Here is a 57,671-nt window from a genome sequence, read left to right on the forward strand (position 1 = left end):
TTTGCAATTACATCTGCACCCAATTTGGATGCCTCGGAGTTCCACTCATCATACTCGCCCAGCACATGAAGCACATCAGTTGGTGTAAAACCGATAGCCTGAACAAGTCTTTTCTTTATAAGAGAGCTCAGTACAAAGGAAGATGGCGGTTTTTTAAGCCTGCTGGACATGTCATCGAACGAAACAGGATCAGCTCCGATCACAGACAGGACCATCTCCTCGTTCTCTGTCAGTTCAACGATCTCATGACTGGTCCTCACAAAGAACTTGGTTGGCTGGATGTTCTCATCAAAAAGCCTGCGAGAAGGAACTACAATTCTCTTTAATTTTTCGAGAAATCCCTTATATTTAACAGCAGCAAGACATAACGGTTCCACCCTTCTGGGACCTATGTAAACGTTCTTGTCCTTTGTCCATATATGGCTGTCACCACCCATTGCAGATGTTTCCATGTGAATTGCCTTGACCTTTGTCTGCCAGCCACCGACAATTGCACCGGCTTCACTAAGATCCGGTACATTATCACAAAGCATGGAAACGTCAGTACTTGTACCACCAACATCTATGACAGCACATGTAGCTATATCAGTAAGATAGGAAGCACCTATCAGACTTGCAGCAGGACCTGAGAATATCGTTTCGATGGGTCTTTCCAGTGCATCCCTGATACCAACCACAGAACCATCGCATTTGAGCATGATAAGTCTTGAATCCATCTGCCTTCTTTTCATCTCGGAGATGATCGCATTTATGAAATGTTTTCCAACAGGAAGCAACTGTGCATTTAGATAAGCTGTCACTGACCTCTCATAAGCACCAATATCCTGGGAAAGTTCATGGCCGCATACGACTGGTTTGCCAGTAAGTTTTGTGATCAGCTCCTTTACCCGGAGTTCATGCTCAGGATTACGTATACTGAAATGTCCAGATACAGCAAACGCCGATACATTATCCTGGACCCTCAGGACGAAGTTCTTCACCGCTTCTATATCCAGAGGTGCCATCTCTTCTCCCATGTGATCATGGCCACCTGTAACAAAAATGATGTCATTCGTCGGGAAATCCTTTTCGATATTATGATCACCTGCAAGAATAAGAGCAACAGGATAACCAGTATCTTCCAGAACGGTATTTGTGGCAAGTGTTGTGGAAAGCGATACAAGTTTTACTTTTTTTAGGTATCCCTCATCGATACCATCGATTGCATTTTTTATTCCCTCTATAAGATCAGGATACGTTGTCAGTGCCTTGTTGGAAGTTACAACTGACCTGTCAGAATCCCTCACAAGGATCGCATCCGTATATGTTCCACCTGCATCAATACCCAAACTATATTGCATTAGTAATCACCGTTTATTCCTACCGTTACAACCGGACATATTCGGACTCAATTGAAAGCGGTAATTCACATCACTTATAGAGGTTCGATATGAACAAATACGTCCGAAACCCCTCTAAACGTTCTCTTTAATTCATTTTCAATACGTCTTACAACTCTCTGGGAATCCCTGATATGCATATCAGACATTACTTTTACATGAAGATCAACAAAGATACTCTGTGAAGCTCCATGTGCACGCACCATGTAGCAATTCTCCACACCATCGATCGAATTTACGATCCTGCGTACAGCGGTTTCGTCAAGCCTGCATGCATCACATAATGTATTACTGGATTCTACAATGATAAATGTGCATTCTTTAAAAAGAAATGCTACTATTAAAAATACAACCAGAAGTTCTGCCAGCGGATAGATCGTTCCCGAGATCAGAATTCCTGCAACGACAACTGACAACAACAGGTCAGTTTCGATCAGAGATATATTGAATATCTCATTTTTCTCTGAAGAATCATTTTCGTTTTTGATCTTCAGTATCAAAATATCCAGCATAATTGCAATAAGTACTGTTGCAAGCACAAATGAATAAAATCCGTAATAGCTATCGACTGATACAGCCGTAATTAGTGTTTTTAGAATGTCAAGACCAAATAGAATGAACATTAAGGCAACAAAAAGAGAGATCAATGAACCATATTTTTTATAGCCATATGGATGGTCCTTCTCAGCAAAATGTGAAACAATCTGTGGACCGAATATTCTGGCAGATCCTATTATACAGACAAAAAGTGAATAATATCCTATTAATTCAATTGCAGAGAGATCGACATATATTCCCATAGCTATCTTTAGTATTGCCATTGCCAGATAAACTGAAAAGACTGCAAATGATGTTCCTTTTACTGTAGATATTTCCCACATTCCGATCCCTTCATTTTTCAGATCAAGTCCAGCCGGTCAACCGACCAGCTGGAAACTTGAATGTACCTATTTTGCACCGTAGATTTACAGCGGTGCAACTGTCTTACCGAATACGGAATTCGTTACGAGTGCAAGTGAAGTGTACATTGCAGAAAGACCAAGTAATAAGGTCACGAAACCTGCAAGTGAACCAACTCCAATTCCAAAGTTCACAGCTGCATTCAGGAAGAATGTCAGTGTAAGTGTAAAGAATACCACAATTATTGCCTTAACTCCGATCTTAAATGTAACAAGCAATAACACCAGAGAAACTATACCCCATATCAGAAGGTAGAAACCAACTGAGGCTGCACTGGCTGCACCGAGCACTCCGCCTGCGAGACCTGCAGACATCAGTATGAATGCCAAGGAGAACCAGAACAAGCCAAAGGCTGAGAATGCAGTTGCTCCGAAAACATCTCCTTTTTTCCAGCCCTGAATACCTGCAAATACCTGTGCAAATCCACCAAGGAAGATGGACATTGATACTACCATTGTAGCGTCTGCAAAGAATCCTAAACCCATAAGACCTAACATTGTAGCAGCAAGACCAAGTCCCATGAACCCAAGAGGTGCCGGATCTGCTGTATTGTCAACTATACTTAAATTCTCGTCTGTCAAAGATGATCACTTCCTGTTTTATTGTAATAATGGATGTTGTAAACTACTAACCAATAATATATATTTAAACAATTATAAATTATAATGTATAATAAAGCGAAACCTCGCTCACTAAAAATAAAAAATACAATTTAAAGGAGATAAAGGAGTTTGTAAATTCCTGGGTATCGCCTCCTATTTGTTTGTTTGCTTTACGGAAAGGGTGTTACCGTAGTTAGTAAAGGGGTTTTTAAACGTCTGTAATACAAGGTGATGAAAGTAGCCCCGAAAAATCCGGGGCTACAGTCCACGTCTGGAAAAACTTTCCGGCACGTTGCTTAGAGACCGTAGTTCTCAGGCAAGAATACCTTGACTTCTTCCTTGTACTTGCTCATGCAGTCGCTCATGAAGGTGTCCTGGTCGTCTGTAAGTGCTCCCAGTGCAGCCTTTGCGTCTGCGAGTGCGCCCTTCTCGAACCTTGTGAGTTCGAGCTTGCCTGCAACTCCTTCTTCCATGATCTCTATGGATTTGAGTGCAGCGTTCTTTGCACGGAGGTAGATGTCATTTCCGTCTTTGACAATTGCTTCACCAACGCGGTATGCATTGTCATATGCAAGCACATAGCCCTGTGGATCCCTGTACTTGTCGGAAAGTGTGAACAGGTCTCTGAGATCCTTTGCTTTGCCTGTTGCAGTTGCTGTGTTCATCAAAGCACAGTCATATGCAAGGGATTCTGACCAGCACTGGACAGATGTACCACCAAACTCAGCATGATATTCGACAGACTCGTTGGACCAGAGGTCACAGCATTGCATGACAAGATTACCCATGACATCGGAGTGTGCGCAGGTTGAACTCTTACCTTCCTGTGCTATTGGGACACCGGCAATTGACTTTACGATGGTGTTCTCATATCCACAGTCCTTACCTGGACCTACAGCTCCTGCCTCGTATGCTGCGAGAGACCTTGGTGCTGAGATTGCCCTTGCAATGATTGCAAGTGTGTGAGCAAGGTTCTTGTCGAGCAGACCACCTGCAATGAACATTGCAGTATTTGCTTCGGAACAGTCAGTGTCACCAGCTGCAACAACGTTGTTCTTCTTTGCGACACTGGCGATCTCCTGCCAGATGAAATCCATATCCATGGTACCCAGGCAGCCAATTGCATAGAGCATACCAGGAACATCGTTCCTCAGGATAGAATAGTCGAATACTTCCTTACCACCCATTGTCTCAATGGAGAGCAGGTCTGCACCGTTTGATGCTACTTCTTCGAATGATTCCATCAGGGTGTTGAACTTGTCACCTCTGAGTTCAAGGAAGTCACGGTCTTCACGGATGTCACCAGGTGTGTGTCTTAATGCACATTTGATTCCGTATTCATCGTGGAACTCTTCCATGATAGTCTTCTGTGCGTGTGCGACCTCTCCTCCCCATGTTGGGTTGTTGGTCATCTGTTCAACGTGTTCTGTCTCAAGTACTACAGCTGGGAAACCTACCTGAACCATACGGTTCATGATATCTGTGGTGATCCTCTGGTATTCTTTGACGAGTTTCTCCTTTGATGCACCTGCTTCAGGTCTTGGAGCATAGTTCACTTCAGGAGTTGTGTATCCGCCACCGATCTCAAGGCCAAGTCCTGCCTTTACAGGGAACTTTGACTTACCGAAGATCATTTCATCTGCACTGCCATATGCCATTTTTGTGTATCTGTTTATTGCCATTTTCTTCACCTCTTTAGTGTTTATGGAATTCCTCTTTAAGTGCGCTAATACCTGCTCCGGCAACGATCTTATCTGCCATCTTTGGTGCGTCAGCAGCTTCTTCACCGTAAACACCTAATTCGTAGGTAGTGACGAAGTCCTGGTTAACTGCTCCACCGCCACAGGCGAATGGGACCTTAAGGCCTGCTTCAAGCAGCCTGTCGTTGACAGCCTTGAAAGCATACATTGTTGTTGTCATCAGTGCAGTACCTGTAAGCATGATTGGTTTCTCAGCTTTGACAGCCTCGATAACTTCATCCACAGGAACGTCACGTCCAAGGTCAACTACTTCGTATCCGTTTGCCCTGAGAAGAGCAGCAACGATGGTCTTTCCAATATCGTGTACATCTCCTTCTGCTACATGGCATACGACTTTGCCCTTTGAAACAGGTGCTTCGTCAGACTGCTCCTTACAGAAGTCGATACCATCGAGCATTGCATCTGCGGACATCATGACGTTTGGAAGGAAGATTACACCCTGGTCGTACAGATCTGTGACAACCTTCATACCTACCATGAGAGCATCGTCGATCAATGCAATTGGGTTTTTGCCTGCGTCGATTGCCTTCTCGAGACCTTCGATAACGTCGTCTTCCTCGCCTTCAAAGATTGCTTCTGCAATTGGTCTGTATAACTCATCCTTTGGATAGAGTTCAGCTGCAGCATCTTCAGGCGTCATTGCCTTTTCCATTTTCACATTATACCTTACCAGAATTTCACTGGGATCTATATCGAGACTGGTCATGTTTTACTTCCTTTGTTCTTTTTTATGTATTGAGACGATCATTAAACAGTTAGAAGATCGTCTTCGATCCAATCCATCAGATTTCGTCCTGAAATCCTAATAATACGTCTGGTATTTCTGTATATAAACATTTCTATTTAAAGGGTTTACTATATAAATATAACGAGTGATACCAATTAATTTTAATAGTAAATTTTAAAAGACAAAACCGCTTACTGATATTGGAAATCTAATGCAAAAAAGCATTGGTAAAAAATAGAAGATTATATGGCATAGAAATACTTATATATAATAAATATTTTTCATCGAAATTAAACATATATAAAAATATATCCCTGGATGCAAGATAGAATTAAACACATTAAATGTAAAGAAAAAAGTCTATTGATTCCGATACTGGACTTTAATTAGATTAAATTTGAAAAAAGTACATACAAAGTTATAGAAAGTTATATATAGTGCTATACATCCAGATTTATTATTAATAGAGAGGAAAAACAATAACAACCGGCAGAATAAACGAAAAAACAAAGAAATAATGTAACTTTCATTTGTGAAAAAATTCTAAAGATTAGTACGGCAATAGATATATTGAGGAGATAATATAATAACATAAAATAATTAACACCACTGCTAGCTATCAAAATACTTAAATAATACTTCAGTGCGCAACACCTGCATTGCCAAACAGATGATCCTGAATATCAGGACAATAACATTGTACCGCAATTAGCAGAAGAAAAATAGTATCTAAATTAAAGAGAAAAAAGTAAATAATGAGAAGATATCTTCTCAATAACCATAATTCTCAGGCCTGAATTCATCCATTTCAGTCTTGAACTTGTCCATTTGCTCTTCAATGAAAACATCCTTCTCATCGGTAAGGGAATGAAGTATCTTGGTAGCGTTTGCCAGAGATGCTTTCTCGAACTTGGAAAGTTCTAATTGCCCTTTTGAACCCCTCTCAACAATATCACAGGCTTCAATTGCAGCGTTTTTTGAACGCAAATATATATCATTTCCATCCTTTACGATAGCTTCCCCGATCCTGTACGCATTGTCAAATGCAAGTATGAAGGACTGAGGATCACGATATCGGTCCGAAACCATCAGGACATCCCTGAAAACCTTTGCATAACCAGCCTCAATAGCCGTATTCAGCATTGAGCAATCATAGGATAATGTTTCGCCCCAGCACTGGACACTTGTACCGCCAAATTCACCATGATATTCTACGGACTCATTGGACCAGAGATCACAGCACTGCATAACAAGATTACCCATAAGATCCGAATGAGCACAGGTGGAAGCTTTTCCTTCCTGTGAAATGGGAACACCAGTGATAGCCTTGATAATCGTGTTCTCATAACCACAATCCTTTCCCGGCCCAACAGCTCCTGCCTCGTATGCTGCAAGCGACCTCGGTGCAGAAATAGCCCTTGCCACTATAGCCATTGTATGGGCAAGTTTCCTGTCAAGGAGACCTCCTGCAATGAACATAGCAGTGTTGGCCTGGGAACAATCGGTATCTCCTGCAGCAATTACATTGTTTTTCTTTGCGATCCTGCTTATCTCGGACCAGATGAATTCAACATCAAGAGTTCCGAGAATTCCTATTGAGAACAAAATTCCCGGTATGTCGTTATGCAGGATAGCAGTGTCAAAAACGCTCTTGCCTCCAAGGGATTCAATAGAAAGCATATCAGCACCGCTGGATGCCACCTGCTCAAAAGATTCCATAAGAACATCATAAGGGTCTCCACGCAGGTCAAGACTCTCACGACCTCCGCGAATATCGGCAAGAGTATTGCGCAATGCACATTTGATACCATATTCATCGTAATATTCTTCCATGATGGTCTTCTGCGCATGTGCGATCTCTGCTCCCCATTCAGGATTCGTGGTCATCTGAAGCACATGTTCGGTCTCAAGAACTACGGAGGGAAAACCCACCTGGACCATCCTTTGAAGGATATCAGTTGTGATCTTCTCATATTCTGCAACAAGTTTCTCTTTAGACTCTCCTGATGAAGGCCGAGGTGCATAATTTACTTCTGCAGAAGTGTAACCTGCTCCGATCTCCAGATCAAAGCCTGTACTTACAGGATAAAGGGAGTGTCCGAAGACCATATCCTCAAAATCATCATATGCCATTTTTGTATAGCGTTTTACATCCATAAAGTAACCACCATCAATGTTTGTGGAATTCCTTCCTGAGGCGTTCAACATCAAATCCTTTCAGTATAGCATCTGCGATCTTCGGAACGTCTGCTGCTTCCTCACAATAGAGACCAAGATCGTACTGGGAAACAAAATCCTGTGTAACTGCACCCCCGCCACATACAACAGGAACGTTAATATCACTATCAAGAAGACGGGAATTCACATCTTTGAATGCAGACATTGTAGTTGTCATAAGGGCAGTCCCGGTAAGCATGATCGGATTTTCCCTTTTCACAGCAGCAATGACCTCCTCAACGGGAACATCTTTTCCAAGATCAATGACCTCATAGCCTTTTGCCTTGAGAAGCACTGTTACGATCTTCTTGCCGATATCATGTATGTCACCTTCTACAACATAGGAAACGATCTTGCCCTTATATTCGTGCTCCTGACCGGAGCGTTCCTTACAGAACTCAATTCCTTCGATCATTGCCTGAGCTGAGATGATGACATCAGGAAGATAGAGCATATTACCATCATAAAGTGTTGAAACGATCTCCATTCCCACCATGAGTGCATCATTTATCAGGGATAAAGGATCCTTACCCTTATCTATCGCATTCTGAAGACTTTCCACAACTTCATCTTCATCTCCTTCAAAAACAGCTCTTGCAACTTCACGTATAGCTTCATCTACCGGAAATAGCTTCTCTGCAACTTCTTCAGGAGTCATTTCCTGTTCTACCTTTACATTATATCGTACCAATGTACGTTGAGGATTTATGTCGATCATAAATTATTCCTCCATAAATATCAATGGTCTATGGTCCACCCTATAATAATTAACAAATCCCGATCAATAAATCATAATCGTTAAGTCATAATATAAATTTAATTGATGATAATTTAATATTATAAATGACAACGCTTTAACACACTAAATATCAGGTCCGGTTTACCTCACGACAGGTAGCTATTAATGCTTCCTGTTTGTTCCAGCTACCTTTTGTCAACCTCGTCTCAACGGAAATTGCCATTCCAGTACTGGTTAGCAGAGGAAGTGTGAACACAGTCCCTTTACCTGAAACAGCATCGCCAAAGTAGTTTGCTACATCCAGCACTTTATTGTGAGGATGCATTTTTATGAAATTCATGCCGGTTATTTCCTCTTTTGAATAACCAAGCCTGTTTGTCACACTTTCATTTGTATAGAGAACGCAGCCCTCCTGATCAAGGACAAATATGAGGTCCTCAATGCTGTCCAGAAGTAATTTCAGATCGTTCTGGTTCTTCTGGAGATCGACCTCGGTTTCGATACGACCTATTATAGAACCTATCTGTGCAGCAATGGTCTCCACTGATGTATGAACATCATAAGGCATATCATACTCAACATGAGATGCAAGGAAAAGAACTGCTACGATCTCTTCCCTGTACTTTACGGGCACAACTGCAGTAGCAAGAAGTCCCTCATCCACACGGTTATCATGACGTGTCAGGGGAAATATATCAGAATAAAGCTTATAGAGCGGATAGCCCATAAGGAAGAACCTGCTTTGTATAGAATCAGGACCATAGTGAGAATTATTCTTCACAAAATCTTCTGAAAGTCCATTATGAGATATAAGGTTCAGATCACCACTGTTCTTATCTACAATATAAAGAGCACCAGAATCAAGACCCTCTATATGTAAAGAGAACTCCAAAAGCTGGTCAAAGGTTTCCTGAAGGTCCCCTGAGGGAGTGAACAGATTCCCTACCTCGGATTCAATATTAAGGAACTGGTTGATCCTTTTACGCTCGGTGATGTCCAGAATGATACCCTGAATGTGGGCAAGGTTGCCTTCCTCATCATATTGCGGGGTTGATCTTTCCATCACCCAGCGCACATCCCCGGATTTTGTTATTATACGATACTCGATGCGATATTCTGATGCACCTTCAGAATTCTTCCTGGCAAAATATGCATGCACCCTCTCAGAATCAGATGGATGGATAATGTCACTATAATTCAGCTTTCCGGAAAGGAATTCTTCCGGCGAATAACCAAACTTTTCGATATTTTCAGAAACGAACTCCACAGGCCAATCAGATTGGGAACCCCAGAAGAAAACAACGGCCGGACTGGTCTTTATTACAGCCTGCAGAACCTTCTGAACCTCCAGGGATTCCAGTAATTCCTGCTCTTTTTCTTTCTGTTCGGTAATATCATGGATGATGGCCATGACCGAAGGTTTTCCATTGTGTTCAATGCGCGAGGTGGTTATTTCAACCGGAACGGATCTTCCACTCTTGTCCAGGAGAAGAACTTCAGATTTACGACTGACACTCTTTTTCTTTTCAAGTATCTTTGAAAATAACTTCTCCATCATTCTTCTGTATTCGGGTGCAAGATATCTGAAAAATTTTGTGCCCTGCACTTTATCAGGAGAGATCCCCACGATCTCACAAAACATTGAATTTGCGAACTGGAGCATGTCATCCAGAATGATGACGATACCATCATTTCCTTTTTCAACGAGAGTTGAATACTTTTCCTTAGAGGCCTTTAGTGCTTCATTCGCTTCCCTGTAAATGATCAGTTTCCACATAGACTGCAGAAGTAGCTTAAGATTATGCGTGTCAAGGTAATTGTATGCCGTATCCTTGTTACCGACACCTAGCACAAATTTAATGGAACCACCATCATACAGTGGGATCTCTATGCGCCTGACCGCTTTTTTTGATACATCAGGGTTATGGTTGTGATCTTCCAGAATGTTAGAAAATATAGGCTTACCTGTTGAAATGCGTTCTTTAACAGTCCTTTTCACATCAAAAGAACAATCATTAATATCTTCAGTAAATATATACTGACCTTTTTCATCTTTGAAAAGGCACAAACACAGATCAGGCAGTCCATCATCTCCTACCCTGACAAGATAGCCGTTAGTGCTCTGTGTAAGATTCAGAGCCGATCGAAGAGCAAATCTGGTAATACTGGATACATCATCATCCGCCATCTGGCTAAGTTTAAGAAGTGTTTTCAAACGGGTCTCATTCTGCTGAAGGGACTCTTCGCCCATCTTATGCAGTGTTATATCGTCAAAGATGGCCATGCCGCCCTGAGGGAAACCATCTACGATCAATGAACTTAGATTCAAACGGAGCACCAGCAAACCGTTGTCCCTTGTAAGTTGGGTCTCAGCTTCAAAATTATTGGATTTTCCTTTAAGGATATCATTGAGACCTTCCCTTATCTCACCGTCCTGCAGGAAATCAAATAGACTATGCCCGATCACATTCTCATGAAGATGCTCGAACAATTCATCGAATACTTCGTTGGAGTTAGTGATGATACCTTCCTGATCAAAGCGGACAATTCCCATAGGGGATTTCTCAAAGATGAGTCGGAAGTTTTTCTCAGTATCGACAAGGGCTTCTTTTACCTTCCTTTTCTCACGGATATCATTAATAATTATGATAACTCCGGGTTCCCCACCATAGTCACCACGGGACGCAGTTATTTCCACAGGTATGTTTTCCTTATCCTTTGAAAAGATGTTGACCTCATAACTTTTTGGATCATTCTTCTTGCTGGAGATCCATTTTTTGATCTTTATCGAGATCATACGATGATATTCAGTAGGAAGATGGGAAAAGAGATCTGAACCTATGATATCTTCTTTTGGCAGTCCCCTCAGTTCACAGAACTTCGTGTTAGCATACTTAACAACATCATCCTGAACAACAATGATGCCCTCTGTCCCTTTTTCAATGAGGGAAGAATATTTATCTTCAGATGATATCAACTCTTCTGCTTTTTTCAGTTCAGTAATGTCTTCAAATGCTACAAGCACCAGACAGCCACCATCCGGGAACGAAGAGATACGACTTGCATTCAATGAGATAGAACGTGTACCAACGTTGCTAAAAGCATACGTGAACTCCAGGTCCTTAAGAGCAATGCCTTCTGAACAGACATCTTTTAACTTGCTAAAGAGTTCAGGAGACTTCAGCTTAAACTGAACAAACTTATCTGCATTCTCACCAATTATGTCCTCAGGTTCAATTTTAAACAGATCATAGAAAGAATCGTTCGCATAGATCACATTAAGATCGTGATCCAGTATCCAGAGAGCCTCTTTTAGTGAAGCGACAATAGATTCGATATAATAATTTGCGTGACTTGAATGATCAGGACAGGATAAGTCAACCATCCCTATCATGAAACCATAGGCCGATTCAACGGATCCATCGGCACTAACAGTGAGATTATTAAGGACCCTCACATTAACTACAGAACCATCCTTTGCCAATATCCTGTAATTCTGGACAAAAAATGAACTCCCACCCATTTTTCGATGGCTTTCTATCTCAGAAATTATGCGATCCAGGTCATGAGGGTGGACAAGATCAGAATATGAGAAATTTTCGTCTATACATTCTTCAACAGCATATCCAAAAAGTGATACATTGTCAGAAACATCCAGGATCTTCCAGTCATTTTCAAGATCCCATGAGAAAAAGACAGAGCCTTCGCTATCGAATTCGGGCATGTTGCCCAACATTGATCCAATTGACTCCTTTTCAGCAGGTTTTAAGCCTGTGTGTACTCTGGAACTGTATATAATATACATCTCCCGTTTTGCACGTTTTTTTAGTTGCTAATGTGAAGACAAACTTATTTATTGGTTTTGATTTTACCAAATATCCGGCATAACAATAGCAAAGATCCCTCCAATATGCATGTCTACCATATTTTTATAAAGATATTCCGCTTAAACGAAAGGATTATCTTAAATTAACGAATAATTGAAATTGCTCACATCTAATGATCTATAGTAGCTTCCTTCGATCCAATCCTTTACTTTTAGATCAAAATCCAGTACAGAGTACCTTTTAGGTGTGAGCTAATATCCAGATCAATTAGTTTTACCAGGGCTTATCACACTACTTTGAGATTATTCCAGTCAAGCACATCCTCAGGACATGCATGAATGCACTTCTGGCAATGTGCCCCATCACAGAGATCCGTACGTATGCTGATATTACGGTTTTCCTCTATTAGAGCATCATTTGGGCATACATCCATACATTGATGGCAATCGATGCAACCTTCAACTTCCATTGTAAGGTAGGTACCAACCTGTTCAAGAACACGCAAGCCCTCATCCCCAAGGTCAGGAATATCCTTCACCACACGTTTTTCGACCTCAGGGATCTCTTTTACCACATCAAGTGTGGGAAGACCCTTTTTCTTGAGGAACTTCTTCAGGGCTTTAAATGGCATTCCTTCGTTCCAGTAGGAAAGTTCCAGGATATAAGTTTCTTTAAAAGCTTCATCTGTTGCGAACATTACATGAGTGCCAACGATCTCCCTGGCTATTTTTTGGAGTTCCCATAACCTGTCTTCTGAAAGCAGGATCTCCTTTGCAACTATCAGGGAAGTATTTCCTATCTGGCAGACATTTGAGACATTATAGGGGATCATACCGATACGGTGTGCTTTCAATGCATCCATATATGTGCCCGCTGCGCCGGCCATATAAGCGATCTGCACATCTTCCATAGATATGCCTGCAGCATTACAGAGCGTCACATGGCCTGCACGTATGGCACCAATAGCTCTTCCTGCCTCTGCAAGGTCCTTCTCCGTGAATTTCACATTATCCTGAAGGTAAAGCATTTTATCGCTTGTGTTGATATTTGGTAGCTGGATGATCCCGTTGTCCATAGCTTCATCTATGAGTGCTATGACTCCGGTTCCTGTTATTCCGGATGCCTGTATGGACCCTCCTTCAACCACATCACCGTTCTTGTAGTTTACAAGAGAACCCGGTACAGTGTTCATCTCCTCGTCAAGGACAAAGTTTCGGAAGTTCCCATTATTGAACTCAATATCAGAGATAACGAACGGACGTGCAATACTGCCATCCCCGATCTCCTGTCCCTCAAGTGCAGGACCAGCAGCTGCCGAGCCTGTATAGATAACATTCCCTACCTTAAGGGCCATTTCTGCATTGGTCCCATAATCTGTTGCTATCGAGATATCATCGGAATCCAGCATGCCCGATTTTACGATCAGTGCAAGGGCATCGGCACCTACCTCATGTTTGATCGCAGGGGGAATAACGATCTTACAATCAAGGTCTTCGAGTCCTTTAACCTGTGTACTGTCAACGATAGCAGCATCACGCTCTTGCTCCTGGATGTTCATTAATTGTTTTTTTCTTTCGCCTGCATATGCAAGATCATCGATAGGAATACCCTGGAAAAGTGACAGTTGAATGGGGTTTCCACAAATAGCTATCCTTTCTAATTTACCGTTCTCAGGTTCAAGTTCATCAACAATATGCCTGAAAGCATTGATAACAAGTCCATGTGCTTTGTCCTGACCATAGGTCATCGCAAAATCCAGATGGTCCATAACATTTGCACCTGGAAGAGGATTTCTCATCGTGATAACAGTCCTCTTTATCTCACCACTATCCAGATCTACTTTCTGAGCCCTGAAACCACTTGTTCCAAGGTCTATTGCAATTCCCGTTCGCATGATCCTGACTCCCTAATCGATCAACCTTGATCGTATGATGTGAAATTGAAGTTGAAACTTACAAATATTAAAAATAAGTTAAAAGTCCTGAAAATCAGGACCTTTAGCTTATGCAATTTGTTCAAGCAAAGAACTCATCTCTTGCTTCAACAAGAGCTTTGACGTTCTCTGTAGGTGTCTTTGGTGCAATACCACAGCCAGGGGCTAATACTGCAACACCGTCTTCCAGAGCCTTCTTAGAGTCTTCCTTAACCTTTGCCACATCACCTGCAAGCAATGTGAAAGGACTGGAGACGTTACCTACGATAACTGCCCTGTCACCTGCTGTTGCGATAGCACCTTTAAGGTCCTCTACCTTCTCTTCAATGCTGAGTCCTTCGAACTTGCAGTCTGCCATCATGTCGAGGATAGGGGTGACATTACCACAGACGTGTAATACCATTGGGCATTTGACCGCTTCTGCAAATCTTGCAAGCCTTGGCTTGAGCATTGCATCAAATGTGGAAGGGTTCATCAGGTCCGGGGATGCTACAGGGTCAGGTACACAGATAACGTCTGCACCTGCATCTGCTAATGCATTTGCGTATTCGATGCACGCATCTGTTGCAAAGTCAAGGATGGTCTCAAAGTCATCTGGTTTTTTAATTGACCATTTCATGAACTTCTTAACACTTACAAGATCGGATGCAAGGGTTATAGGACCTTCCATGCCTGCTATCAGTGGGATATCATCTCCTACCTTTTCCCTTATGATCTTTGATGCCTCGAGGACAGCAGGAATTCTTCCATTATTCAACAGATCTGCAGGCATCTCAAGGTTGTCAACACCTTTTGGATATGGGTGGTCAGTGACAGATGGCTGCCTGTCCTTTGTACCCATGTTGACTTCACAGCCCATTGCTTCTGCAAGGACGGTAAGGCAGTATGGGTACCTCACACCTTCCAGACCACAGATCTCATGTGATGCGATCGCAAGCGCTGCCATTTTTTCAGGATCAGAGTGGGCTTCCGGCCATGCAGCACCGGTCTGATCCATGAGATCTTCAATACCTGTCTGTGTAACGGACAGTACAGGAGTTTTGTCAACTGGTTCATTGTTTAATGCTTTCAATAATCTTTCTTTTGGGTTTAAATCGGTCATTTATATCACTCCATTATAGCTTAAGATCTGGTCAGGCCAAATACAATACATATTAATTTTCAAGCTCACGAATTGGGTTGATTTACCCAAATCCAAATCAGAAATAATTATATATAAACTTTTGTTTTTACAAATTTTAATATATAAAAGTTTCTACCAAATGCAACATTAATATTAATTTTATATTCAAAAATATAAAGTCTATTGATATTGATTATTTTTTAGATATGAAAAATATAAAGAAAACTATCATTTTTCGAACAGATATTCTTATATATTATTGTTAGAAATCAGAGTTAATAAAATAATATATAAATAAATCGCTATATTAAAGTATACTTTTTATTTATTTTATTGTACTAGACAAAAAAAGCAATTCAATAGGTACTATTAATAATTTTTTTACGATTTGTAACTAAAAAGTATATAATTAATAATAAATGAATATATATACTATTTATTAGAAAAGCAAGTATTATTAGCAGATAGAAGTAGCAAATAACAAGAAAAATAAAAAAATCAAATGAGAAATAAAAAAACAGTACTTATTTTATTCTGAACAAATATTGTCCACAGGATGAAAAACGGACCTGAATCAAATAATATTTGCATAGTCAAACGGGTTTTTTTAGTTATTTGCTTTATAGTTTCCTTTACTGCGCCCCCTGCAGGGGCACTTACCCAGATAGATGTCAATCCCATCAGTACACCAGACGGAGCAGTTATTTTAATTATCGATGGACTTGGTTCATCCTATATCTATCCTGAAATCACCCCTTATGCACTCGACGGAGCGATCATTGAAAAGCCAGTTGTCAGAAATATATCCATGTTATCAGACCAAGGCCTGCGAGTGCTTAATGTACTAACCCCTTCAACAGAAGGTGAGAACGGACATTCGGTGATCGTAACAGGTAATTCCGGAGCAACTCCTGCAATGGTTGCTTACACCGATGCAACGATCTATGACATTGCACACAAGAACGGCTACTTCACCCTTGCAATCCTTGAAAAAGGAGATATACCGGAAATACTTGCAGAACAGGACGTGGTCGTACACGACCTCACGACATCCATCAATGACCCACAGATGGAAGTCATTGTAAATTCCCAATATGAGAGTCAGTATGAATCTCTGCAAACATCCATAACGGAGATCTTGGAAATAAATGCAGAATCAGCACCTGTTTATGTTGAACAGCATCCCGAAGGTAGCATTGAACGCTATTACGCTTATAACTGCTGGGCCATGGACACCACAATTGAGGTTCTCGACCTTATGCACGAAAGTTATCCTGAACAGAAGTTCATCCTCACTGTCAACGTCGGTGCAGTGGATACAGCAGGACTCTATCGCAGGAGTGAAGGTTATGCGGATACCATCGAAGACCTTGACATAATGATAGGTGACCTGTACGAACGAACAAAAGAGAATGACCTTGCATTGATACTTACATCGGACCACGGAATGACATTCCAGTCTGCAGACGGAAGAGGGGGGAGTAAATCGGATCAGTATGCCAGCCAACCTGAAGTCCTCAGGATACCTTTTATTGTCACATCAAAGAACCTGAACAATGAGCTCCTTGAAGGAGAGTTCGGGCAGCAGGACATTGCACCTACCATACTTAGCGTGCTCGACCTGCCCGATGAGATGCGTTTTACAAACGGCAGGTCTCTTGCTTCAAAGGGTTATGTCAATTTTAAGGTGATACTGCCTGAAACCGGTACTGTCACAATATACAAGGGCAATGAAATGATCGCAGATGCAATGGGAGATGATTCATATGTTTTCTATGGACTTGAACAGAACAGCCAGTATAATATCAGGGTGAAAACAGCAGAAGAACCAGACAGGATCCTGGAAAGAACAGTGTTTTCAGATGCTGACCATGTGATAAGGTTTGATTCAACACCGGATGTTTCGAAAGGATCCGGAGATGCAGATCAAAAAGGTACACGCCGTACGATCGGATCTGTTCTTATAGTACTGATAAACCTGGCTGGACTGGGGATTATCTTCAGGCTAATTAAAAAATGACATGTTGGTAACACAAACTATTTTTATAAAGCAGCCCCATTCTAACCGATGATCGTTGGCGTACTTGGACCTGCAGGGTCCTACTCAGATAAAGCTGCAAAAGGCTGGATGGAAAAACAGGGAATCACCGGAAAAGCATCCCTGTTATATTATGATGATATTACCGACACGTTTTCCGCGGTCATCGAAGGAAGAACTGACATCGGGATCGTCCCCATTGAAAATTCCATTGAAGGATCAGTGGGCATAACGCTTGACCTTTTGCTTGAAACTGATGTTACTATCATAGGAGAGGTCGTTGTACCGATCAAGCACTGCCTGCTATCCAAAGGCAAGATCTCCGATATCCGGATCATACTTTCACATCCACAGGCACTTGCACAGTGCAGGCAGTTCATAAGAACACATTTTAAGGATGTAGAGATACGCACAACGGGAAGCACATCACATGCTGCCAAACTTGCCAACGAGTTCGAGGAAATGGCAGCCATTGCATCAAAGGAATCAGCAGAAGCCTACGGTCTTAATGTACTGATGCCAAATATCCAGGATCGGGAACAGAACCATACCCGCTTTATTGCTATCCAGAGAACTGACAGGGAAGTAGATGAAAGCAACACCAATGATGCTTATGTCCGCAAGACATCCATAATAGCCTATATCGGGAATGACAGGGCTGGCTCCCTTTATGAGATCCTCGGCGAATTTGCAAAGAGAAACATAAATCTTACAAGGATTGAGTCAAGACCATCCAAGCGTTCGCTCGGTGACTATCTGTTCTATATCGATCTGGAAGGCAGCACATCCGATGCAGATATAAGAGATGCTCTATATCATATTGAATCTAAAGTGTCCATGCTGAAGGTTCTTGGCTCTTACAGTGGCTACCGGCTGGAGAGCTAAAAATACATTTTTATATAAAGGGATGAATAGTGGTCGTAGTAATCTTAGAAATTTATCATTAAGGGATCTGTACTTATGGATATTGATGCATTTATTAAAAAACAGGAGTCTGCTGCTAATAAATACAAGCGTATCTATAAGATACTGGACTTTTCTATTATCACATTAATATTATTCACTCTGCTGAAGATACTAAAGATCGACCAGCTGCTTTTCAATTTCAGGACCTTTGAGCTCTATGCAGATTCAACATATGGTTCCGCAGATGCCATCTCAGCCGGAAGCTTGTTCCTTGCATTAATATCCATCTTCATTGCAGTCCTGCTTACCTTTGCCATACACTTCCGGGACAGGAAGATACAGATAGTACCACTTATCGAAGAAAAGTTCCCTCCACTGAACGAGAGGTTACGAACCGCGAACGATAACAAGAATATCCATAACATCATTGTTGACGAGCTCATGGGCAATGTCCTCGAGATCGCTTCAAAGGTCAACTCTTCCGAACTTCTCGAAAAGAAGAGGTTCAAGGCAAGCATGGTACTTCTTGTTGTCTCCCTTACTATCTTCAGTTTTGTTATAGTGACTGACTACCAGTCAGACGTTGACCCCGATGACCTTGCTGATCTGATCGGAGAGATCGTACCTGATAAAGAGAATGCAACGTCCCCTGATGAGATATTTGTACTGGAAGATGATGGAGACGGGAACGGCGGTGATGAAGATCTTATGGGTGAGCCGGCTGTAATAGTGGTTGAAGGAGAAGAGGTCGACCTGTCACTCCCGCCGGGAGCAGGAACCGGTTTTACAGCAGGTGAAGAAGGTGAGGAGCTACCACCTGAATTTGTGAGCTCGTCCGCCTATGAGGTTGGACTTATGTCATCCCCGGCCTATTATGAGCAACTCCCCGAAGGGTATGAGAGCATCATAAAGGAATACTTCGAGGAGATGGCTAAGAACTAAAAATATCACATTAACATATTCGATCAATTGCAATACAAGGAGAACATTAAATGAATTCCAATGACGCCGGATCCGGTGAACTTGAACGGGTCTACAGAGGTGCTGGAGATGCCTTTGCAGCACTTTTCAATGAGATATCAAAGGTCATAGTCGGACAGAATGAGACAGTTGAACATATCGTCATTGCGATTCTGTGCAACGGCCATGCACTTATGGAGAGTAATCCCGGACTTGGAAAAACACTGACAGTATCTACTACAGCCAAGACAATGGACCTTGATTTCAGCAGGATACAATGTACTCCGGACCTTATGCCTGCAGATATAACAGGTACACATATTATAGAGGAGAAAGGCGGAAGCAAGGAATTCAAGTTCGAGCCCGGACCGGTCTTCGCGAACATTGTCCTTGCAGATGAGATAAACCGTGCTTCCCCAAAGACCCAGTCAGCATTGCTTGAGGCTATGCAGGAAAAGCAGGTCACCGTTGGAAATGATACGTTCCTGCTTGACAAGCCCTTCTTCTTGCTTGCAACCCAGAACCCTATTGAGATGGAAGGTACTTTCCCGCTTCCTGAAGCACAGCTTGACAGGTTCCTTCTGAAGATCCTGCTGGACTATCCGTCCTTCGATGAAGAAAAAGAGATCGTTAGACGCTACACGCAGTATGATGAACCACAGGTCAAAAAGGTGCTTGACAAGAGAATGGTGCTACAGTTACAGCGTCTTACAAGGGATATGCCAATTGCTGACGACATAAAGGACAGAGCTATCAAAATAGTAATGGCAACCCGTAAATGGACCGATTTCATCGAATATGGTGCATCTCCGAGAGCATCCATCGGCCTGATACTTGCAGCAAAAGCACGTGCATTGGTAAACAGCAGGAACTTCGTCAGCAACGAGGATATCGAGGCCATGGCATATCCGATCTTAAGGCACAGGATCATCCTGACGTTCGAGTCTGAAAGGCGTGGTATCACACCGGACCAGGTCATCAAGGAAATACTTGGAAAGGTCAAATGAGTTCCTGATCAGTGCAGCAAGTGCAGCCTATAAATAACGAAAACTGATATTGAACCATGAGTGACAGGAAACACAGGATCGATGTGGATTTCTTCCGCCAGCTGGACCGCTTTACTTTCATGGTAAGGAAGCGGGTCTCCAGTGCTTATGCCGGAAGCAGGCGTTCAACCCATAGCGGCCGCGGTCTTGATACCCTCGGATATGTTGAATACCACCCGGGAGATGACCTGAAATCCATCGACTGGAACGTATATGCAAGGTCTGAGAAGCTCTATGTGAGAGAGTTCGAAGAGGACAAATCGGTAACTACCCACATATTGCTCGATTCCAGCAACAGTATGGACTATTCGACGGGCGATGTTACAAAATACGAGTATGGAGCCATGCTTGCCGCCGGTTTTGCATACCTTGTCACCAAGGACAACGACAAGTTCGGCATCTCCACATATTCGGAGGATATAGCGATCTCCCAGACACACAGAGGCAGACGCTACCTTCTCAGGGACATCGACCGGCTGGCAGAAGTAGATCTTGAAGGTAAGACCGCATTGAACAACTGTGTTGAGCAGTACGAGCGTGTTATACATTCACGGTCACTTGTCGTCATTATTTCAGATTTCATGGAAGACTTAAGTTCCATTGAATCAGCCATTTACCGGTTATCTCATCATGACCTTATGCTTATACAGGTGCTGGACACTTCAGAGAGCGATCTGTCCATGCACGGACATGTAAAGCTCCTGGACCTTGAGACAGATGATGAATTGAAGACATACCTCAGCAACAATTTCAAGGACAAATACCAGGAAGAACTACAGGCACACATCGATGGAATCAAAAATATCTGCGACCATGTTGGTGCCGATTTCTTTACGTTCACAACTGATACACCCATCTTTGATGCGTTCTTCCATACAATTAGCGGGAGGCGCCTTTAATGCCTTTTGAGAACACGCTCGGACTTGCAGCCCTTGCAAGTGTGATCCCGCTTATCATATTGTACCTGTTACGACCCAAGCCACTTCAGCTGAAGATTCCGTCCCTGATGTTCCTGATGCGGGCAGAACAGAAGAAAAAACGATTCGCTTCCCTGAGAAGACTGATAAGGGATCCTATCTTCCTTGCACAATTACTGGTGCTGATACTACTATCAGTTGCAGTGGCAGCCCCATTTTACACATCCGAGGAAAGCCTGAGCGGAGAGCATACTATCTTTGTCATCGATGCTTCTGCAAGCATGAACACTGACGGAAGGTTTGACAGTGCTACTGAGATTGCAAAGACCTATGTCAGCAAAAAGAACAGCATCATCCTTGCACAGAACATCCCTGTCACAGTTCTTGAAGCCGGAGGTTCTTCGGCTACAAAGGACACGCTGGACGGATTATCGGGAAAGGGCACTGTGGCAGACCTGTCCAGTTCCATAACGAATGCCATGAGAATGCTTTCTAACGAAGGCGGCAGGATAATCGTAATATCAGATTTCACCAACTGGGAAGGCGAGGATCCGGTCTCTGCAAAGAGGCTTGCGGAATCCTATGGCATGAAGGTCAGTTTCGTCAGGGTAGGAGCCCCTGCGGACAATGTTGGCATAATACAGGGCTGGCTCGTGGCTGAAGAGAACGGCTACACATACAACTGTGTCGTCAAGAACTACAAGGAAACCACACAGAACGTCAACCTTGAGATCGATACATCCGGAAGCGAGACAAAGAAGAGCGTTATACTTGAGGTAAAGCCATTCTCGACCAACCAGTTCAAGCTGACCAACGTTGGACCCGGTGTCACAACACTCTGGATAACAAAAGATGACAGCCTCATAACTGATAATACAGCTTACATATCGATCCCTTCGGACGTTCATAACGAACTGCTCCTTGTGACCGATGTCAAGAACTCACCGGCATCAGTTGCACTTTCATTGCTACCGAACATAAAGGCAACCCAGTCGAACAATGTCCCGGCAGACCTTAGTGACTACAAGGTTGTCGTGATAGACACACAACAAAGAGCACTGACCACCGAAGAGGTCACACTTCTTGATACTTTCATAAACAACGGCGGAGAAGCACTGTTCATTGCATCTTCCACACTTGACCCGGCAGTTGCGAACTTTGACCTGCTAAAAATACTCCCGGTGAAACCAATTGCTACAATGCAAAGCAACAATGGGGAAACGCTTAAGGTTGTACAGGAAACCAGGCTGACAGAAGATGTGAGATTCGAGGATATCGCAGTTTACACTTACCTGAATGCTACCATTCGGTCAGATGCGGTCTCACTTGTGAATACCGATTCAGGAATACCAATGCTTGCATACTGGAGTGTCGGTGACGGAACAGTGATGTACCTGGGCCTGAGCGATGAACTCGGGGAAGATGCATGGAACAATTTCCATAACCTGCCGGAGTATCCTGTCCTCTGGGCAAAGCTTATCGCATGGCTTGGTGGTGCAGGCGATATCGGTGACTACAACATCCAGACAGGTGCCATATCCGCACTTTCAAAAGAGCAGGATGTTTCCACACCGACCGGAACCGTTACAACAAGCAGGTTGCTCTATGATGAGGTAGGGATCTACGAGGTTGCGGGAAAGGACATCGCTGTCAACCTCTATGACGACATGGAATCCGACACCACCATCGATTCATCCGGTGTTATGGACCGTGCCACATCACAGGAAGGTTCCCAGATCGTTAGGGAAAATACCTACACATCCAAGAATTACATTGACATCTATCTCATCATTATTGCCATGCTGCTGGTAATAATTGAGATACTTATTATCAGAAGCCGGGGTGAGCTATAATGTTTACTTTTGAAGAACCACTGGTACTGCTACTTATCCTGCCGATAATTGCCGGTGGTTTGTATCTCATCAAAAAGGGTGCAAAAAGGACATTGATACTTTCACGCATCATAGTGCTTTCATTGCTTGTAGTGGCGCTGGCATCCCCATTTTCAATTGTCAGCGAGGTCACAAGTGACGATACACCCCAGATAGTGATCATCTCGGATGAGACCAACAGTATGGAACTGTTCAAGGAAGGTGTAGGCGACAAGGTCTATGAATCCCTGACCGCAAACACGCCGACGACCCTCGTCAGGCTTTCAGGAGATAGCAGTTCTCTTGGGGATGCAGTGGAGCAGTATTCCAGCGGAGATAACCAGATCGTACTGGTAACTGATGGTAACAACAACTTTGGAAAGGACCTTGAAGAAGCTCTCCAGTTTGCCGAGGAAGTCGGGACCACTGTTTATTCAGTGGAACCGGAACTTGAGAATAACGACATAAGCGTGCAGATACTGGGCGATAAGACAGTGGTGATCGGAAACGAGAACCAGTTCGATGTGCTTGTCTCTCAGGCAGGGAATGAAGAGATAAGATATAGCTTCGAGGTCTACGCCGGGGACATACTTGTCAGGAGTGGTACTTTCACACAACAGACACGCACAAGGACCATACGTGTACCTTACACGTTCAAGAAACTTGGTGCACAGGAGTTGAGCGTTACTCTTACACCCCTAACATCCGACAAGGATGGCATTAATAACGAGTTCTACAAAGCTATCTATGTTGTTCCTAAACCGAAGATCAAACTAATGACCAGCGATACTTCCGCACCTCTTGGTAATGTACTGTACAACCTGTATGATGTGTCCAACACGAACGAGCTCACAAACATTGATGATAAGAAGACAATAGTCCTCGATAACCGCAACATAAGGACACTTTCAGAAAGTGATATTGAGGTCCTCAAGGAGTTTGTAGCTGACGGAAATGGTCTTGTTGTTGTGGGAGGAGAGACCTCATTTGACCAGGGAAATTACCTGAACTCATCATTTGAAGATCTGCTGCCGGTCCTGTCAAAGCCAACAGACTGGAAAGGTGGCAGAAGCATCGTTCTTGTCCTTGATGTCTCACAGAGTACCTTCCATCATGAGTCACTTTCCGACATCCTCGGAAATGCTATATTCATACTTGAGGATGAGAATCTGAGAGATGCCTATGCAGGTATCATCGCCTTTGGAAGTGAAGGTATCGATGTTTCAGGAGGACTGGTCTACCTTGGAAACCAGGCCAATGTTCTTAAACTCGAAGAGGACATCTCAGCATTGACACCGGGATCTACCAGTGAAACATCCCTGGACCAAGGACTTCTCATTGCACAAGAGTGGCTTGAGAACGAGGCAGGAGAACTGGATATCATCATCATCTCTGATGGTGGTATAGAGCAGTCCTATGAAGACAGTCTTGTGGTGGCAGACGAGATCCACAATGGTGAGATCCAATTTTATTATGTCCACGTAAGGTCAAGTGCACCATCCCAGAGGGACCAATTCGGCAATATCTATGCAGAGAACCTCATGGAAAGCGTGGGTGGAATATATTTCCCTGTCGAGAAAGGCGAACGTGCAAACCTTGAGTTCGAAGACCTTGACATCCCTGACGAGACCGAGGACGATGAACCAGTGATGACATCATTCCCGCTTATTGAATACAACCCGAACCACTTCATCACCCGAAATCTGGAAGTTGAAGGCAATGTCACCGGCTACAATGACGTCACACCAAAAGCAGGTGCCGACAGGATCGTTGTGACAGCCACAGGCAAGCCGCTCATCACCACATGGAGATACGGACTTGGAAGGGTGGCAGCCATTACCACGGATAACGGTAAAGGCGGACAGGCAACCTGGAGTTCACAGATGTACTCCGGCAACAATTCAAGGTTGATATCCTCAACCATGAACTGGGCGATAGGCAATCCACAGGTCGAAGAAGGAACCGTGGTCGAAGGAGATGACACATGGTACGGAAGCCCTTCAACACTCTACATCACACGCTACGATGAAGGTGTCCCGAAACTGAAGTACAAGGGAGAGACACTTGAGCTTGCGGTCACAGGGAAGAATACCTATGAGACCACGATAGAGCCAAAGAACATAGGAATGCACGATGTTTCAGGTTATCCGATAGCGGTGAACTACGCCATCGAATATCGTGATGTCGGCCTGAACGAGGACCTGCCTGTGCTCATCAAGGCAAACGGTGGTAAGACCTACAGTGAGAACGAAGCGCTGGCACTTCTGCTTACAGATGCCAAGGCTAACTCGCTCAAAAGTGTTCAGCAGCCGGTCAGCAGGAAATTATACTTCCTTATCGCAGCATTACTGCTCTTCCTTACAGAGATAGCAGTAAGAAGAATAAGGGAGATCAGGGCAGCGAACAGGGAAAGGACAGAGTGAACTAATTCTGCCTTCCTTTTTTTTCAAAAACGCATGCAGAAGACTACGAATTTGTTCGTAGTTAAAGTAATGAATATATAAGATTCGTTCGTTGTATCACTTGATGACAATCATCAGGTGATATTATATGATATTAGTTATAACATACACCTAACTATTCAGAGGTTTTCATATGCTTGTTAAAGAACTGGAAGATGATGTCCTAATTTGTGATTGGGTTGATGCACTGGAAAAAAAGAACACGATTGCCAACTACCTGAGGGGGATGTACCAATACACCGAATATACCGAAAAGACACCGTTGCAGCTCATAGAAGAAGCTGAGCAGGAAATCAAACAAGGTAAATTAATGCGTGAAAGGGTAGTTAAAAGGCAACTAATAGGATTCAAGAAAACCCTTAAAGATAAAGGATTAGCACCATTGACAATTAAGGGGTATCTTACAGGGGTAAAATCCTTCTATCGTTTCTATGATATTGATTTACCTCATCTTCCCAGGAATGCCAGCAAACCAAGACCATTAAAGAAGCACATGGATATACCTACAAAGGATGAAATAAGGGAAGTACTGAAAGTATGCGAGTTAAGAGAAAGGGCTATCATTTTAGTAGGTGCTGCTTCTGGTCTGAGTGCCAACGAAATCATAAACCTAAAACTCGAAGCATTCCTTAAAGGCTATGATCCAGAAACAGAAATCACAACCCTTGATTTAAGAAGGGAGAAAGTCGGATTTGATTTTATCACATTCCTTACTCCAGAAGCAAGCAAAGCAGTTTTGGATTATATCAATTTCCGTAACAGACCAGTTGAATCCAAATATGAGTATAGAATCAATCAGTTTAAAAAACAACAAACTATTGATGATAACGGATACTTGTTTATCAAGAAGGCCATCCCTGACGATTTTTTAAACACGCATGATGAAGATTTAAGAAAATTGGATAGCACCACTTTTGCGCACCTATACCGCAGGGTATCAGACCGAGCAGGGAAAGCGTCAAAAGCTGGCGATTGGAATAAAATACGGTCACATAATATCAGGAAGATGTTTAATTCTCACCTTTTAAATGCTGGTTGCGATTCGTTCAAAGTTGAATTTTGGATGGGGCATACCTTAAATGAGACACAAGCAGCTTACTTCCGCAGTGATGCAGTACAGATGAGAGATCTCTATCAAAAGTATATCCCCTACCTAACAATTCAGAAGGAAATGGATATCTCCGAAAGTACCGAGTACAAGCAGATACTAAAAGAAAACGATGTGCTGAGAGCCGAAACCGCACGACATATTGTTGAAAGATCGGAAGTCAAAGAGTTACAAGAAGAGATCAACAGAATGAAGGAAGCACAAGAATTGGATATTTCGATAAGGAAAACAATTTCCGATATGCTGGAGAATCCTGAAATAATGGCTTCGTTGCAAGCAAAAATAACAGAGCTAAAAAATAAATCATAATCTCCTTTTAAGGCCTAAGTCAACCTACTGCTTTTTTATTTTACTTTTCATTTGTTGAGTTAGCACTCTTTTCGATGTTTTATTTTGAGGAAAAACATACCACGTCGGTAAAGCTTGACAAACAAAAATACAGTCGGCAATAGTATCGACCACAAAAAATCCTGTTTCTATGGGATCTTTTAGAAACAGAGTAAGTGTCAATTTTATCCAAATCATTAAATAATTTTTGCACCCGAACCCTTAAAAACCCCAGGCCCAATCCGCCTGCGCGGACAAATCTACGATTTGACACGCGGTAAATAATAAGAAAAATAAATTTAAAAGGATAATCACAGGCTGAAGAGGCTCTCCAACGGTCTCTTCAGCGGTGTTAAGATTGAATGCCTACAATTCATCCAAACCATATCATTTTGATGATTGGATACTTAATTGTATATAGTTCTTTCTTAAAGGTACCACGTTTCTGTGTATTTCCAGAGGTATATATGAACACGAAAGAATTTGAAAAATATTGTTCCAACCTTGTGACAGAGCATCCTGAGCACATAGAGATGTTGATGCGTAGCTCTGATCGCATGCAACAGGCATATGCACTACTTATCTAGGACTATGCTGGAACTGAGAAGCATGCAAAGACAATCCATCCTTTTAGTGGAGGATCATCATGAACATCAAAAGTCACCTCGGTTAATGGAAGCAGAATAAGTGATGGAAGCATCTGTCACATTGTCATAAACCAAAAAGTAGTGGTGAGCATTCATTTAACCTCACCACAACTTTATGATTTCATAAGAATGAATCTTATTCTTGCTGACCTTAATGTACAAGAAATGACACATCAAAAAATGGCTAAAATCATAGAATCAGGAAAATATATCCTTGAAATTTTTCCTGTATTATTTTTGCAAATACTTCGATTTGCTATTTTAAGAGGTTTTTACATATAAATGGTAAAGTAGGCGGTCGAATCATGAAATCTTCACAGAGAGGCTCTACGGCGATCCTCATGGGTAATATCGAAGAAGGACAGCTTTCCAAAAAGGGGAATTTGTTACTATTCTCGTAAGAGAAAGGAACAACATGGATCGTGAAAGGTGGAGCTCCCTTATTGGAATCTATTGTTTTGTCCCGACCACATTGCCTTGAACTTCGATAAGATAGAATCTATTGAATTCCTCTAACCAAACCACATTTACCTCAGAAAGATCCCAAACTTCGAGTCACATCTCAGATCAGTCTTAATCATATCAAAATTGGGTAGTTTTTTTACTACTAACTGTCGTTCAATGATTGTTGAACAGCGTTCAACTGGACGGGACGGAAAGGTACAGACAAGGGACGCGAAAGGTGGAGCTTCCTTACTGGAACCTATTGCTTTCTCCCAACCGCATTGGCCCTAACTTCGATAGATCGAATCTGTTAGATACCTTCCCCCAACCATTTTCCTCCAAATTCCTCCCAAATCCTCCGAACTTTGTGTACCTTGAATTGGTTTAATTGCTTAACCCAACCATTTTCCTCCAAATTCCCCCAAATCCTCCGAACTTTGTGTAACTTGAATTGGTTTAATTGCTTAACCCAACCAGTTTCCTCCAAAAAGATGTCAAATTCAAAGCCACAGCTCGGATTGGTCTTAATCATGTTAAAATGAGATAGTTTTTCTGATGCTAAATGTTGTTCATTACTGTTGAACAGCGTTCAACTGGACGGGATGGAGAGGTACAGCATGGAGCGTGAAAGGTTGAGCTCCCTTACTGAAATCTATTGCTTTTCCCCAACCACATTACCCAAAACGTCGATAAAACCAAACCAATTGAATTCTTCTCACCAAACCACATTTCCTCCAGAAATCTCCAAAAAATGAACAAAAATCAATGAAGGAAAAAAAGGTGAATTCCTCTTTCCCAACCACACTTCCTCTAGAAAGATCCAAAACTTCGAGGTCACAGCTCAGATCAGCCTTAATCATATCAAAATAGGATAGTTTTTTTACTACTAACTGTCGTTCAATGACTGTTGAACAGTGTTCAACTAGGACGGGACGGAAGAGGTACAGCATGGAGCGTGAAAGGTGGAGCTACCTTACTGGAATCTATTGCCTTATCCCAACCACATTGCCCAAAACGTCGATGAAATTTAACCAATTGAATTCCTTTTTCCCAACCACACTTCCTCTAGATATCTCCGAAAACGAACGAAAATCAATGAAAGAGAAAAATTGAATACCTCTTTCCCAACCATATTTCTACGACGCTCTCAAAAATCACTATAATTCGACAGATTTTCAATAAACAGATTGTTTCAGCAACAATATGGGATTAGTAATATTCTGACTCCTTACTGTCGTTCAATGACTGTTGAACAGTGTTCAACTCTGACGTTACGGAAGAGGGACAGCATAGAGCGTGAAAGGTGGAGCTCCCTCACTGGGATCTATTGCTTTTTCCCGACCGCATTGTCCCGAACTTCGATAAGATCGAATCGATTGAATGCCGATCCCCAACCATATCCTCACGAATCTCCCCAAAATAACTGTATTAGACAGATTCCCAATAAACAGATTATTTCACCAACTCTATGGAATCATTATTTTTCTGACTGCTTAGTGTCGTTCATTGACTGTTGAACAGTGTTCAACTGGACGGGACGGGAAGGTGCAGACAAGGGGCGTGAAAGGTGGAGTTCCCTTACTGGAATCTATTGCCTTGCCCCGACCATATAGTTCCCCAAATTTTGTAAAAACTCTATACTTAGACTAAATTGAAAATGTTGAATGGCTTAGGAGGAAGTTGGGGATTCAGTTTGTAGTGGAATGCTTGAGGTGAGGGATAGTGGAGCTAAAACAAAAAGAAAGTAAAAATTAGGGAACTACTGAATTTGGAAATTTCACAACGATATATAGAAATTATTATATACAACAATGAATTATTTATACACAGATGCTACCCAAAAAAGAAATTGGACAAGATTTCTTGAACCTTTTTTATCATGAGTTAGTTGATTTCGACTTGGAACATCAAAACAAATTGAATCTCTTTATTTTAAAAATAGCTAACAACAGATTTGCTTACGATGAACTAATAAATGAACTTTATGACAACATAATTACATTTTCTCTTTCGAGACATGAATTAGACAGTTTTAAAAATAGTCATGGTGGTAAAAAGTTTATTGCTGCTCGTGATAAATTTAGGGATTATACTAGTAATGAAGGAGAATTAGGTGAAGTTTTACTCTACTGCTTTCTTGAATCCCATCTTGAAGCTCCAAAAATATTAACCAAACTTGAAATAAAAACGGCTAATAACGATTACGTTAAAGGAGCGGATGGAGTTCATTTGTTAAAGTTAAACTCTAGTGATTTTCAGTTAATTTTTGGAGAATCAAAACTAGATTCTGACTTAAAAAATGGAATCTATGATGCATTTAAGTCAATAATGAAATTTTTAGATTATAAAAAGAATAAAGTTAGATTTGAAACAAATTTGATAAATAGTCAACTAATTAAAGAGTCAGTAGATGATTCAACATATGACTTTTTGAAAAAGATAATAATCCCCTCTGCAAATGAAGATGAGTACAACATAGACAAATCTTTTGGAATCTTTTTAGGTTTTGATATTAAAGTTGATGATGATAAAAAAAATCTTAGTAATGCAGAATTCCGCCGATACTTAAGAGAAACTACTAAAAATTCGGTTCTTAGTTCTGTTAAAACCATAAAAAAGCAAATAGAGAAAAAAGAACTATGGGGTTACACTTTTTATCTATATATAGTCCCATTTACTGAATTGAAAGAAATAAGAAAAGACATAATTGAAAAATTAACCACTTAACATGAATGCTACTCTAATAAATAAATTAACCGAAGATGTTCTTGGAGATCAATATTTTAAAGAATTATTCTTAAAAGCTTCAAATTTGATATCAGCTGAGCTATTCAATTTGCCAATAAAAGATGTAGAACTCACAGAAAAAGAGTATATTCATTTATTGAGGTTTGCTGATATTCTTTCAAATTCTTCTGATTCTAAAGCTCGCAACAAATCATATCAGATTATTAGCATATTGAATCATACCTACAAAGAGGATCCAACTTATCGAACTTATTCAAAGGCTGTTTTTGCTAAGCTAGGAAATTTTCCAGCAATTGAATATCTTGAAAAAAAAGATAAAAACCCTGCAAAATTACCTTTTGATAGAAATCTGGAGAAGACAGCTAAAGAGATCATACAATCTGTTCCAGACACAGAAGGATTAGTATTTACAGATGTACAATACGATTTATTCACAAAACTCAAGAATTCAAAATTGTTCAGTTTCTCCGGTCCCACTTCTATGGGAAAATCATTCATTATAAAATCATTTATTAGAGAAGTACTTAGAAATACGCCTAAGGAAAATTTGGTGATAATGGTACCCACGAGAGCATTAATAAATCAATTTACTCTCGATTTAAAAAGTGAGATTGGAAACTATATTGAAGAATATAGGTACAAGATTGTAACAAATTCTAATGTAAGTGATTTATTAGAAGATAATTCCAATTATATCTTTATTCTAACCCCTGAAAGACTATTAAGCTATTTGTCTAAAAAAGACAATCCCCCATTAGGTTTTATTTTTGTTGATGAAGCACATAAGATAGCATCACAGAAAGATTTGAGAAGTGTAACTGCCTATAAAGCCATTGAAAAAACATTGCAAACATACACGAATATCAATTTGTACTTTGCATCTCCAAATGTATCTAACCCAGAAATTTTTCTAAAAGCATTTAACAAAAATCCCAGCAAAAATTTCCACACAATAGAGTCACCAGTGTCTCAAAATTTGTTTTTCATAGATATGTTAGAATTTTCAGTCTCTCATTATATTGATGATTCTATCAAGACTTTTCATCCTAAATTACTTACTGATCTTCATGAGACAAATAATCTCATCAAACACTTGGGTAAAAATGATTACAACATTGTTTACTGTAATTCAAAAAATACAACTATAGAAAAATCATTCAAATTTGCAAATATTATAGGCAAAGAAGATTTTGTAATTTCTCAAGAGACAAAGAAAGCAATTAAACAGATTCAGGATTACATTCATGAAGATTTCTACTTAGCCTCTTTTTTGGAAGTAGGAATTGCATACCATTTTGGAAGCCTCCCTCAATTAGTCCGAAATATTGTAGAGAATCTTTATCGAGATGGTCATATAAAATACCTTTTTTGCACATCTACTTTATTAGAGGGTGTAAACCTTCCGACTAAAAATGTGTTCATACTTGTCAATAAGAATGGTAGGTCACAATTTACAGACATTGATTTTTGGAATCTTGCAGGTAGAGCTGGAAGGTTGAAAAAAGAATTATCTGGGAATATATATTGTATTAGAGATGATATTAAAAATTGGAAAAATACAGAAGTATTAGAACAAAAAAATGACATTAAACTTAAACCTACTATCGAGAAAAAAACTGATACTGAAAAAGAGTTAATAAAAATAGAAAAAATACTTCTAAATGAAGATATTAAAGGAACTCTAACAGAAATAGAAATATTAGAGTACATTGCAAATATTATTTGTATCGATACTCTAAAAATAGATAGTGGATATCAAAGCCCTGTTATTCAAAAATTAATTGAAAAAAATAAATCTGAAATAATTTCAATTGCTCATAAAAAAGCAGGGAAATTAAAAGTTCCGCTGGAAGTTTTGAATTCTAATCAATCAATTGATATCGAGATACAAAACAAAGTATACAACTTTATTCTTAATAGGAAAAATACTTCTTCAGTACTATTGCCTCAAAAAGTGGACTATTCTAATTGCTTGAAGGTATTATCAAAATTTTATGACTATTATGAATGGGATAAGAAGGAGAAAAATCTAAAAAACAAAAACTCTTTGAGTTATTTTGCTTTGCTTATGAACCAATGGATTAATGGGACTTCCCTTAATCAAATAATAAATGATTCAATAGACTATTATGTAGACAATAAAAAACACATATACATTGCGCATAAAGATGCTGGAGAATTTAATAAAAATAATAAAGAACACATTAATGCGCTTATAGGTAGTATTATTGAGGACATTGAGGGAACATTAAGATATTCATTTGAAAAATATTTCACTCATTATTATATGAGTCTAGTTGAAGTTTTCGGAGAAGAAAACGCTGGGGTAAATTGGTCACAATTTTTAGAGTATGGTACACAAAATCGTTTATCTATCGCCCTTCAAAATTTAGGAGTTTCTAGGCACACTGCAAATTATATACTGCAAAAACATAAAAATGTGCTCATTATTGAGGATAATAAATTAAAGGGGATCAATCATAATAAATTATTTACAGATATGAAGAAGACAAATATTGAATATGAAGAGATAAAATCTATTTTTGGTTAAATATAATTCTTAAAAGAACGTATTTATTAGTTACTTAGTTCTTTTATGGAACTCCAAAACCATACATCTCCCAAAATATCGCAGTTTCCTTATCCACTCTAAAAGACGTTCTTAAATCCAAACAACCTCTCTTTGAATTGTGGGTAATAGATATTTATTTTTGTGAATATTCTCCATTGCTTCCTTTATGTAATGGGGGCTTCAAATGACATTTGAGCATCTCAATTTATATGAAATATTCATTATGTGTGATCGTAATAGTAATCCATGGGATTAAAATTCAAATTACTATCATTATCAACTTATTTATACAAATAAATATAATATGTGGTAAAGTTTAGCTAGAATTTGATTCATTTTGAGGATAAATTCATGACAATAGGAAGAACAATTTCAATTTACCTGCCAGATGCCAACCCCCAGGGTATCAAGATATGTGATTTTTTTGATTCTATTGTCAAAGCTGTTTCCATCCCTAGAGCAAAATTAGATGATGCATCACAAAATCCAGAACTTACTCAACCAGGTGTTTACTTTCTAATAGGTGAAAAAGATGAAGTTGGTAAACCAAGTGTTTATGTTGGAGAATCTGAGGTACTGTTAACTCGGCTTAACAAACACAACAAAGAAAAAGATTTCTGGAATCAAGCTATATGTTTTGTCTCGGAGAAGAATAACCTAAACAAAGCTCATATCAAGTACCTTGAAAATCATGCCTGTAATGAAGCAAAAAAGGTCAACAAATGTACTCTTGAAAACAGTAATAATCCTACCCAATCTTCTTTAACAAACCAAGATCGAGACTTTGTTTTGCGAATTTTTGAGGATTTAAAAATTATTATAGCTACTCTTGGTTATCCTATTTTCGAGCAGACAAAGAGAAACAAGAAAAATATTTACTATTACAAAGGTAAAGATGCTGAGGGTGAGGGTGAATACACTGAAGAAGGGTTTATCGTTAATAAGGGCTCGAAATCAAACGTAGATGAGGCACCATCTATTCATTCAAGCATTAAATCACTTCGGGAAAATCTAGTAGAAAAAGGTATACTAAGAGAAGAAAATGGCCTTTATATTTTTCAGGAAGACTTTACTTTTTCATCACCATCAACGGCTGCTTGTGTTTTACTAGGCGGAAGTACCAATGGGTGGAGAGTTTGGAAGGATAAACACGGTAAGACTCTTGATAAAATCATAAGAAAAAGAAATTAAGAAGAGGAATAAACTCTCAACCGAGTTTATCTGCCAGTTTCCGCATCATTAAGGTATAAGGTTGATATTCTTTGTGTCTCTTATCCATCCTGAATTTTCATGATGAGATCAGTAATGATAGAAAAAGTTATAAATCATAAAATTTCACTTGCCAAAAAAGATACACTTGTAGGGGTAAGTGGAATTAAAGGAATTTCCATTTGTTCCAAAACAATGATTGGTAATAGTGGACTGACGAATTAGCACATAACCCATAATAATAAATCAAAGTAAACATATTAATTTTATAAGATCAATCTTTAAAAATTTACAATTCAAATTAATGGAGAGCTCAGATGCAATCAATTGAAGACTTATGTAAAGTGCGTGATTCTATATTTGATAGAAATCGAAGGGATGTGGTTCTTGATATCTCTGATGTGGCGGAGAACAAGATTGATCCATATGATTTCTTTGAAGAGAACTATCTCACTGAAGGAATGATATCACTTTTTAAGCAAGTTTTCAGGAGATTTGCAAATGAATCTGATGCTTCTGTTTTCAAGCTAACCCAGGCAATGGGTGGCGGTAAAACCCACTGCATGATAGGGCTTTCCCTTCTTGCAAAGTATCCGGAAATAAGAGAAAAAGTAATGGGTGAAGGTTTTGCAAAGAATGTCCTTGGTCCTATCAATATTGTTGTTTTCAACGGAAGGGAAAGCGATGCACCATATGGGATATGGGGATCTATTGCAGAACAATTAGGGAATAGGGAATTTTTTAAAGATTACTACTCACCATTACAAGCTCCAGGTAAAAGTGCATGGGTTAATCTGTTGAAAAATCAAAAGTTATTGATCCTCTTTGATGAACTACCACCTTACTTTGAAAATGCGAAATCCAAAACAGTCGGAAACACTGACCTTTCCGTAGTAACAAAGACTGCGCTTTCAAATCTACTGGTTGCACTTGGAACAGAAGAACTCTCGCAAGTGACTATTGTTCTTTCAGATCTAAAAGCTACTTATGAAGGTGGAAGCCAGCAGATAACCCAGTCACTTCATGATTTCGAAAATGAAGTTGGAAGGAGTTCTGTAAACATTGAGCCTGTGGGACTTAATACTGACGAGGTATATCAGATCCTCAAAAAGCGTATCTTCTCAGAACTTCCGGATGATGATACGATCCTGTCAATTGCACAGGCATATGGAGATGTTACTAAAGAAGCGGGGCAAATGGACCTGGCACACGTTTCACCTGAAATGATCGTGCAGCAAGTGAGAGATTCTTACCCTTTCCATCCTGCAATTAAGGACCTTTATGCACGTTTTAGGGAGAATCCCGGATTCCAACAGACAAGGGGTCTTATACGCTTCATGCGTGTTATGGTGTCACATCTTTATGAATCAGATGATGCGAAGAATGCGATGCTTATCCATCCCCACATGATTGACCTCAATCATCCTGAGATGAGTGCTGAGATAAATCTTATCAATTCTACTCTTGGTAACGCTATCAGCCACGATGTTGCATCAGAAGGAGATTCAGTTGCAGAGATGGAGGATATGAAACGTAGTGGTTCTGATGCACAGGATATCTGTAAATTGATCTTGATGGCTTCTCTTGCGAATGTTGAGCATTCCGTGGTTGGGCTGACAACATCTGAGATAATTACTGACATTGCAGCTCCTGGACGAGATCTTACTACACTTCCAGATATGGTCAGTACTCTTGAGAGTCAACTCTGCTGGTATCTGCATCGAGCAAACAACGGGAAAGTTTATTTTAAGAACACAGAAAACCTTGTAGCCCGTTTGAGGTCACTTGCGGAATCATATGGAAGAGAAGCAGCTCTAAAGGATGTCAAAGAATTCCTGCAGACTATTTTTGTACCTGAGAGGAAGGATTGTTATCAGGAACTTCAAGTACTCCCTGCTGTTGATGATATTACAATAACTCAGGATAAAGTTAAATTGGTTTTATATGAACCACATGGTGGATCTTTGCATCCGCATCTTATAGATTTCTATGATGCACTTGACTATAAGAATCGTGTTTGCTTTATATCCGGTCAGAAAGACACTATGAACAATTTGATCTCGGTTGGAAAGGAGTATAAGGCTATCAAATCCATTCTGGGAGAGATGGATAGCAGTGGTGTTAGGTCTGATGATACCCAAAGGATCATTGCCCAGGACCTTAAGGATAATATAATCCATCGATTGTTAAGCGCTGCCAGAGAAACATTTACTCGCCTGCATTATCCTCAGAGCGATGAACTTCGTGTTACTGACTTGACCATGAACTTTGAAGGGAACAAGTGTCGTGGTGAGGAATTGATACGAAACACGCTGACTGAGAAACAGAAGTTCACTCTGGATGTGGATGGAGAGACATTCAGGAAGAAATGCGAACAGCGACTTTTTACACAGCGGACTATGCAATGGTCTGAGATCAAGAAACGTGCGGCTATCCTTACCAAATGGCAGTGGCATCACCCCAGTGCCCTTGATAATTTAAAAGATGAGATGTTGCGGAAAGAACAGTGGAGAATGGATGGTGGGTATGCTGACAAAGGTCCTTTCGCGGCACCTTCAACATCAATTAAGGTAATGGAATGGAACAGGGATGAAGAATCCGGAGAAGTTACATTAAAAGTAGTGCCAGTCAATGGGGATACTGTCTATTATGATGTAGGAGGAGAGGCAACCACTGCTTCCGCCAAAGTTGATGATTTCCAGAATTTTGTCATAAGGGATATGCACGCTTCTTTCCTTTGCGTCGACTCTAATGATACACATGAACCAGGACCAACCTTAAAATGGAGCAATTCAGTCACTTTGAAGAAAAGGGTGTTTGGTGATGGAGATAAGAAGACTGTCGAATTGAAGGCAGCTCCTGTAGATGCTAATATAAGGTACACAACAGATGGTTCAAATCCCAAGAATGCTGGTGGGATATATACCAATCCTTTCGAGATCGATAGATCTGTAAGAGTGGTACTTGCTATTGCTGAAAAAAAGGGTGTTGAGTCTGAGCAGATCAGAATAGATATTGACTGGAAGGCGGATAAACCGGGGCTGAGACTTGATAAACCTGCGACTTGGAAACATAATCATAATATAAAAACTACAAAAGAAAGCTTTGATTTCACTGGCCTTCTTAAGAAGTACAAAGCTCGTGTTCCTGAGGTTAGGTTATCGGTCATGGGAGATAAAAGCTGGATAGAGCTTAATACTGACTCAGCCATTGAGCTTTCAGGTGAGCAGATCGAAAAACTTATTGAATCCTTAAGAGAGGTATATTCTGACGGTCAGGTAGGTATCGATGCACGAAGCATTAAGTTTACAACCGGTCAGGACATGAAAGAGTTTGCAGATTCTGAGAAAAAGAACATCAATATGGATGAGGTAAATCAGTGAGTCGTGAAAGTTCTGTTGTAGAAGGTTTTGGATTCAAACCAGCAGAGTCAGAGCATTATTTCCTTGTGTCTATTCCTTCACCTACCGGAGATGTGCAGATATCCGAGCATATGTCGTGGGATAGTGAGATGTGGAAGGGTAAGATACGTGCAGTGAAGGATGAAAGTGATGAACGCCTGCGCGTATCCCTCTCGAGGGTCAAATGGGATGGAATCGCAGATGCCATATCTTCTGAATTCAATCGCCGCCTGAAGGAAATGGGTTATAAGAAAGGTAAATTGAAGAAAAGGGGGCTCACACCGGTATCTCGTCTTTTCGGAAAAGAACTTGTCCTTCTTGGCTGGGCTATTGAAGATGCAGATCCAGGACGTGTACCCGTTGCAGTAGCTAACTGGCTAGGCCTTCTCCCTGAAGAGCGCTGGTGGCTGTATACAATGGCAAACGCTGCAACTGGCCAGGCACTTCGTGGAAGGAACACTGGCTGGAGAGCAGCGATCAGATTTGCCCTCTGTGACAATCCCATAACTGCTGCCAAAGCAGAACAGCGTGTAGGTCTTATCGCAAGCCTAGATGGTGAAGACAAGAGCACAGATCAGGAAAAGAAAAGACAGGGCAATTTACTTGATTTCTAATATAACTTTTTGATATCTGGAGATAACATGTCAGTTGATAGCATTCCTTTTAAAAAGTCGTTCATTGAATCACAATTTCCTGTTTCCAAGGTTTCAAAAGAGAGTTACAAGGAGAGGAAAGCAGGAGGGGGGCAAACTCTAACGTCTCTTGGTAAATGGTGGGGACGGAAACCGCTGATTCTTATAAGAGCAGCGTTATTTGGTTTACTTCTGCCAGCAACGGATAATCCTGCAAGGGATCGTGAGATTTTCCTCAAACTTCTGACTATGGACGATGAAGGTATGTGGCAGAGAAAAAAATCGTCTATACCTGCCAATGAATTGCAAAAATATCTTTCATCCCGCGAAAAAGCAAAATATTTCGACAATGGGAAACTACGCAGTGGATTTTCACGTGAGGAAAAGGAAGAACTACAACGTTTTGTTTTCATGCGCATGGGATACGATGTGCGACTCAAGTACTGTTTCCGTCCGGAAGAGATTGATGGTCCTTCGCCAAAATCTTGGAAGAAAATAAATGAACATCTAGGAACAAATTCCTCTACGATCCCCGAACTTATTGAGGAGCTTGGAATAAGACAGTTTGGAGCACCCCCATCTGTAGGAGATTGTTTTTGTGGGGGGGGCAGTGTCCCATTTGAGGCTGCTAGGATTGGTTGTAATGTTTTTGGATCAGATTTAAATCCAATTTCAGTACTTCTTACATGGTCCTCATTAAACATAATAGGTGGCGGAGATGAAATTACTTCAAAAGTAATAAAATCTCAGAAAGAAATATATGATGCAGTAGATTCTCAGCTAAAAGAATGGGGTATTGAGTATAATGAAAAAGGATGGCGTGCAGATGCTTATTTGTACTGTAATGAAGTTGTCTGTCCAGAATGCGGATGGAAAATTCCACTTCTTTCTTCGCGTTTAATTGGTGGAAAAACACATACAATTATTGAGCTTGAACCCAATACTCAACATAAAAACTTTCACATTAAAGTAAGGGAAGGAGTTACACTAAAAGAAGTTACTGAGGCAAAATCATCAGGAACAGTAAAAAATAGTAAAGTTGTTTGTCCTAATATAGACTGTATTGGACACCAATCTCCTATTAAGATGAGTAGGATTCGACGTGATCATGAAGGTGGTTTGCGCTTATGGAACAAAGAAGACATAATCCCACTCCCCGATGATATATTTCAGGAGCGCCTTTATTGTATTCGATGGATAGAGGAATATGAGACGCATGGGATTATACATGCAAAAAAGCATTATATGATACCAGATGAATACGACTTGGAAAGAGAAAAACAAGTAGTTGCGTTATTAAAAGAAAGATTAGTAAAATGGCAGCAAAAAGGATATTTGCCAAGTAGGATTATTCAAGAGGGAGATAAAACTAATGAACCTATTAGAACGAGGGGTTGGACCTATTGGCATCACTTGTTTAATCCAAGACAACTTTTAATTTTAGGCTGCTTTAACCAATTAATACAAACTAAATTCGTAAGTGAGCCAAAGGAAGTAGTTGTATACAATTTATTGGAAATCGGAAAACTGGCTGATATAAAAGGAATTGGTTGTCGTTCTTTAGTTTGGAATCCACATAAATCAAAAGAAGGGCATGGTACTGTTTTTTCAAATCAATCCTTTAAGACTATGTACGACTATTGTACACGTACATTAGATGTTGTAGGACCTTCAAAAAAGAAAAATATACACATTTTTGGAGACCAAACAATAATTCCAAATGAGGCAAATTCTGTTAATATAAACTGTGATTTTTGGATTACAGATCCACCTTATGCAGATGCAATAATATATCATGAATTATCAGAATTTTTCCTTGCCTGGTATGAAAAACCACTGAAAGAATTATTCCCAGAATGGTATACTGATTCAAAGCGAGCACTGGCTATTAAAGGTTCCGACGAAGAATTCAGAAAGAGCATGGTTGATGTTTATAGAAACCTTACCAATCACATGCCCGAAATGGGTGCACAGATCGTGATGTTCACCCATCAGGACGCAAATGTATGGGCTGATCTCGCAATGATTCTATGGGCAGCAGGTTTGCAGGTCACAGCTGCATGGTGTATTTCCACAGAAACTGACACTGCATTAAAAGCTGGTAACTACGTCCAAGGAACTGTTCTACTTGTCCTCCGCAAGCAGACCTCAGATGACGTTGCTTTCCTTGATGAAATTTTTCCCGAAGTTGAAGAGGAAGTTAAAAAGCAACTTAATTCCATGTTAGAGATCGATGACAAGGAAGACCCAAACTTTGGTGATACTGACTACCAGCTTGCAGCTTATGCAGCGGCTCTACGCGTACTTACTCGTTATAAACAGATAGAGGACATTGACATTGAACGCGAATTAAGCCGTTCCAGGGGGAAGAATGAGAAGAATCCACTGGAAGGGGTCATTGAGAATGCAGTGAAGATTGCCTGTGATTATCTTGTGCCTGCAGGTATCGACTCATGGGTGTGGAAGCAACTCATGCCTGAGGAAAGGTTCTACCTTAAGGGGCTTGAGCTTGAAAGCCATGGGGAATACAGAACTGGCGCATATCAGGAACTTGCACGCGGTTTTGGTATCCGTGAGTATAAGAACCTGCAGCAGAGCAAGAAAGCGAACATGACAAGGCTCAAGACAGCTTCGGAGTTCAAGGATCGTGATGTTGGGGGGGAGGGTTTCTCAGCATCCCTTGTAAGGAACATACTATTTGCCATCCGCCAGACGAAGCAGGAAGATGATACTGCTGCAGGCAAAGCATGGATTCGTGAGTATCCGGGCTACTGGGAGAAGAGGAAGGAAATCGTGGAATTGCTCAGGTACTTCGCTTCGCTTGGAATGAACTATTCCATGGAGCAGTGGCAGGAAGACTCAAAGGCTGCAAAGCTGCTGTCAGTTGTTGTGGAGCAGGATCATGTCTGATTTTGAACTTCCAAAAAGACCTGACCGTTCTTTGAAGTTATATGAACCAGACGGTAAATGGGAAGATAAGTGGAGACAAGCTGGTTATGTGTATAATGGTGGCAAAGGTGGAACAGTAAATCTTTGGAATGCATACTCAATTGGTTATTTGGAAGCATCTAAAAAGCTAATTGAAGTTGCTAAAAGAGACGATTTCACATATGACACCTTTGGATATCCAATATTTTATCTTTTTTATCATTACCTAGAACTAAGAATGAAAGACATCATAATCAATGGTAGGGCATTAATTAATGAAAATACAGGTTATCCAAATATTCATGACTTAAATCAATTGTGGAATGAATGCAAAAGCATTTTGAAGAAAATGGAAGGTTGGGAAAAGTATTCTGAGTTACCAGATGATATAAAAAAAGACTACCAGACTATGGACCACTTTATAAAAGAAATAGCTAAAGATGGTAAAGCGCAGTCTTTCCGTTATCCTGTAGATAAAAAAGGTAACGAATTTCTGTCTGATAATTCGATTCGCGTTTTTAATATCTCTAGCTTTTCATCTGTTGTTGATTGGCTCTCATTGATGCTTGAAGGAATTAGCACTGGAATTGATGAAAGTTTGTCAGCAAAGTATGAATATGAAGCAGAATATGCAGGAGAAGATTACTATTGATCAAACGCTTCTCATCCCGCCGGGAACCACTGGATGCAACATTCCTGAACAAGCGCCTTGAAGGTGCTAAGAAGTACGACAGGATTGCAGGCTATTTCAGCTCTTCCATACTTGAAGTTGCAGGTGAGGCACTGGATTCGGTTGAAGGGCCTGTCCGTGTCGTATGCAATTCACAACTTGAACCTGAGGATGTAAAGACTGCTCGTGCAGCTCTTGCAGCTATACGAAAAGAGTGGTGTGCAGAAGAACCAGAAAAGGTTGCTGAAGAAGCGCGTGGCAGATTTGCAAAACTTTATCAGTATCTGAAGTCAGGAAAACTTCAGGTGCGGGTACTTCCTGACAAAACATTCGGACTCATCCATGGCAAAGCCGGAGTCATAACAAAAGCAGACGGAACAAAAACTGCGTTTATGGGAAGTACGAACGAGACGTTATCTGCCTGGAAACGCAATTATGAACTTGTCTGGGAAGATGATTCGGATGATGCTGTAGACTGGGTTCAGGAAGAGTTCGATGCTTTATGGAACCATCCGGACTATAAAGTGCTTGCAGATTTCATCATTGAAGATATCGGAAGGATAGCAAGACGTGAAGTAATACCATCAATTGTCGAATGGCAAAAACAACCAGATCCTGCTTCAGCAATTGTGGAAAGTCCGGTATACAGGAAAGAGTTTGGTCTCTGGGAACATCAAAAGTATTTCATTGACCTTGCTTTCAAGGCACATCAAACAAACCACGGAGCACGTTTTGTTCTTGCAGATATGGTGGGACTTGGTAAGACACTACAACTAGCAATGACAGCAGAGTTGATCGCTCTTACCGGAGACAAGCCCATATTGATACTTACACCTGCAACTCTAAGATGGCAGTGGCAGGATGAGATGAAAGAGCATCTGGATCTTCCTTCTGCAGTATGGGATAATGGGAGGTGGGTGGATGAAGAAGGCGTTGAATACCCCAAATATGGTGAGGAAGGTATACTGAAATGCCCTCGTAGGATTGGCATACTCTCTTATGGCCTGATAATTCATGCTTATGGAAACGAAAGGTCGAACATACCTGATTTGCTAAAATCAAAGCGATACGACTGCATCATAGTTGATGAATCTCACAAGGCCAGAAGGAAGAATCTCGGTCATACACATGAGAATGAGAAAGCAGAACCGAACAACCTTCTTGCTTTTCTCCTGGAAATAGCAGGGAACACAAAAAGCATGCTTCTGGCAACTGCAACACCTGTACAGCTCTACCCCATCGAAGCATATGACCTTTTATCCATACTTGCAGGTGGGAGAAATGAATCTGTTCTGGGAAACAAATTCAGCAAATGGAGAGCTGAAGCATTTGAATCATTGGACATAATCCAGGGGAACAGAACAATTCAGGATACAGAAAACGAACTCTTCAAATGGATCGCAAACCCATTACCACCAGCTTCGGAAGATATGGATTATGCTATCCTCAGACGTTCTCTCTCAGTTGGAGATTCTGTAGCAGTAATTCAACCATCAATGTGGCTGGATCTCAGCCATCCAGACAGGTCCAGACTGGAAAGGATGAAACAAGACTTTTTCCAGAATCATAATCCTTACATCAGACACATAATAAGAAGAACAAGGGATTTCCTTGAAAACACTAAGAACCCTGAAACAGGGGAACCATACTTGCAGAAGATAGAAGTTAAACTTTTTGGAGAGGGTGACAAGGATGCAATTCCTCTCCCGACATATCTTCAGGATGCGTATAAGGCTGCAGAAGAGTTCTGTCAGTTGCTTGGTGAAAGGGCAAAAGGTACCGGATTCTTAAAAACCCTTCTTCTAAAGCGCGTTGGAAGTACATTATATTCAGGTAAAGTAACCGCAAACAAAATGCTTGGAGTTCGTAAGGATTCAGAATTTGATTCTGAAGAAGAGGAAGAAGATGTCCAGAGAAGCGAACTCTTTGAAAGCATGTCTGATGCGGAAAGAAGTCTATTAACCAGATTCTCTCAAATCATTGAAGAACATATGGATAATGATCCAAAATACGAAAAAATATTGGAAATTCTAAAGAATGACGGATGGCTTGACCGTGGATGCATTATCTTTTCACAGTACTATGATTCGATAAAGTGGCTTGCCGACAAACTAAAGGAAGAACTGACCGATGAGACTATAGGGATATATGCAGGAAGCAATCGCTCAGGAATTATAGAAAACGGAGCCTTCATGCGAGCATCCCGTGAAGAGATTAAGGAACTTGTGCGTAAAGGTACAATTAAATTGTTACTTGGAACAGATGCAGCAAGTGAGGGTCTGAACCTTCAAACACTTGGTTCACTCATTAACCTTGACTTGCCATGGAACCCTACAAGACTTGAACAGAGAAAGGGAAGGATTCAGCGTATTGGTCAGGTCTATGATGATGTGTGGATCTACAATATGCGTTATAAAGGTTCAGTAGAAGACAGAGTGCACGAACTTCTCTCAGATAGGCTTGAAAAGATCAACTCACTCTTTGGACAGATTCCTGATGTGCTTGAAGATGTCTGGGTCGATGTTGCATTGAATAAGATCGATGATGCAACGAAAACCATTGATGCTATACCTCCGAAGCATCCATTTGAAATGAGATATGATGTTATCGAACCTGTAAATTGGGAGTCCTGTACAAAAGTGCTTGATAATCATGAGAAGAAACAGCACCTTTTGAAGGGATGGTAACAATGAGGTTATTTAAGTACTCCTTTAGAATCCTTGATTACGATTTCACAGAATTTGCGAAAAAAGAGCGAAATAAAACTCAAAGAGCTATGATTGATGCTGTCAAAAACGTTAACATATGAATCAATCGTAAGACCTTTGGTATTACTATAGAAACAACATTCCGATTGGATAGAAGGCCAGCTCTCTGATTATTTATTTTAAGATTATCGCTGGTTTTATTTGTCAAATCGGTATGGGGTAATTCGATGGTATTATTTTTAGATTTAGATTCTTCATCAGCAAGAAAAGTTCAAAAAATAATATTCAATATTGATTTCTATTCAGGCGTTCTATTTTTTGATTTCTTGTGTCATAAAAGAAAAAGTCAATTCCATTTACAAGGTTTCCATATCTTTTGAACCTTTTCTGGAACACGTTTATCATTTCCAAATATCACGAATTTATGTTTAGCTTTAGTTTTCTCTAAAAGCCATACATGTTCTGCGATGGTAGAAAATTTTGCGGGAGGAAGAGCATTTCCACGAACCATTGTATAAAATTTAGCATCACCAACAACTTCATTATCAGAGGATAGCATGTCAAATATCTTGGGAACACCTGGATATTTCCCAGATGTCAATTGTTTTGAATAGTATTTTGACATAAATATGCGAGCTTTTTCTTCAAATTCTGAGGGAGAGATTGAAGGCGATTTCTGTGTGTGTGCATTCGTTTAATTTTGTTGAATTGCTGTTGATTTTTCTTTTTTGGTGAAAATAACAGTCTGTTTTATTAAGTCTACTCTTGCTTTCCAGCCCATAGCCAACCATCCATCGAGAGCATGTGTATGTGAATCGGCATTATTGGCCCACCAAGCTTGGTAAGTTCTTGCGGACTTAGGTAAAGGAAATCCTAAAATGCTTTCTACTTCATCAAAAGTGAGCTTCAAGATTGTTTTTTCACTATTTTTCAAATGAATACCAAGTTTTGAGTATTTACCCATTTAATCTCCCCCATTAGATTGAATATATTGAGAATAATAACTTCACGCCTTATCTTACTCTTCATTTTCATTCGATGACTCAAAATCAAACATTACTTTCATCGAAAAAGCGACTTACATCTTTTCCAATTTCAATCTGATATCTTTTTTTGGTCCATGCAGTTTATGCCACATTCACGATACATTTTGATTTCTCTCTTTAGTTTATATAGTCAATTTATTTTCAGGTTCATATAACGCCATGTCCAATATTTCCATGTTTGAGAAATTTATATTCATGTGTCTTTTTTCCAATTCTTGAGCAATAGTATCTGATTCATAAAATTTATCAAAATAATCTCTATGCTTTTTAACAAAAGAATTAGCTGCTTCTCTAAATTCTATACAAAGAGATTTATTCATCTCTACTTTTATACCCAAATTCTTTCTAACTTCAGAATCAAGAATAGGATTGTGTTTTGGATCATAAAAGTGGAGTACTTTTGTCCCAAAACTAAATGCATTTTTAGATTTTAGATTACCATTAGCATATTTTGTTGGATTACAAGCTTCAAAAATACTTATTGCATTATAGTAGTCATCAAAATGTTCAACTTCTTGTAAACGTTCACTGATGATCTTGATCCCTTTTTTTGATAAACGTGTTCTATAAATTTCGTTAATGAGATCTAAAAAATTGGTATTAATTACAAATTTTTGAAATTCATTAGATGTGAATCTTTTTTTCTCATTATTGTCGTACCCAATTTGATTGTAAAAAGACTGGTAAACAAAAGAAAAGTAATTTACACGAAGGTGCAATTGTATCATTTGTTCAAATTTTTTGTAATTAGATAACCGTTCTTCCATTTTTTCAATTATACGCTCTTGATCCACAATAACACCCCACTATTAAATCATTATTAACTTGTTTATTCAAATAAATAGTGCCTGTTACGAAGTCAATTTTATTGAAAATTGGCGCTAAAATAGGGAACTTCCAATGGTAATTTTGAGTTATCTGTCTTTTTCACTTCTCCGGAAGGACCACTTGTATTTACAACATAAAATTTCCAAATATTCTAGTTCACTATCTCACAGCAATTGCTTAAAGGATGAGGTTTTGATTAATAGAAGGGTTCATAGTTGTCAGATGAAAAAAAATACTGTTCAAAAAACTATAAATATAACTTCATCAGATTTTTAGAAGGGCAACTATATGGGTACTGTTAATAAAGAGCTGGAAGTAGCAAGAAACAGTTTATTCGATCTCACAATGGGATACCAATTTTTGAATATTCGTCCATCGAAAGCAAGGGCGATAAGAGTAATAGATAATATCCCAACAGAAATCGATGATCGTTTGGTTCTTCAAGAAATGAAAATGGAGTGCCGACCTAGGTCAAAGGATCAAAAACATGAGTCCCTACCTGAAGGTATCGGTGATACTGATAAGTTTCTTCAGCAATATCAAGAGATATAAATGGGATTTGGGTCTGAAAAAGCGAAAAGAAATGAATTGCTGATAAACGGAAGGAACAATTAAAAATCATGCTTGCTAAACGAGACGATCGGACAATAGAAGACGTCAGAGAAGTTATTTTCAAGGAATTTGATGTCAAGGAGCTTTCATCTGTGAAAGCTCGAACCTTGAAGTGGGTGCCATGCTGCTCAAGGAAAGTTATTGATAAATGAAGGAATAGCTATGAATTCGAATGCTAATCTCAATGAATTGGAAGAGTTTAATCTAATAAAAAAGGAAGCTTTAAGGTTATCTAAAAGTTTTGAAGATGTTAAAAAAATCAATCCAAAAGACGCAGAATTTATTGAAAACCTTGAAAAATACCATAAGAAAATCCCTAAAGGAGAAGATGTTAAGAGATCCGTTGAAGAAATAGGCAGACGGATGGAACAATTTATTGAAAAATCAAAACAACAGAGATCAATTTCATTTCCGAGAACATTCAATAAGTATCTACAATCCCTTAATGAAACCCCGAAAAGATACCAGATCATTGACACTACAATTGTGCGTGTTGGTTGTCTTCAAATTGAAACAAAACCAGAAATAGCAAAAATTCGCTTTTTGTTCAATAAAATAGTTTTAATTCCATGGAAACCTGTAGTTACGGTTGAAGATGTCAATAAATATGAAATAGAGGCGCTTGATAAGCTAAAATCTGCTGAAATTCCAGAAGATATTCTTGCAGATATATTCCTTAGAGCATACAAAAATATCCGCTATACTCGTGAAAAAACAAATAAAGCAAATCCGTCTCTCGTTCCTATTAATGACTTGTATTCCGAAACACTTGTTGAACTCTTCCGTCAGCAGATTATAGGTAGAAAAAAATTCAATACAAAGTTAAAGGAGATATATCTGCCAGACTGGGCATTTGTTTATAATCTTGATCGATACCGACATATGTATCATTCACTCCCTGATGAAAAAAGATTATCCTTTGAAATAGGAAGTCAGTCTGAGACCGAAAAGATTGGTGTAGTGCTAAACGGCCTTGACCCCAAATCAGTGTACAAAAAGATTTGTTATGTTAGTGGAAGAGGAGATATTTAATGGGGAACAGACCATTACCCGATCCAGATGCTGTTTATGATATACTGTTCTCTCTGTCTGAAACGGGAGATCCAAAACCTGGGGCAGCAAGCGTTATTGATGTTGGAAGTGAACAATTTATAGATTATATCGAAAATGAGATCTTAGATAATTTTGTCTCCAGCGGAGGATCTACTTGCCGTTTTTTTGAAGGATCTTATGGATCTGGAAAGACACACATTCTTCAGTTGATAGAAGATCGTGCACTGGAAAATGGGTTTGTAGTATGTCATATTGATCTTAAACATGATTTGAGTTTTGGGGAATGGGACCAAATTACTAAACACATTCTTGAAAATTGCTATATAAAATACGATAATAGGATTATTCGCCGCTTCCCTGAAATTCTGGAGGCACTTGAGCACAATGAGTTCCTCCATAGAGATGATTATAAAGAAATCCAGTTGCAACACGCCTGCTTTCAAAATGCTATCCAGTATGCTATTAGCCGATCTTTGCTTGATGATAATGCATGGTATACATTACGCCGCTATCTATTAGGTGAAAAAGTTAGAGTGTATGAACTGAAAGAAGCTGGATTAAAAAGAGTAAAAAAATCGTTATCAAAAAATAATGCTGAACAAGTTCTCAACACCGTGCTGAACTCATTCTATTATCTTGGGCTAAAAGGAACAATCCTTCTTTTTGATGAAACGGATAGATCCTGGACATCATCAAGAAAACCTATCCCTAAGAGAGTTACCGTTGCAGCGAATCTTATTCGCCGCTTCATTGATTCCTGTTCCTCTGGTGAAATTGCTGGAACAGTTGCCACATTCGCAGTTTTACCGAATTTTATAAGGGACTGTATTGATTGTTATCCTGCGCTTGGGCAGCGGTTGGAAGTTCAGTGGAATGATGCTACAAAAATGTCGTGGAGATCTCCGATTTTACCAGTGAATGCAGTTAATTCTTACTTTTTAAATGTGGAAAATCCGCTTAATCAGAGGGAGTTGTTTCTTGAACATGCCATAAATAAATTCAAAAGTCTGGTTGAATATTGTGGTGGTAATACGGATGATATTGAAAATGATTTTCAAACAATAGGGAGGCAGGAACTTCAAAACTGGGCCGGTGATGAATATAAAAGAGCGATTATCAGAGCGTTGACAACTTGTGCGGTCGATAGAATTGACGAGTACAGAGTTTGAATGTCGATTCAATTGTAGTCACCTCTTTAAAATAAATTATCATTAGAAATCATTACTAAAAATTAGCAAAATAATTGCTAAATAGGAGGATTAGAATGAGTGTGAAATTGTTCTATGGCAAAAAAACTGATTTCGAACACGAATATAAACAATTGAAGGAAATTATTAATATTATTCAAAAAGAGTATGAAGAGGATATGTATATACTCACAAATGTACTCGTCTCAAATGGGGAAATCGACTGTATTCTTTTGACCAAAAAGGGACCAGTAATCCTTGAAACAAAGAATTATGAAGGTGAGATCATTGGATCTGAAAATGGAGATTGGATCGTCAAAACCCCAGATGAAGTAAATCTGAACAAAAACTTATTTCAGCAATTGAAAAGTCATCGAACAGATCTGTTCAGCAAATTAGAAAAAATAAGGGAAGAACACTTTCCACGTATTGAGGAAAAAGATCTTTGGAAAATTAATTCATGGGGTTATTTCAAGAAAGGGAGCTGCTATCCTGATGGTCAGATTAACAAAGATGCTGTAAAATGGTTCGATATCGTTACTGCAGAGAATCTAATGAAAAAACTGGGATCAATATATTCTGGATATACATTATTTACAACAGATATGGATGAAATCGTAGCTGGATTAAATCTCTCGGAGTGGACTGAAGATATTAGTGACAAATCCGAAGAATTAAATAAAGAACCTGTTAGGCAGGAAGCTTTATTAGACGCAAGCCGAGACGTAAAAACTGTAGAAATTATTGACCTAATTGATCAAATGTCTGAAAATGGGACTGCACCAGAAGATGGATGCACTCTTTTTGGGATTGGGAACGATGAGTATATACAGAGAATTAAAGAAGTATATCTGGAAAAAAGATTCAGAAGAAAAGGTTCATCTGAAAAATTTGTGGTTGGCCCATTTGGTTCAGGAAAGTCTCATTTTATAAATCAGCTTACTGAAGTTGCTAGGGGCATTGGTTGTGTCACGTCAACTGTTGCACTAACTAAAGATGTCGATGTAACCAGTAATTTTTCAATATACAGAGAGGTTGCAAGACAAATTCGTCCTCCTGACAAAAATGCAGGAAAAGGTATTAAGAACCTTATGATTTCATGTTGGAAGCGTATTGAGGAAGCAACTCTTGATCAATGTCATCAATCAGAAGAACAAGCTTCCAACCTCTTAAGATATTGGGTTGATGGTTTAGAGCAATCTGATTTTGAGCTAGATATGTTCGGAAGAGTTGCGTTCCAAGCATTTGATGCTTATCTCAAACAAGATAACGATAAGTTTGATAACGCGTGCAGGTGGATGGGTGGTGAAATAGATAATAAGGCCATTGCAAAACAACTCAATGTTCCTCCAATGACAAAGAAAGATCTAAATCTAACTGCAAGTCAGATTAATCTCTCCCTTTACAAACTCATAACAAAAGCAGGATTCTCAGGAACTGTAGTTGCTTTTGATGAAGCAGAACAGGGATTTGATATAGGTAAAACAAAAAAAAGCCAGCTTTTCTCACTCTTACAGTCTGACATTAATTCGGTAAACAAACTAAAGGGGGGGTCTGTTTTGGTTCTTTATGCCATTACACCCAACATTTTAGAGGAGATGATGAATTTCCCCGCACTCCAGCAGAGAGTTCAAGATCCTGGGAAAAACATGAGTTTTGAAAATGGTTACACACGTGTGACTACTATCAATATCAGAAGACCAGAAAACATGTCAAAAGATGAAATAATAAATGAATTGAAAGCAATGGGGAATAAATTAGTGGATCTTTTTTATTCTTCAGTTGGATCGGAAATTAATGTGCCAAAAGATGACGTTTTCAAAAACATTGGGACATTAGCTGTTAGGTGTGTGGAGGATGATATTAGCATAAGTGATAGAAGACAAATGATTAAAGCAACATGCAATCTGCTGATGAACCTTTATGATACGGGTATTTTGAAAATCCCCGAAATCACTGATATTCCCATAAGTTCTGGTTTTGATGATGAGGTATAATCATGGGAGAGTATCCAAAGGAAGGAGAACATGTAAAGACCGAATATGGTCCAGCAACTATTTCTCATATAAGAAAAAAGGAAGTTTACGTTATTCTTGAATCTGGACCTCTACAAGGCCAAAAAATTCCATTACCAATATCATCAATATCAACCTTAATTACTCCTGAGGATGTATCTAAAAAAGTCATTCGTTTCGATAAACCACAAAAAATTCCAATGAGAACAAAAGACTTAATGAATACAAAAATTCATAAGCAAAAGTGTATCGATTCTCTAAGGTTTGGGCTTGTGCCAAATGAATATATTGAGCAATTGACATTTGGATTTGAAGATCTTGAAAAATGGATGCTTTCTACATTTCCTGATTCAAATCAATCCAGAAATCAAGTGGTACATCAAATAGTTGGTCGATTTGGAGAGGGAAAAAGCCATACAATGTCTGTTATCAGGCATCTTGCTATGAGAGAAGGGTATCTAGTTGCAAGAGTTGAAGTGGATGGAAATAGAGTCAGTCTCTCAAATCCACAGTCCTTTCTCTACAGTCTACTGAACGCACTTTCTGGAAAGAACTTAAAACCAGTGATGCCTCTTTTGAATCTGTATCTCAAAGCCATCTATAAAGGTTCTTCAGCTCCAACTGTTGTGCCACATGGTGTTAACAAAAACGACAGAATCGAAATTATGTATAACTTGATACAGCGTCTCGAGAGTTATGGGTATATTGAACATCTTGATTATCTACTGGATTTGGTATTAACATGTAGTGATGAAATGACTGCCACTGAAGTCAAAGCGGATATCGTAGAAGCAACTAAAGATAGAATTCATCCTTGGAGCATACGTCTTTATCCCATGATTGGAAAAACAGTGGTTGATAGGCCACGTGATTTTGTTGAGTGCATAGTAGGTACTGCTATTGTTGCAACACTTGCAGGATATAAAGGACTAATTGTCACCATTGATGAATTCGAAGTGGAATCTGCTTTATTAGCACCTAAAGACAAAATAAGGGCGAAAGACACCTTGAATCTTTTGTCAAAGTATCTAGTAGGCTCTACAGAATATCCAAACTCATCATTAGGAATCTATTTTGCCACAGTTCCCGAAGAAGTATCTGAGTTGAAAGAATTAATTGATATTTTGGTTGATGGTTCAGATGGGAAAACATATACTATACAAGCATTTGAAGAATGGAATTCAAATAGTTCTGAGCAAGTTTCAGTTGCAAAGAGAATTCATGAAATTTATAAAGAAAGCTATTCTTGTAACCATTATTCCGATTTGGATATTGTTTCTCGTCTCGACTCAGAAATTGACAAAATGGATTTGTATGATAGTGGAGGTATACGAAGTTTTATGAAACAATATATTGGCTTGTTGGATTCATTATATGGACCACCATTTGGAACTGATATTTAATTCATATATAAGTTCTATGAGATTGATATGGAGCAAAAAGAACAAACTTTCGATATTAGTAAGGATTACGAACTTGATTGTCAACTTGTAAAGTTCCTTCCACAAACACATTATGCGTTTTTCCAATCATTTGGACGCTTTACTCCCGTGCAAAGGCATGCGATAATTGAAATTATTAATGGAAATAGTGCTCTCATTGTTTCCGGAACGGCATCTGGAAAGACTGAAGCAGCTTGTGCACCTCTTATCGAAAGAAATTTGAAGAAAAAGACACCGTGGACCATATTGTATATATCGCCCACGAAGGCATTGGTTAATGATCTTTATTACCGTTTACTTGGACCAACACAGAGACTAAATCTTCGTCTAAAAAGAAGAACCGGTGACCATCGTGACAATTTGAAGCAATTACCACATGTTCTGATCACTACTCCGGAATCCTTTGACAGTCTCTTGTGTAGAAATAAGCGTGAAGACGCTTTAGGGCATGACTTAGCTAACGTTGTTGCTGTAGTGCTAGACGAAATACATTTGTTGCATGGTACTCCAAGAGGAGAACAAATTAAATGGCTTCTTGCACGTCTTAAGAAATTACGTATATTTGCAAAAGAAAAAAGATGGAGTCGCGATTCAAATCTTCAAATCATTGGATTAAGCGCTACAGTTTCAAATCCAGAAAGTGTTCTTCATGAATACTTTCCTGACGATGTGAAATATATCGAATGTTCCAAAAGAAGAACAATTGAAACTATTAATCCCCCATCTTCAAATACTGGAGTAAAATCTGCTCTCACAACTTATCTAAAAAACCGATATGAAAACGAGAAGTTGATTGTATTTTCAAACTCCAGAAAAAGAGTCGATGAGCTGGCAGCATATTTTAAGACAGAACTCCATGATGTTGGATATGAAGTATATGCCCATCATGGGAGTCTCAGTAAAGGTGAACGTGAATCTGCAGAAGAGCGTGTAAAAAATAAAGGAAAAATTGTATTGTGTGCTACATCAACTTTGGAAATAGGAGTTGACATCGGGGATATAGACCTAATTGTTTTAGATGGGCCTGCCCCTGATATTTCTTCATTGTTGCAACGAATAGGACGAGGAAATCGTCGTACAAATATTACACGTGTGTTGGTATGCGCAGAATCGGTTGCAGATTTTATTATTCAAAACGCTATGATTGATGCTGCTCGTGATGGATGGTTAGGTAATGGAGTTACTGGTCCTAATTATACTGTTGTTAAACAGCAAATAGCATCATATCTGTTTCAGGCTCCTTCAAATAGTAGAAGTGAAGAATCTCTTAAAAGTCTTTTTAATGCTTCATTGATAGACAAAGATATATTCAATTCAATTTTGAATGAAATGATTCAAGATGAGGAACTATATATCTCAAATAATATCGTTAAACTCGGAGAATATTGGTGGAAGCAGGCACGTCGGATGGGGAATATTCATTCCACAATTGAAAAAAGTAGTGGTATGAAGGTCGTAGATATTGATAGTGGTCAAACAATAGCCAGTGACGTAGTCTTTCGTGGAGGTAATGGGGTCAATATAGGAGGAAAATCCCTTAAGGTTTGTAAATGGAAAGAAAAGGCAATTGAAGTTAGAGATATTTTGAAAGATCAGGACTTCAGTGGAAACTGGAGTTATAACGCTTTCTCGCATCATATACATTCTAGTCAACCTGCGGCATTAAAACGATATTTAGGGGTTGCAGAGAACGTATGGCCAATTGTAAGAATCGAGGGACATCAATATGTTTTTCATTTTGGTGGTGCAGTTAGATACTCAATTATTTCCCTTCTTAATCAACAGTATGCAGAGAATCCCAAAAAAATTAAGATCAATGAATGGTACATTCGCCTTCCAGACAATGTAGACAACAAACCCCTATGGTTAATCAACTTCAATAAAAGCATGCTGAAAATATTATTAAATACTGATCTTAACATTCTAGGTAAAATTGAAAAAATATTAAATCGCCCCCTCTCAAATAAACAATTGCCGCATAATGTCAGAGTTGAAGAAGTTTGGGAATGGTTAAATATTGATTACGAATCTGAAGTTATAATGAATTCTGACTGGCGAGTAATTTCATATATCGAAATTAATGATGTATTGAAACATTTCATTTAATAATATCTTCAGAATTTCCATGCAGATCCCCTGTTCTCGATTAATAGTTCCTGAAGATCAAGATATTTTGTTTGAATAGAAATGAGGCTATTCATACAACCATTTATTTCCATTTTGTAACTATTCAGCCTACCTATCGTCAATTCTGTATGACCGACTATAATACACAAAATTAATTTGCAATCCTAAAATCAAACAATTGTTGGAACAAATGGCTTTCCAGCAATTGCATCTTGAATTGCATCCATTACAGAAAGATGATTCTTCTTAACAGTAGAAATGTAGCTTCTTAGCCGACAGAAAATTAGAGCTCCTTGCACACTTCGGAACGTGCCTGATATCTTCTGTTGTACTTTCACCATCCTCACATCTCTTTCTGCAAGATTGTTCTCAAATGGAACTTTCAAATCGTGCATAAACCTGAGAATGTCATTTTTGTAACCAATAAACCTATCCAGCAGATTTTTTGCCGTGGTTTGTTTATTTCTTCCACGTTTCTTTGATTGTATTTGGAGAGGAGGATTCTCTTCCAACCCCGTATGAACTATACGATTATAACAATCTTCGAACTCTTTTATCATCTCTGGTTTCAGGTTCCTAGATATTTCTCGGACTTTATCTACAGAGGATTTGATATTGATGAGCAGATCACCCATATCTTTCGACCACAGTTGTTCATCATTCTCACTTATACCGGTTAGTTCTCGCAATAAATGAGCATTACAGATCGAATGATTGCAGTCATACTTGTAATATGGTTTCCAGAAATCATGAACTACTATGCCATTAAAATCAGGTAAAATACCCATGGTATTCATTGCTTCAGAGCCTCTTTTTTGATGAGGGTAATAACAGGTCATTTTATCCGTGCAAGCAACATGAAGCCACTGCCTTTTTCCTTCTACCCTCATACCAGTTTCATCACAGTTGATAACGTAGGATTGTTTCAGGAGGTCCTTGATATGTTGTTCAAAATCTTCCAGTTGTTCAAAACATGTTTTTTCTGCTCTGATCAAAGTAGCAGGACTTATCTCACACCCACAAACATCGGATAACAATTCACAACTGCGTTCATAGGGAATCAACTGATAGTCATGTAGATAGACTGACAAAGATGTCAGACGTGAACCATATTGTACAGATTGTTTGATCCCTTCTGGAAAAATAGCTTTATTCTTACAACCACAATGAGGACATGTCTTAATTTCAGCACGATGTTCGGTCACTCTAAGTTTAATGGGTGGTATGTCAAACACCTGTCTTTTTTCATGATCCTTGGTCTTCAGATCTTCAAGTGAACTCTCGCAATTGCTACATTTGTGTACTTCATGAAGTACAATTTCATCAGGATCATCTACCATTCTGAGCGTGGTTCCAGGATGGCCTTTCTGACCACCTTGTTTCTTTCCACTCTTTTTTCGTCTGCTTTTTGGGTTTGACTTCTCATGAACAAAAACGTCAGTCGAAGGTGGTTTACTACTATTACGACTGTTTTTCTTGAGTTGGTCTTCCAATTTTTTAACTCGTTCTTCGAGTTCTGTTATTCTAGCAGCCTGTAACTCGATGATCTTTTGTTGTTCAGCAATTATGTCGTATAACGTGGTGACAAGAGTAACAACTGCTTCTGGACCTTGTTCATAAACTGCTAGGATTTCTTTGCGTTTCGTAATCAATCACCTCGTGCCTGGTAAAAACCAGGTTGAATTTCAGGGAGTGACTAAAATAGAGGCATAGTATATTGTTTTTTGGTAAAATCAATATCAAGCACTGATGGAATGGTGTTGAGTATTCTAAGTTTATATCAAAAACGCGAGGATGGCTGAATAGTTACCTTTCAACATAAGAAGCAATGTCATCGATATCTAAGAAATACAAAAATTGGCATATTGATACGTTGTCTGTGTTCAGATAGTTAGCAATTGAATCTCTGGTACAGATTCCGTCCGAAACATCGTAATAATATTTCATGGACTGGCACATTTTCTACCATATAAATGTAATGCATAAGCGATGCTCAAAGTGATGCCAGTCGTCTTGAAAAAAGAGTTACGCTTTTAAAGCGAAAAGCTAATTTGATAATCTCTTGAAAACGACAGATAGTTTTAATAGTTCGGCAATCAAATAATTAATAGCTATTGATTATTATTCTCATGTGATTAAAAGATAGTTCGGTGATTGGATGAACCTAACGGCAGACAGAATTAACAATCAGGACCTGATGAACCCTTTTGCCTATGACTGGAAAGATATAGAAATAGCTTATTTCTCGATGGAAGCAGCAATCGATCCTGACGGCCTATTGCCCCTATATAGCGGCGGGCTGGGCATCCTTTCAGGCGACACGATAATGAGCGCTGCAGACCTCGGGATCCCCATGGTCGCAGTAATCCCATGCTATTCAGGCGGATTCTTCAACCAGTCATTCAACGAGGAAGGATTTCAGTGCGAGAGCATCGTGGATTGGAACCCGAAGGATTACTTCAAAAGACTCAACAAGAAAGTAAATGTAAGAGTCGGAGAC

38 protein-coding genes and 1 pseudogene (2 of these 39 running past the window's edge) are annotated in these 57,671 nt (G+C 39.6%); 24 read left to right on the plus strand and 15 right to left on the minus strand.

The features are described from left to right. The 10 genes from BMX02_RS09370 to mtaA all read right to left on the minus strand — a co-directional run. Positions 1 to 1,340, minus strand: the 5' portion of a protein-coding gene (locus tag BMX02_RS09370; RefSeq protein ID WP_091690427.1) for a hydantoinase/oxoprolinase N-terminal domain-containing protein. It extends 577 nt beyond the left edge of the window; 1,340 of the gene's 1,917 nt are visible here — the first part of the coding sequence; its start codon is at positions 1,338 to 1,340; its stop codon lies beyond the left edge, outside the window. Between the two features lie 74 nt (positions 1,341 to 1,414). Further along, complete coding sequence (locus BMX02_RS09375; RefSeq protein WP_091690428.1) at positions 1,415 to 2,260, minus strand: cation diffusion facilitator family transporter; 846 nt, start codon at positions 2,258 to 2,260, stop codon at positions 1,415 to 1,417. A gap of 84 nt (positions 2,261 to 2,344) precedes the next feature. Beyond that, positions 2,345 to 2,920, minus strand: a complete 576-nt coding sequence (locus tag BMX02_RS09380; protein ID WP_280176532.1) for an acetate uptake transporter — start codon at positions 2,918 to 2,920, stop codon at positions 2,345 to 2,347. 317 nt (positions 2,921 to 3,237) lie between these two features. Further along, positions 3,238 to 4,623: a methanol--corrinoid protein co-methyltransferase MtaB gene (gene mtaB, locus BMX02_RS09385; protein WP_091690429.1), complete on the minus strand. Its 1,386-nt coding sequence runs from the start codon at positions 4,621 to 4,623 to the stop codon at positions 3,238 to 3,240. 13 nt (positions 4,624 to 4,636) lie between these two features. Further along, positions 4,637 to 5,407 (minus strand): methanol--corrinoid protein MtaC, encoded by a 771-nt coding sequence (mtaC, locus tag BMX02_RS09390; RefSeq protein ID WP_091690430.1) that lies wholly within the window; start codon positions 5,405 to 5,407, stop codon positions 4,637 to 4,639. A gap of 792 nt (positions 5,408 to 6,199) precedes the next feature. Then, the gene (gene mtaB / locus BMX02_RS09395) at positions 6,200 to 7,585 is read right to left on the minus strand and encodes a methanol--corrinoid protein co-methyltransferase MtaB (protein WP_091690431.1); all 1,386 of its coding nucleotides are present in this window, start codon (positions 7,583 to 7,585) and stop codon (positions 6,200 to 6,202) included. A gap of 13 nt (positions 7,586 to 7,598) precedes the next feature. Continuing rightward, a complete protein-coding gene (gene mtaC / locus BMX02_RS09400) occupies positions 7,599 to 8,363 on the minus strand; it encodes a methanol--corrinoid protein MtaC (protein WP_091690432.1) in 765 nt (254 codons plus the stop codon). Between the two features lie 151 nt (positions 8,364 to 8,514). Continuing rightward, entirely contained in the window at positions 8,515 to 12,108 is a 3,594-nt protein-coding gene (locus tag BMX02_RS09405; protein WP_167879331.1) for a PAS domain S-box protein, read from the minus strand. Positions 12,109 to 12,497: 389 nt separating this feature from the next. Further along, positions 12,498 to 14,105, minus strand: a complete 1,608-nt coding sequence (locus BMX02_RS09410; protein ID WP_091690434.1) for a methylamine methyltransferase corrinoid protein reductive activase — start codon at positions 14,103 to 14,105, stop codon at positions 12,498 to 12,500. 121 nt (positions 14,106 to 14,226) lie between these two features. Beyond that, positions 14,227 to 15,246, minus strand: coding sequence for a methylcobamide:CoM methyltransferase MtaA (gene mtaA / locus BMX02_RS09415; RefSeq protein WP_091690435.1), 1,020 nt, complete (start codon positions 15,244 to 15,246; stop codon positions 14,227 to 14,229). Positions 15,247 to 15,823: 577 nt separating this feature from the next. Here mtaA and BMX02_RS09420 point away from each other — a divergent pair. The 16 genes from BMX02_RS09420 to BMX02_RS09505 all read left to right on the plus strand — a co-directional run bounded on the left by BMX02_RS09420 (position 15,824) and on the right by BMX02_RS09505 (position 44,840). Next, positions 15,824 to 17,287 carry an alkaline phosphatase family protein gene (locus tag BMX02_RS09420; protein ID WP_091690436.1) on the plus strand — a complete coding sequence of 488 codons (1,464 nt, stop codon included), beginning with the start codon at positions 15,824 to 15,826 and terminating at the stop codon, positions 17,285 to 17,287. Between the two features lie 48 nt (positions 17,288 to 17,335). Next, a complete protein-coding gene (gene pheA, locus BMX02_RS09425) occupies positions 17,336 to 18,190 on the plus strand; it encodes a prephenate dehydratase (RefSeq protein ID WP_091690437.1) in 855 nt (284 codons plus the stop codon). Positions 18,191 to 18,265: 75 nt separating this feature from the next. Further along, on the plus strand, positions 18,266 to 19,153 hold the full coding sequence (locus tag BMX02_RS09430; RefSeq protein ID WP_091690438.1) for a DUF7502 family protein: 888 nt from the start codon (positions 18,266 to 18,268) through the stop codon (positions 19,151 to 19,153). A gap of 50 nt (positions 19,154 to 19,203) precedes the next feature. Then, positions 19,204 to 20,178 carry an AAA family ATPase gene (locus BMX02_RS09435; protein ID WP_091690439.1) on the plus strand — a complete coding sequence of 325 codons (975 nt, stop codon included), beginning with the start codon at positions 19,204 to 19,206 and terminating at the stop codon, positions 20,176 to 20,178. Positions 20,179 to 20,234: 56 nt separating this feature from the next. Next, positions 20,235 to 21,116, plus strand: a complete 882-nt coding sequence (locus tag BMX02_RS09440) for a DUF58 domain-containing protein (protein ID WP_091690440.1) — start codon at positions 20,235 to 20,237, stop codon at positions 21,114 to 21,116. Continuing rightward, the gene (locus tag BMX02_RS09445) at positions 21,116 to 22,987 is read left to right on the plus strand and encodes a vWA domain-containing protein (protein ID WP_091690441.1); all 1,872 of its coding nucleotides are present in this window, start codon (positions 21,116 to 21,118) and stop codon (positions 22,985 to 22,987) included. Before BMX02_RS09440 ends, BMX02_RS09445 begins: the two co-directional genes overlap by 1 nt. Further along, positions 22,987 to 25,428, plus strand: coding sequence for a vWA domain-containing protein (locus BMX02_RS09450; protein ID WP_091690442.1), 2,442 nt, complete (start codon positions 22,987 to 22,989; stop codon positions 25,426 to 25,428). Before BMX02_RS09445 ends, BMX02_RS09450 begins: the two co-directional genes overlap by 1 nt. Positions 25,429 to 25,600: 172 nt before the next feature. Continuing rightward, entirely contained in the window at positions 25,601 to 26,884 is a 1,284-nt protein-coding gene (locus tag BMX02_RS09455) for a tyrosine-type recombinase/integrase (RefSeq protein ID WP_091690443.1), read from the plus strand. Between the two features lie 2,939 nt (positions 26,885 to 29,823). Continuing rightward, the gene (locus BMX02_RS09470; RefSeq protein ID WP_091690446.1) at positions 29,824 to 30,720 is read left to right on the plus strand and encodes a HamA C-terminal domain-containing protein; all 897 of its coding nucleotides are present in this window, start codon (positions 29,824 to 29,826) and stop codon (positions 30,718 to 30,720) included. A gap of 1 nt (position 30,721) precedes the next feature. Further along, complete coding sequence (locus BMX02_RS09475) at positions 30,722 to 33,292, plus strand: DEAD/DEAH box helicase (protein ID WP_091690447.1); 2,571 nt, start codon at positions 30,722 to 30,724, stop codon at positions 33,290 to 33,292. Positions 33,293 to 33,664: 372 nt separating this feature from the next. Next, entirely contained in the window at positions 33,665 to 34,504 is an 840-nt protein-coding gene (locus BMX02_RS09480) for a GIY-YIG nuclease family protein (RefSeq protein ID WP_091690448.1), read from the plus strand. Positions 34,505 to 34,839: 335 nt separating this feature from the next. After that, on the plus strand, positions 34,840 to 37,905 hold the full coding sequence (locus BMX02_RS09485; RefSeq protein ID WP_091690449.1) for a DUF499 domain-containing protein: 3,066 nt from the start codon (positions 34,840 to 34,842) through the stop codon (positions 37,903 to 37,905). Next, a complete protein-coding gene (locus tag BMX02_RS09490; RefSeq protein ID WP_091690450.1) occupies positions 37,902 to 38,537 on the plus strand; it encodes a DUF3780 domain-containing protein in 636 nt (211 codons plus the stop codon). Before BMX02_RS09485 ends, BMX02_RS09490 begins: the two co-directional genes overlap by 4 nt. A 27-nt stretch (positions 38,538 to 38,564) precedes the next feature. Next, positions 38,565 to 41,465 carry an anti-phage-associated DUF1156 domain-containing protein gene (locus BMX02_RS09495; protein ID WP_091690451.1) on the plus strand — a complete coding sequence of 967 codons (2,901 nt, stop codon included), beginning with the start codon at positions 38,565 to 38,567 and terminating at the stop codon, positions 41,463 to 41,465. Continuing rightward, positions 41,458 to 42,135 carry a hypothetical protein gene (locus BMX02_RS09500; protein WP_091690452.1) on the plus strand — a complete coding sequence of 226 codons (678 nt, stop codon included), beginning with the start codon at positions 41,458 to 41,460 and terminating at the stop codon, positions 42,133 to 42,135. The genes BMX02_RS09495 and BMX02_RS09500 overlap by 8 nt, the downstream gene beginning before the upstream one ends. Next, positions 42,132 to 44,840 carry a phospholipase D-like domain-containing anti-phage protein gene (locus tag BMX02_RS09505; protein ID WP_091690453.1) on the plus strand — a complete coding sequence of 903 codons (2,709 nt, stop codon included), beginning with the start codon at positions 42,132 to 42,134 and terminating at the stop codon, positions 44,838 to 44,840. The genes BMX02_RS09500 and BMX02_RS09505 overlap by 4 nt, the downstream gene beginning before the upstream one ends. Before the next feature lie 367 nt (positions 44,841 to 45,207). Here BMX02_RS09505 and BMX02_RS09510 read toward each other — a convergent pair whose 3' ends face one another. From BMX02_RS09510 to BMX02_RS09520, 3 genes are all read right to left on the minus strand, one after another. Next, positions 45,208 to 45,486, minus strand: coding sequence for a hypothetical protein (locus tag BMX02_RS09510; RefSeq protein ID WP_091690454.1), 279 nt, complete (start codon positions 45,484 to 45,486; stop codon positions 45,208 to 45,210). Positions 45,487 to 45,555: 69 nt separating this feature from the next. Continuing rightward, on the minus strand, positions 45,556 to 45,825 hold the full coding sequence (locus BMX02_RS09515; protein WP_091690455.1) for a DUF7662 domain-containing protein: 270 nt from the start codon (positions 45,823 to 45,825) through the stop codon (positions 45,556 to 45,558). Between the two features lie 204 nt (positions 45,826 to 46,029). Further along, positions 46,030 to 46,701, minus strand: coding sequence for a hypothetical protein (locus BMX02_RS09520; RefSeq protein ID WP_091690456.1), 672 nt, complete (start codon positions 46,699 to 46,701; stop codon positions 46,030 to 46,032). 322 nt (positions 46,702 to 47,023) lie between these two features. Between BMX02_RS09520 and BMX02_RS09525 the strand changes: the two genes are divergently transcribed. From BMX02_RS09525 to BMX02_RS09550, 7 genes are all read left to right on the plus strand, one after another. Next, positions 47,024 to 47,287 (plus strand): hypothetical protein, encoded by a 264-nt coding sequence (locus BMX02_RS09525; RefSeq protein ID WP_091690457.1) that lies wholly within the window; start codon positions 47,024 to 47,026, stop codon positions 47,285 to 47,287. 68 nt (positions 47,288 to 47,355) lie between these two features. Beyond that, on the plus strand, positions 47,356 to 47,499 hold the full coding sequence (locus BMX02_RS11945) for a hypothetical protein (RefSeq protein ID WP_177165262.1): 144 nt from the start codon (positions 47,356 to 47,358) through the stop codon (positions 47,497 to 47,499). Continuing rightward, positions 47,489 to 48,379 (plus strand): hypothetical protein, encoded by an 891-nt coding sequence (locus tag BMX02_RS09530; RefSeq protein ID WP_135644101.1) that lies wholly within the window; start codon positions 47,489 to 47,491, stop codon positions 48,377 to 48,379. Before BMX02_RS11945 ends, BMX02_RS09530 begins: the two co-directional genes overlap by 11 nt. Further along, complete coding sequence (locus tag BMX02_RS09535; RefSeq protein WP_091690459.1) at positions 48,379 to 49,569, plus strand: BREX system ATP-binding domain-containing protein; 1,191 nt, start codon at positions 48,379 to 48,381, stop codon at positions 49,567 to 49,569. Before BMX02_RS09530 ends, BMX02_RS09535 begins: the two co-directional genes overlap by 1 nt. Before the next feature lie 95 nt (positions 49,570 to 49,664). Further along, the gene (locus BMX02_RS09540) at positions 49,665 to 51,584 is read left to right on the plus strand and encodes a BREX system ATP-binding domain-containing protein (protein WP_091690460.1); all 1,920 of its coding nucleotides are present in this window, start codon (positions 49,665 to 49,667) and stop codon (positions 51,582 to 51,584) included. 2 nt (positions 51,585 to 51,586) lie between these two features. Then, on the plus strand, positions 51,587 to 53,005 hold the full coding sequence (locus tag BMX02_RS09545) for a BREX system ATP-binding domain-containing protein (RefSeq protein WP_091690461.1): 1,419 nt from the start codon (positions 51,587 to 51,589) through the stop codon (positions 53,003 to 53,005). Between the two features lie 27 nt (positions 53,006 to 53,032). Continuing rightward, the gene (locus tag BMX02_RS09550) at positions 53,033 to 55,150 is read left to right on the plus strand and encodes a DEAD/DEAH box helicase (protein ID WP_091690462.1); all 2,118 of its coding nucleotides are present in this window, start codon (positions 53,033 to 53,035) and stop codon (positions 55,148 to 55,150) included. Between the two features lie 191 nt (positions 55,151 to 55,341). Here BMX02_RS09550 and tnpC read toward each other — a convergent pair whose 3' ends face one another. Together tnpC and BMX02_RS11685 are read right to left on the minus strand one after the other, a co-directional pair. Beyond that, the gene (gene tnpC, locus BMX02_RS09555) at positions 55,342 to 56,820 is read right to left on the minus strand and encodes an IS66 family transposase (RefSeq protein ID WP_177165265.1); all 1,479 of its coding nucleotides are present in this window, start codon (positions 56,818 to 56,820) and stop codon (positions 55,342 to 55,344) included. 163 nt (positions 56,821 to 56,983) lie between these two features. Beyond that, positions 56,984 to 57,130: pseudogene (locus tag BMX02_RS11685) on the minus strand (ISNCY family transposase); the annotation flags it as partial. A 199-nt stretch (positions 57,131 to 57,329) separates the two neighbouring features. Between BMX02_RS11685 and glgP the strand changes: the two are divergent. Then, positions 57,330 to 57,671: the 5' portion of an alpha-glucan family phosphorylase gene (glgP, locus tag BMX02_RS09560; protein WP_091690464.1), read on the plus strand. 1,524 nt of this gene lie beyond the right edge of the window; the window shows 342 of its 1,866 coding nt (coding positions 1–342); its start codon is at positions 57,330 to 57,332; its stop codon lies off the right edge, out of view.

The sequence above is a fragment of the Methanococcoides vulcani genome (assembly GCF_900111645.1).
Classification (GTDB): domain Archaea; phylum Halobacteriota; class Methanosarcinia; order Methanosarcinales; family Methanosarcinaceae; genus Methanococcoides; species Methanococcoides vulcani.

Bases quoted from the DNA above. Each gene is read 5' to 3' on its own strand.
- BMX02_RS09375 (WP_091690428.1), bottom strand. From the start codon at position 2,260: ATGTGGGAAATATCTACAGTAAAAGGAACATCATTTGCAGTCTTTTCA.
- mtaB (WP_091690429.1), bottom strand. From the start codon at position 4,623: ATGGCAATAAACAGATACACAAAAATGGCATATGGCAGTGCAGATGAA.
- mtaC (WP_091690430.1), bottom strand. From the start codon at position 5,407: ATGACCAGTCTCGATATAGATCCCAGTGAAATTCTGGTAAGGTATAAT.
- mtaB (WP_091690431.1), bottom strand. From the start codon at position 7,585: ATGGATGTAAAACGCTATACAAAAATGGCATATGATGATTTTGAGGAT.
- mtaC (WP_091690432.1), bottom strand. From the start codon at position 8,363: ATGATCGACATAAATCCTCAACGTACATTGGTACGATATAATGTAAAG.
- BMX02_RS09405 (WP_167879331.1), bottom strand. From the start codon at position 12,108: ATGCCCGAATTCGATAGCGAAGGCTCTGTCTTTTTCTCATGGGATCTT.
- BMX02_RS09410 (WP_091690434.1), bottom strand. From the start codon at position 14,105: ATGCGAACGGGAATTGCAATAGACCTTGGAACAAGTGGTTTCAGGGCT.
- mtaA (WP_091690435.1), bottom strand. From the start codon at position 15,246: ATGACCGATTTAAACCCAAAAGAAAGATTATTGAAAGCATTAAACAAT.
- BMX02_RS09420 (WP_091690436.1), top strand. From the start codon at position 15,824: ATGAAAAACGGACCTGAATCAAATAATATTTGCATAGTCAAACGGGTT.
- pheA (WP_091690437.1), top strand. From the start codon at position 17,336: ATGATCGTTGGCGTACTTGGACCTGCAGGGTCCTACTCAGATAAAGCT.
- BMX02_RS09430 (WP_091690438.1), top strand. From the start codon at position 18,266: ATGGATATTGATGCATTTATTAAAAAACAGGAGTCTGCTGCTAATAAA.
- BMX02_RS09435 (WP_091690439.1), top strand. From the start codon at position 19,204: ATGAATTCCAATGACGCCGGATCCGGTGAACTTGAACGGGTCTACAGA.
- BMX02_RS09440 (WP_091690440.1), top strand. From the start codon at position 20,235: ATGAGTGACAGGAAACACAGGATCGATGTGGATTTCTTCCGCCAGCTG.
- BMX02_RS09445 (WP_091690441.1), top strand. From the start codon at position 21,116: ATGCCTTTTGAGAACACGCTCGGACTTGCAGCCCTTGCAAGTGTGATC.
- BMX02_RS09450 (WP_091690442.1), top strand. From the start codon at position 22,987: ATGTTTACTTTTGAAGAACCACTGGTACTGCTACTTATCCTGCCGATA.
- BMX02_RS09455 (WP_091690443.1), top strand. From the start codon at position 25,601: ATGCTTGTTAAAGAACTGGAAGATGATGTCCTAATTTGTGATTGGGTT.
- BMX02_RS09470 (WP_091690446.1), top strand. From the start codon at position 29,824: ATGCTACCCAAAAAAGAAATTGGACAAGATTTCTTGAACCTTTTTTAT.
- BMX02_RS09475 (WP_091690447.1), top strand. From the start codon at position 30,722: ATGAATGCTACTCTAATAAATAAATTAACCGAAGATGTTCTTGGAGAT.
- BMX02_RS09480 (WP_091690448.1), top strand. From the start codon at position 33,665: ATGACAATAGGAAGAACAATTTCAATTTACCTGCCAGATGCCAACCCC.
- BMX02_RS09485 (WP_091690449.1), top strand. From the start codon at position 34,840: ATGCAATCAATTGAAGACTTATGTAAAGTGCGTGATTCTATATTTGAT.
- BMX02_RS09495 (WP_091690451.1), top strand. From the start codon at position 38,565: ATGTCAGTTGATAGCATTCCTTTTAAAAAGTCGTTCATTGAATCACAA.
- BMX02_RS09500 (WP_091690452.1), top strand. From the start codon at position 41,458: ATGTCTGATTTTGAACTTCCAAAAAGACCTGACCGTTCTTTGAAGTTA.
- BMX02_RS09510 (WP_091690454.1), bottom strand. From the start codon at position 45,486: ATGTCAAAATACTATTCAAAACAATTGACATCTGGGAAATATCCAGGT.
- BMX02_RS09515 (WP_091690455.1), bottom strand. From the start codon at position 45,825: ATGGGTAAATACTCAAAACTTGGTATTCATTTGAAAAATAGTGAAAAA.
- BMX02_RS09525 (WP_091690457.1), top strand. From the start codon at position 47,024: ATGGGTACTGTTAATAAAGAGCTGGAAGTAGCAAGAAACAGTTTATTC.
- BMX02_RS11945 (WP_177165262.1), top strand. From the start codon at position 47,356: ATGCTTGCTAAACGAGACGATCGGACAATAGAAGACGTCAGAGAAGTT.
- BMX02_RS09535 (WP_091690459.1), top strand. From the start codon at position 48,379: ATGGGGAACAGACCATTACCCGATCCAGATGCTGTTTATGATATACTG.
- BMX02_RS09540 (WP_091690460.1), top strand. From the start codon at position 49,665: ATGAGTGTGAAATTGTTCTATGGCAAAAAAACTGATTTCGAACACGAA.
- BMX02_RS09545 (WP_091690461.1), top strand. From the start codon at position 51,587: ATGGGAGAGTATCCAAAGGAAGGAGAACATGTAAAGACCGAATATGGT.
- BMX02_RS09550 (WP_091690462.1), top strand. From the start codon at position 53,033: ATGGAGCAAAAAGAACAAACTTTCGATATTAGTAAGGATTACGAACTT.